This is a genomic window from Pseudomonas sp. D(2018) (assembly GCF_005502555.1).
Lineage (GTDB): Bacteria > Pseudomonadota > Gammaproteobacteria > Pseudomonadales > Pseudomonadaceae > Metapseudomonas > Metapseudomonas resinovorans.
The window spans coordinates 57672-113382 of record NZ_SCOK01000010.1 but is presented as its reverse complement, the minus strand read 5'-3'; the positions used below and the strand labels follow the sequence as shown (position 1 = coordinate 113382).

Genomic DNA, 55711 nt, shown 5'->3' with positions numbered 1-55711 from the left:
TCCTGACGAGGTCTGGCGCAGACTAACCGCCCTGGATGACAGCGAAGTTACTGCCGCTGGCCAGCCCCCATCGCCAGGCGCAGATCATCAGGCACCGGTACCGATCTGTCTGTGGCGTGGTCGATCCAGACCAGCTTGCAATGGCCTTCACCGTAAAGGGTGGACGGGTCTTCAAGGGTGCTCAGGCGGTGCTCCACCACCAGGCTGCTGTTGCCCACGGTGCCGGCATGGAGTTCGATGACCACGGTAGCCGGATGCACCACGGGCTTGAGGTAGGTGTGCAGCGTTTGCAGTACCACCGGACCCTGGGGCACGTTGTTCATGGCGATCCCGAGTTTCTCGAACCAGGCGACCCGCGCTTCTTCCAGATACTGGATGTACAGGGTGTTGTTGACGTGACCGTAGCTGTCCATATCGCCCCAGCGAACGGGGATGTGTGCAACATGAAGCAAGGTTTTTTTCGGCATGCTGGCAGTCCGCTATGCTGCCCAATACGGGCGATGGCCTTATACTGCGCGCCCTGACTGGGCGGCGGGCCGCCACACTACTTTTCTCAAGGAGAGTCTGCAATGCGATTGATCGGTACTCGGTGGCTCGATCGTCTGGGCCGTGTACTGGCCTGCGTTACCCTGGCGGTACTACCCGTCTCTGCCAGCGCCGCTGAGGATGACCCCTGGGAGGGCTTCAACCGTGCGATGTTCCGCTTCAACGACACCCTCGACACTTACGCGCTGAAGCCTATCGCCCAGGGTTACCAGGCGGTGACTCCGCAATTCCTCGAAGACGGCATTCACAATGTCTTCAACAACGTCGGAGATGTCGGCAACCTGGCCAACGATCTATTCCAGGCCAAGTTCCACAATGCCGGTGTCGACACCGGCCGGCTGGTATTCAACACCACCTTCGGCCTGCTCGGCTTCTTCGATGTGGCCACCCACATGGGCCTGCAGCGCAACGACGAAGACTTCGGCCAGACCCTCGGCTACTGGGGCCTGGGCAGCGGTCCCTATCTGGTGATCCCGTTCCTCGGCCCGAGCACGGTACGAGACGCCGGCGGCAAGATTCCGGATGCCTTTCTCGAACCCTATCCCTACATCGATCACGTGCCGACCCGTAACGTGACTCGTGCGGTCGATGTCGTGGACACGCGCGCCAGCCTGCTGTCCGCGGAGAAGCTGATCACTGGTGACAAGTACATCTTCATCCGCAATGCTTACCTGCAGAACCGTGAGTTCAAGGTGAAGGATGGCGAGGTAGAGGACGACTTCTAAGTCTGCTGGTCCTATCTCGGCACCATGAAGAAAGGCGACCTCAGGGTCGCCTTTTTCGTTTCCGGGTTTTACGCCTAGCGCATGCTGATTATGGCCAGACCGAGGGTTTGATTGCCGTTTGCATTCTCGCCGATCCGTACCACTTCGGTGTCGGCTTCCAGGCCCTTGAGCGCGCTGTGCTCGGAAGGGATGAGCACGCGAACGCGCTCGCCAACGGCCAGTTTGGCGTTCACTTCGAGCTGCATGCCTGTGCTGGAAAGGTCCAGGCAAAGGGCAGGGTACTGCTGGCCGGCGTGCTCCAGGATGGCTTTTGTCTGCACCTGCATCCGGATGAAGTCGCGCTTCTCGCTGTAGTTGCGGTCGTCCAGGCTCACGCGCTGATCCTCTTGTCGTCATGGAGTGGGGCCGAACCCCTTATAACTTCCAGCGATTTCAGGTGTAAAGGCAGAGTTCGACTCGCGGCGCAAGCTTGAATCGCCCTGCGGATGGGAGTACCGTCTGCGCCGTAAAGCGAACCCCCGTACTCGTGCTCGGGCCTTAGGTCGGGTGCTACAACAACCCATCCCTGGCGCCGTTTGCCTGGATACTCCATGCACAATCCCAGTGCCAAGCTGCTGATTATTGATGACGACGAGGTAGTGCGCGCAAGCCTCGCGGCCTATCTGGAAGACAGTGGATTCAGCGTTCGGCAGGCCAGTAACGGCCTGCAAGGGCTGCAGGTTTTCGAGCAGGAGCGCCCGGATCTGGTGATCTGCGACCTGCGCATGCCTCAGGTCGATGGCCTGGAACTGATCCGCCGCATTTCCGAATTGGAATCAGAAACCCCTGTATTGGTGGTCTCCGGCGCCGGCGTCATGAGCGATGCTGTCGAAGCCTTGCGCCTGGGCGCGGCGGATTACCTGATCAAGCCCCTGGAAGACCTGGCCGTTCTCGAGCATTCGGTGCGTCGCGCGCTCGATCGCGCGGCACTGCGTCTCGAAAACCGCCGCTACCGGGAAAAGCTGGAATCCGCCAACCGGGAGCTGCAAGCCAGCCTGCACCTGCTGCAGGAAGACCAGAACGCCGGGCGCCAGGTGCAGATGAACATGCTACCGGTGACGCCCTGGGAAGTGGACGGCCTGCGTTTCGCCCACCAGATCATCCCGTCGCTGTACCTCTCGGGGGACTTCGTCGACTACTTCCGTGTGGACGACCGTCGGGTTGCCTTCTACCTGGCGGACGTTTCCGGCCACGGCGCGTCCTCGGCCTTCGTGACCGTTCTGCTCAAATTCATGACAACGCGCCTGCTCTATGAGTCCCGGCGCAATGGCATGCTGCCTGAGTTCAGACCTTCCGAGGTGCTTGGACACATCAACCGCGGCCTGATCAATACCAAGCTGGGCAAGCACGTGACTATGCTCGGTGGCGTGATCGACGAGGAGCGCGGCCAACTGACGTACAGCATTGGTGGGCATTTGCCGCTGCCGGTGCTCTATAGCGAGGGCAAGGCCTCCTACTTGACCGGTAAGGGCCTGCCGGTGGGGTTGTTCGAAGAGGCGAGCTATGATGATCGGGTCATCGATCTACCGTCGTCCTTCAGCCTGACCTTGCTCTCCGATGGGATCCTGGACCTTTTGCCCGGGGATACCCTCAAAGATAAGGAAGCCGCGCTGCCAGAGATGGTATGTGAGGCAGGTGGCAGTCTGGATGGCTTGCGACAAGTATTTGGACTGGCCAGCTTGGGCGAGATGCCGGATGATATCGCCTTGCTGGTGTTGAGCAGGAACCTTGCATGAGTACCGGTAAAATCCAGTTTGCCGAGCAGGATGGGACGTTCGTCCTGAAGTTCGTCGGGGAAATCCGCCTGACCCTGTGTTCGGCCCTGGATGCGACCATTGAAAAGATCTTTTCGGCGCTGAATTTCTCGGCGATCGTGATCGACCTGACCGAAACCCAGAGCATCGACAGCACCACCCTGGGGCTTCTGGCCAAGCTGTCGATCCTTTCGCGGCAGAAGGTGGGCCTGTTGCCCACGGTAGTGACCACCCACCCCGATATCACGCGGCTGCTGCAGTCGATGGGATTCGACCAGGTGTTCAATATCGTCGGGACGCCAATACCTTGCCCGGAATGCCTGGAAGACCTGCCGCCGCAGGATCAGACGGAGGAAGTGGTCCGCACCAAGGTGCTGGAAGCCCACCGAATCCTCATGGGACTCAATCAGTCCAATCGCGAAGCATTCCACGACCTGGTCAGCGCACTCGAGCGCCACTGATCGGTCGTTACTTCTCCGCAAATAAAAACGCGCGCAGCCCGTAACGGCTGCGCGCGTTCGCGTTTCAGCGGCGGGAGGCGAGCAGGGCTTCCAGCTTTTCCTGGTCGCGAGCAAACAGGCGAATGCCTTCGGCCAGCTTCTCGGTGGCCATGGCATCCTCGTTCAGCTGCCAGCGGAAGGCTATTTCGTCCAGCACGACGCGAGCTTCGGCGTCGCTTCCTGGAGCCAGGCTGCGATCCAGAGCCCCCTGATCGTCAGCCAGCTTCTGCAGCAGCTCCGGGCTGATGGTCAGTCGGTCACAGCCGGCGAGTGCCTCGATCTGCCCCAGGTTGCGGAAGCTGGCGCCCATCACCACGGTCCGATAACCATTGGCCTTGTAGTAGCGGTAGATGCGCGAGACAGACTGCACGCCAGGGTCTTCGCTGCCTACGAAGTCGCGGCCTTCGGCTTTCTTGTACCAGTCGTAGATGCGGCCGACGAAGGGCGAGATCAGGAACACACCGGCATCAGCGCAGGCCGCCGCCTGGGCGAAGTTGAACAGTAGGGTCAGGTTGGTCTGGATGCCTGCGCGCTCCAGCTGTTCGGCGGCACGAATGCCTTCCCAAGTGGAGGCGATCTTGATCAGTACACGCTCACGACCGATACCGGCCTCTTCGTAGAGACCCATCAGGCGCTCGGCGCGACGCAGGGTGGCATCGGTGTCGAAGGATAGGCGGGCATCCACCTCGGTGGAAATGCGCCCCGGTATCACCTTGAGAATTTCCTGGCCGACGGCCACACCGAAACGGTCGCAGGCCAGGCCCAGGTCATTGCCGGCGCCGTCCATGGCGCTGTCGAGCAACTCGGCATAGCGCGGCATGGCGGCAGCTTTCAGCAGCAGGGAAGGGTTGGTGGTGGCGTCGACCGGCTTCAGGCGCGCAATCGCGTCGAGGTCGCCGGTGTCGGCGACGACAGTGGTGTACTGCTTGAGTTGGTCCAGCTTGGCGGTCATGGCGAAACCTTGTCGTGGCGGATGATCTGACCTTACCCGAGCTGCCGGGGCTGCTCAACGGGGGCGTAAGGGCTTTTTACAGGCCATCGGCCTGCCCAGCTCAACAGACCCGGAAAAGAGGGGAGCAGGTTCCCCAGGGAAAAATATTTCACATTCTTATTGCGGTTTTTTCTCGCTCGTCCGTCTTCTTCTATGAGAGCCCGAGAAAATCGGGACACAGGCCGGCAGGAGATTCGGCCCGAGGCTTTGCGCCATGCAAGCCTTTGATCAACAAGGAGATCCTGATGCGAGTAGATGCGTTGCTCCGAGCCAAGCCGGTCGTCCCGCAGCCTATGGGCCTGAGGGAGGAGCGAAGCCTCCTGAACCTGGATCACCGCCAGTTGCGCCAGATGCTGCAGCAGGCAGGGATGAAGACCAGCATGCCGCGTCTCAAAGTGCTGGAAATACTCTGCCTCGCTTCGCAGGAAGGCAGCGACATTCCCAGTCGCGTTCTTCATGAGCGCCTGGTGGAGGCGGGCGAGCCGCTGTCGCTGGTCAGCGTGCGCCAGGTACTGGGGCGCATGGTGGATCGCGGCCTGGTGGTCGCCCAGGGGGCCAGTCGTTTTCGCCTGGCGCCGGCCTGGGAAGCGTCGATTTCCACTCAGCGGCCGCGCAGCAGCTCCGCAGCCTGATCCAGCAACGCCAGTGGGTCGGCGACCTTGTGCACGTCGACCGACAACAATTGGCGGAAGCGTCGGGCGCCGGGAAAGCCCTGGGCCAGGCCGAGCATATGGCGGGTGATGTGATGCATCACGCCACCGTCCTGAATATGGCGCTCGATATAGGGGCGCATGGCTTGGAGGGCTTCGGTGCGGCTGATCTGCGGACCGGCACAGCCAAACAGGTCGGCGTCCACCTCAGCGAGAAGGTAGGGGTTGTGGTACGCCTCGCGACCCAGCATCACACCATCGAAAATCTTCAGGTGCTCACGGCATTCGTCGAGGGTCTTGATGCCGCCGTTGAGGATCAGCTCCAGATCCGGGAAGTCCCGTTTCAACTGTGCTGCCACGTCATAGCGCAGCGGTGGAACCTCGCGATTCTCCTTGGGCGAAAGGCCTTCCAGGATGGCGATGCGCGCATGCACGGTGAAGCTGCGGCAGCCGGCTTCACGCACTTGGCCCACGAAGTCGCAGAGTTCCTCGTAGCTGTCCCGGCCATTGATACCGATGCGGTGTTTAACCGTCACCGGAATCTCCACCGCATCCAGCATCGCCTTGACGCAGTCGGCCACCAGGGCTGGATGGCCCATCAGACAGGCGCCGATCATGTTGTTCTGCACCCGGTCGCTGGGGCAGCCGACGTTCAGGTTCACCTCATCGTAGCCTGCCGCCTGCGCCATCTTCGCGCAGGCCGCCAGTTCTGCTGGCACGCTGCCACCGAGCTGCAGCGCCAACGGATGCTCCGCCTCGTCGTGGCGCAGGAAGCGCTCATGGTCACCACGCAACAACGCTCCCGTGGTCACCATCTCTGTGTAGAGCAGGGCATGCTGCGATAGCTGGCGCAGGAAGAAACGGCAATGTCGGTCCGTCCAGTCCATCATCGGCGCCACGGAGAAGCGGCGGGAAAGGGCAGGGCGCGTGGTGGGCTGGGGAGCGTTTAGAGCGGTCATCGGAAACGTCTGATTTGAACCTGTTTTGACCCCTTTCCGGCCATCTCGGCAGACCTGGTGCTGATTTTTAGCACTGGGTTCATGGGATTTAGCACTGCAGGAAAGCATGGGCGCGATCACGCGGCGAAAGAACAAGAACGGAGAGGTGAAATACACCGCTCAAATCAGGCTGCGCCGGCAAGGGCGCATAGTCTATCAGGAAACCCAATCCTTCGATTTCAAGCAGACGGCCCGCGTCTGTCTGCTGCGACGTGGGTCCGAACTGGCCGCGCCCGGGGTCTGGAACGCGCCAAACGCAAGGAGTCCAAGGTGCGGCGAATGATCGGTCAGTCGATCCGCTCGGTCACCCGCCTACAACGCAGGCAATCGATGCGGCGCACTGGCACCTGTAGCAGAGCGCGTTGATCCAACAAACTCCGATCACGCACCCGGCGCAGTCGGCGCCCATGGTTCAATCGATAGCGACTGCATTTGGGCGCTTGGTCAGCTTGGGGCTCGAGTTCAGTCGGCAGAGTGCTGTCGGCGAATGGGCGACATGCATCAACCGCGTCGCTTGGTCAGAGTTGGGCAAGATCAATAGGATGCGCGACGGCAGCGGGGATCGGGGGGGGGTGGCGATTGCAAGCTAACCCGCAAATCGATCTTCCTCAAGACTCCGCGAAGAACCAAAAAAGAAGGGGGCACGCTTGTGGCGTGCCCCCTTTGCCGTCAGTGAATGATGGCCAACCGTCGAAGAGAAGAGTGGGCGGGGCCGCCCCGGTAAGGGTGGTCCGCCTGGAGGCAAGGCCTCCGGTGTTGCGACCGGCACCTGCCTTGTGAGCGGGTGCCGGGGTGGAACAATGTCGCTCCCGAGGGCGCGACGGGGTGTCAGCCGATGGTCATCAGGCTGGCGTTGCCGCCAGCAGCGGCGGTGTTGACGCTGATGGCGCGTTCGATCAGCAGGCGCTCCAGCGGGATCGCGGTCTCGCCCTGGGACAGGCCCTGGACGCCGATGATGGGACCCTTGCGGGAAGCGACCTGCTGGCAGATGGCGCTCAGTTGATCGGAGTCACCGTGGTGCAGCACGGCATCGAAGACGACTTCGGGCTGGCTCCAGTCCGCAACCAGCTGGATGCGTGCCTGCACTGCTTTCGGCAGGGCGCCGCGCAGCTTGCCGGTCAGTTCGCTGGTGGCCCAGAGCGCGCTGCTGCCAACGGCCAGAGCGCCCGCCAGTTGGACGAGCAGGTCGGTTTCGTCGTCCGCCAGGCAGAGTACGGTCTCGCGCGGCAGCAGCACGTAGGTGTTGCGCTCGCCAGTCGGGCCAGGCAGGACGCGGGTCAGGCCGCTCTGGGACTGCTCGGCGAAGCTGTCGCAGAGGCTCGCCAGGCTGTCCTTGCCGTTCTTCGCGGCCCAGGCCTTGAGGGCTTCCAGGGGCTTGCCCTGACGTTCCTGCAGGGTGGTGCGCTGCTGGGTGTCGGCGACGCTTTGGCCATCCAGGCGTTGGAAGGTGCGGCTGACGCCGTCGACCGGGCGGGTGGCCAGCAGGCGGTACATGTACAGCGGGCCGCCGGCTTTCGGGCCGGTACCGGACAGGCCTTCGCCACCGAAGGGCTGCACGCCGACCACGGCGCCGACCATGTTGCGGTTGACGTAAAGGTTACCGGCGTGGGCCTTGTCCACCACCTTGGCGATGGTTTCGTCGATGCGGGTGTGCACGCCCAGGGTCAGGCCGTAACCGGTGCCGTTGATCTGGTCGAGCAGGGCGTCCATGTCCTCGCGCTTGTAACGAAGCAGGTGCAGCACGGGGCCGAAGATTTCGCGTTCCAGGTCGGCGAGGCTGTCCAGTTCGATCAGGGTCGGCATCACGAAGGTGCCGCGCTGCATCACATCACCCTCGGTGCGGGCGATCTGGAACACGCTGCGGCCTTTGCTGCGCATGGCCTGGACGTGCTTGTCGATGTTGGCCTTGGCCTCAGCGTCGATGACTGGGCCGATATCCACGTTCAGGTGCTCGGGGTTGCCGATGCGGCACTCGGCCATGGCGCCCTTGAGCATCTCCACCACACGGTCGGCCACGTCTTCCTGCACGCACAGCACGCGCAGGGCGGAGCAGCGCTGGCCGGCGCTGTCGAAGGCGGAAGCGATCACGTCGGTCACCACCTGCTCGGCCAGGGCCGAGGAGTCGACGATCATGGCGTTCTGGCCGCCGGTCTCGGCGATCAGCGGGATCGGACGGCCTTGGGCGTCCAGGCGGCCGGCGACGTTGCGGGCGAGGATGCCAGCCACTTCGGTGGAGCCGGTGAACATCACGCCTTTCACGCGCTCATCGCTCACCAGGGCGGCGCCCACGGTGTGGCCGAGGCCTGGCAGCAGTTGCACCACGCCTTCCGGAATGCCGGCCTGGAGCAGGATGCGCACGGCCTGGGCGGCAATCAGCGGGGTCTGTTCGGCGGGCTTGGCCAGCACGGTGTTGCCGGCGGCCAGGGCAGCGGCCACTTGGCCGGCGAAGATCGCCAGGGGGAAGTTCCACGGGCTGATGCACACCACCGGGCCCAGCGGGCGGTGCGTGTCGTTGGCGAAGTCGTGGCGGGCCTGGGCGGCGTAATAGCGCAGGAAGTCCACGGCCTCGCGCACTTCGGCGATGGCGTTGTTGAAGGTCTTGCCAGCTTCGCGGACGAGAATGCCCATCAGCGGCTGCATCTCGGCTTCCATCAGGTCGGCGGCGCGATCCAGGGCGGCGGCGCGCTCCACCGGCGGGGTGGATTGCCAGATCGGTGCGGCGGTGATGGAGGCCAGCACGGCATTGCCGACGTCAGCGGTGGTGGCGTTCTGCACGTGGCCGACCACGTCGCGGTGATCCGCCGGGTTCAGCACGGGCTCGCTCGGGCCTTCGCTGGTTGGGCAGCCGAGTATCGGCTGGGCGCGCCAGTCGGCGTGGCCGCTGCTCAGCAGGGCGCTGGACAGGGACGCCAGGCGGTGTTCGTTGGCCATGTCGATGCCACTGGAGTTGACTCGGGCGTCGCCGTACAGGGCCTTGGGCTGCGGGATGCGCGGGTGCGGGAGGCCCAGGGCGCCTTCGACACTGGCCATGGCCTCGGCGCTGGCAACCGGATCTTCCACCAGTTCTTTGATGGAGATGCTGTGGTCGGCGATGCGGTTGACGAACGAGGTGTTGGCGCCGTTTTCAAGCAGGCGGCGGACCAGGTAGGCCAGCAGGGTTTCATGGGTGCCGACCGGTGCGTAGATGCGGCACGGTCGGTTCAGCTTGCCGTCGGCGATCTTGCCCACCACTTGCTCGTACAGCGGTTCACCCATGCCGTGCAGGCACTGGAACTCGTACTGGCCCGGGTAGTAGTTCTGGCCGGCGATCTGGTAGATGGCCGACAGGGTGTGGGCGTTGTGGGTGGCGAACTGCGGATAGATGACTTCCGGCACGCCCAGCAGCTTGCGTGCGCAGGCGATGTAGGAAACGTCGGTGTAGACCTTGCGGCTGTAGACCGGGAAGCCTTCCAGGCCATCGACCTGGGCGCGCTTGATCTCGCTGTCCCAGTAGGCGCCTTTCACCAGGCGGATCATCAGGCGGTGCTGGCTGCGGCGGGCGAGATCGATCACGTAGTCGATCACGTACGGGCAGCGCTTCTGGTAGGCCTGGATGACGAAGCCGATGCCGTTCCAGCCCTTCAGGCTCGGCTCGAAGCAGAGACGCTCGAGCAGGTCGAGGGAGATTTCCAGGCGGTCGGCTTCTTCGGCGTCGATGTTCAGGCCGATGTCGTACTGCTTGGCCAGCAGGGTCAGCGACAGCAGGCGCGGGTACAGCTCACCCATCATGCGCTCGTACTGGGCGCGGCTGTAGCGCGGGTGCAGGGCGGAGAGCTTGATTGAGATGCCCGGACCTTCGTAGATGCCGCGGCCGTGGGAAGCCTTGCCGATAGCGTGGATGGCCTGCTCGTAAGAGGCGTAGTAGCGCTGGGCGTCTTCCTCGGTCAGCGCGGCTTCGCCGAGCATGTCGTAGGAGTAGCGGAAGCCCTTGGCTTCGAAGTTGGTGGCGTTGGCCAGGGCCTCGGCAATGGTTTCGCCGGTGACGAACTGCTCGCCCATCAGGCGCATGGCCATGTCCACGCCCTTGCGGATCACCGGCTCGCCGCTCTTGCCGATGATGCGGTTCAGCGAGGACGACAGCCCGGCTTCATTGTGGGTGGATACCAGCTTGCCGGTGATCAGCAGGCCCCAGGAGGCCGCGTTGACGAACATCGACGGGCTCTGGCCCAGATGCTGCTGCCAGTTGCCGGTGCTGATCTTGTCGCGGATCAGGGCGTCACGGGTGCCCTTGTCCGGGATGCGCAGCAGGGCTTCGGCCAGGCACATCAGCGCCACGCCTTCCTGGGAGGACAGGGAGAATTCCTGCAGCAGGCCCTGGACGATTCCGGCGCGGCCGCCAGCGCTCTTCTGGTTGCGCAGTTTCTCGGCGATGCCATAGGCCAGCTTGTAGGCGGCGTCAGCCATCTCGGCGGGCAGGCGGGCCTGCTCCAGCAGCATGGGCACGGCTTCCTGCTCGGGGCGGCGGTAGGCGGCGGTAATGGCCGCGCGCAGCACGGACTGCGGCAGGATGCTTTCGGCGAATTCGAGGAACGGCTGGTGGGTAGGCTCGGGGAGGGCTTCGAGCGCGTCGTGGTCACCTTCGGCCAGGCGCTGGGCAATGCCTTGGAGTTCCGGAAGGGTCATGCCGCTTTCCAGGGCCTCGAGGTAGCTGAAGATCGCTTGCTTGATCAGCCAATGCGGGGTGCGCTCGATCCTGCGCGCAGCTTCCTTGAGACGATCACGGGTAGCCTCGTCCAGTTTCACGCCAAGGGTGGTGCTCGTAGCCATTTCTTGTCCTCTTTTCAGCCGTGGTCGTACGGCAGTAGCGGCGCAAAGATTAGCGATGTCCTACAAGGGGTGCAACCTGGTGCAACCAAAGGTCGTATATCTGGCGACGATCAGCGGATGAAAGGTCGCCTCAATGACTCGAAAAGGTTGCACCTGATTGGTGCGAAGGCTCGAAAATACGGGCGTTTCGCAAGGCGTGGCCGGCTTGGCAAGGGAGGGTGCAACCCAGGTGCAGCCGGTTTTGGCCCTACCTGGAAAGCATAGGCCGCCCTCGCTGAATGCCGAGGGCGGCGACGGATGGTGGTGCAGTCAGGCCTTGGCGGCTTGTGCAGCCTCGACCTGGGCGAGGAGGGTTTGGCGGGCGCTGTCGAGGATGCGGTCGGACAGTTCTTCGCTGGCCACGCTGCGGGCCAGCGTCAGCGCACCCACCAGGGTGGCGAGCATTGCCAGACTCTGTTCTGCGCTGCCGGTTTCCTTCTCCATGAGTTCCAGCAGGCCGGTCAGTACGCCATCGGTGATGGGGCTGGCATTGCCGCGCTGGCCCATTTCGGCCGACATGGTCGGCAGCGGGCAACCCTGCTCGGGGTGGGCGCGGTGCTGAGGCGAGAGGTAGCGCTCGAAGAAGGTTTTCAGCGGTTGTTCCTTGGAGAACGCCTTGGCCCATTGGGCATTGGCGTCATTCGCTGCTGCCTGGAGAGCCTCTTCCACCAGGGCATCCTTGGATTTGAAGTGCGCATAGAAGCCGCCATGGGTCAGACCGAGCGCCTTCATCAGCGGTTGCAGGCCGGTAGCGTCGATACCGTCGGCGCGGAAGCGACGAGACGCCTCGGCGACGATGCGTTTGTGGGTTTCTGCCTTGTGGTCTTCGGGGTAGCGCATGGCGGTCACCTCGTGGGGAAGATTGATATTGCGATTGTAATTCACATCCCCTGTCGCGCGAGCGGAAATTGGCCACGGCGCCGAACCGGGTGCCGTGGCTGAACGATCACATGCCATGGCTTCCTGGTCGACGTGGGAGATGGCGCAATAGCCGTACGACAAAGTGGCCAGGGGCGTGATCGATCAGCCGGAAACCTGGGCCTGTTCGGCTTTCACCGCGCTGATGAAGGCTTGCATGGCCGAGGACTTGATGCGGTGGCGGCGGGTGATCAGGCCAAAGGGCGGCAGGCGCGGTTCGAAGGCGATGGGCAGTACCGCCAGCAGATGGCGGCCGGGATAGTCCTCAACCACTGAACGCGGGGTGACACCGATCATGTCAGTCTGCTGCAAGAGGGAGAGCAGGGTCATGATGGAGGTGGTTTCGACAATGCTGCTGGGGATGTCCACGCGGGCGTTGTGGAAGGCCTGGTTGACGATGGCTCGCATCGGGCTGGGGTGTTGCTGGAGCACCCAGGTCATGCCTTGAAGCTCGGTCCAGGACAGGCTCTGTGCGTCGGCGATGGGATTTTGCGCGCCAGCGATCACGCACAGTTCCTCCTCTCCCAGGCTGTCGAACAACAGGTCGTCAGCACGCGCGCCGGTGGGGATGCGTCCCAGGACCACGTCCAACTGATCTTGCTGCAGGGCCTGGACCAGGACGTCGCTGGTGTCCACCTGGATGCTCATGGACAGGCGCGGGTGGCTCTTCTTCAGGGTTGCGATGGTACGGGTCAGCAGGCCCGAGGCCAGGGCCGGAATGGCGCCCACGGTCACTCGTCCCAGGTTGCCGGATTCCAGGGCGGCCAGTTCTTCGCGCATGCCCGACAGCTCGGCGAAGACCATCCGTGAGTAGTAGATGACCGTCTCGCCAAAGGCCGTGGCACGCATGCCGCGGGGCAGGCGCTCGAACAGTTCGACCCCGAGCAGGCCTTCGGCCTCGTGGAGCATCTTGGTCGCTGCTGGCTGGGTCATGCCGATCTCGTCGGCGGCGCGGCGCAGCGAGCCAAACTCTTCCAGGGCCAGCATCAGGCGCATTTGCCGCAGGCGCAGACGGCTGTGGATGAGGGCAGCTTCGGGGATGCGCGACATGGGCAGTGCTCGGCAGTGAAAGAGGGGCAAGCCTGACAAGAAACGCCAGGCCTTGCCAAGGGGAGAAGGTTGTACCGAATCGATGGATGGGCTGCAGGAGCCAGCTTGCTGGCGAAAAGCGTTTCGCGAGCAAGCTGGCTCCTACGGAGCGGCTGGGACTACGGCATGGATCGCCGCACCTTGGCGCATTTCAGCCCGGCCAGGGCCTTGGCACCGCGTGCCAGCAAAGGCCAGAACAGCATCAGCAAGGCCGCGGTGGTCAGGCTGCCCACCAGCGGGTTGGACCAGAAGATGGAAAGCTCGCCGTTCGAGAACAGCATGGACTGGCGGAACGCATCCTCGGCCTTGTCCCCCAGCACGGCCGCCAGGACCAGCGGCGCGATGGGGTAGCCGAGCTTCTTGAACAGATAGCCCAGAGCGCCGAAGCCGAGCATCAACACCACATCGAACATCGAGTTATGCACCGAGTAGGCGCCGATGGCACAGACCATGACGATGATGGGGGCGATGATCGAGAAGGGGATGCGCAGGATCGAGGCGAACAGAGGCACGGTGGCCAGCACCACGATCAGGCTGACGATGTTGCCCAGGTACATGCTGGCGATCAGGCCCCAGACGAAGTCGTGCTGCTCGACGAACAGCGTCGGTCCCGGATGCAGGCCCCAGATCATCAGGCCGCCCAGCATCACCGCAGCGGTGGCCGAACCAGGAATTCCCAAGGTCAGCATGGGCAGCAGGGCGCTGGTGCCGGCGGAATGGTCGGCGGTTTCCGGCGCGATCACACCTTCGATCTCGCCCTTGCCAAAGTTCTCGCGGTTCTTCGAGAAACGTCGAGCCAGGCTGTAGCTCATGAAGGAGGCCGCAGTCGGCCCACCGGGGGTAATGCCCATCCAGCAGCCTACCAGGGCACTGCGCAGCCAGGTCAACCAGTAGCGCGGCAGCTTGGCCCAGGTGCGGAAAATCACCATGGGCGTGATGCGTGCCCGCTCGCCACGGAAGACCAGGCCTTCCTCCACCGTGCAGAGGATTTCGCCGATACCGAACAGCCCGATCACCGCCACCTCGAAGCTGATGCCCGACAGCAGCCAGGGTTGGTCGAAGGTCAGGCGCAGATCACCGGACACGGTGTCCATGCCGACCGCGGCCATGGCGAAGCCGATCATCATTGCCACCAGCGTTTTCAGCGGCGGGTTCTTGCTCATGCCGATGAAGGTGCAGAACGCCAGCAGGTACACCGCGAAGAACTCCGGCGAGCTGAACGCCATGGCGAACTCGGCGATGCGTGTGGAGAGGAAGGTCAGCAGCAGCACGCCGACCAGCGCACCCAGCAGCGCCGAGGTGAAGGCGGCAGTCAATGCCTCGGCGGCCTTGCCCTGGCGGGCCATGGGGTAGCCGTCGAAGGTGGTTGCCACGGATGAGGGCTCGCCTGGGATGTTGAACAGGATCGAGGTGATCGAGCCGCCAAACAGCGCCCCCCAGTACATGCAGGAGAGCAGGATGATCGCCGACACCGGCTCCATGGTGAAGGTCAGTGGGAGCAGCAGGGCAACCCCGTTCGGTGCGCCGAGGCCGGGCAGGACGCCGACCAGAATGCCCAGCAGCACGCCCACCACCATCAGGCCGATATGGCCGGGGGTCAGGATCAGGTTCATGCCCTGCATCAGGGAGTCGAACTCGCTCATTTCAGCAGCCCTCCCAGCATGGCCAGAGGGCCTGCCTGCAGTGGCACCTTGAACCAGAGCGCGAAGACCAGGTAGCTGGCAAGCGCCGCGCCACAGGAAACCGCTGCGATGGTCAGGAAGCCATAGGGCTTCTCGCGTTGGCGGTCGCGCCACATGAACCAGGCGATGAAACCGGCTGAGGCCAGGTAAATGCCGGTGAAGGGCATGCAGGCGACGTAGAGGACGATAGGGAGGAACACCGCCAGCACTTGGCGGAACGCACCGCGGCTGACGAAGGCCTCGGCCAGGGAGCGCCAGCGCGCGATTGCCAGCACCAGGTTGGCCAGGCTGGCGGCGCTCAGTAGCAGGCCGATGTAGAAGGGGAAGTAGCCCGGCTCGGGGCCGGCATCACCCCAGCCGATGCCGCCGGCATGGCTGCCGTACATGACCACGGCGCCGACCAGGGCTGTAAAGAGCGCAAGACCGGCTTCCACCCAGCGGGTGCCGACGAGCGCGGACGAATCAAGGTTTCTGGACATGGTTTCACCCCACTGGCGGGCGCCGCACAGGACGGCGCCCGCGCTGGATCACTTGCGCAGCCAGCCGGCTTCCTGGAAGACCGGGGTCACCCGGGCAGTGTCCTTCTCGATGTAGGCGGCCAGTTCATCGCCGGCGAGGAAGGTCGGCACCAGCGCATTGCGCTCGACGTACGACTTGAACTCCGGGGTCTGGCTGACCTTGCGCAGCAGTTCGACATAGAAGGCGCGCTGCTCGGGGGTGACATCCCCCGCCATGAATACCGTTCGCGGGAAGCGATACTGGTCGACGCCCAGGCCCTGCTCCTTGCAGGTGGGCACATCGGCCCAGGATTTCTCACCGGCGACTTTCTCGGTGTAGGCCATGCGCGTCTGGCTGAACACGCAGAGCGGCTGCACCTGATCGCCGCGCCACTGGCTGAGGCTCTCGCTGGGATTGTTGACGTTGGATGTGATGTGCTTGCCGGCCAGTTGGGTGGCCGCTTCGCTACCGCTCTTGAAGGGGATGTAAGTGAGCCTGGTACCGGTGGTCTGGTTCAGCAGCAGGGTCAGGGTCTGGTCCACGTCCTTGGATTGGCTGCCGCCCATGCGCATGTTCGCCGGGTCCGTCTTGATCTGTTCGTAGTAACCCTTGGCGTCCTGCCAGGGCGCGTCTTTGTAGGTCCAGAGGATGAAGTCGTCCTCGGCCACCGCAGCCACCGGGGTCAGGTCGGTCCACTGGTAGCCCAGCTTGGCCACCAGCGGCAGCAGGTAAATGTTGTTGGTGCCGATCACCAGGCGCTCGGCCTCTCCCTTGGACAGCTTCATGTCGAGGAAGGCTTCGGCGCCGTTGCCGCCGCCCTTGTTCATTACCACGGTGTTCACGTCCAGCAGCTTGTGCTGGCTGATGATCGACTGGATCAGGCGACCCAACTGGTCGGTGCCGCCGCCGGGGCCGCCAGCGACCAGGATTTCTACGTTCTTCTCGGGCTGCCAGGTAGCAGCGAAGGCGGGGAGGGTGCTGGCGCAGACCAGGGCGCAGCCGGCGAGCAGGCGAGCGATATGACGAACGGGAGCAGTTCGCATGGTGGACCTCTTCTTGTGTTTGTTATGGGTGGGGCCGAGTGTGTGAAGCGGGCGCTAGCGCGTCTACTCAATTAATCGCATACAGCGATAGCCAGGGGTTATCGCTAAGCGCGCCATCGCTCTAGGCTGGCATATCAGGCTTTCGAGAAGCCTTCACGCTTGCGAGTTCGAACCTGCGATATCCCCAGGGAATAGGTCTATGAGGACTTTTGATTAGACGGTTATTGATCCGGGTTGGGATAGTTCGTCCACACCCTCAGCGCCCAAGGACTGCAGGGATGCCTAACAAGAACGATAAGAACGAGGTCAGAGCCATGAGCGCAGTGCACCGACTGCCCCCTTTACCTGTCTCCACCGATCAAACGGTGGCAATGCGTCCGTCCCGTGTCCGCTGGCGCATCTTCGCGATCATCTTTGCCCTCACGGTGATCAACCTGATCGACCGCGTTTCCCTGTCCATCGCCATGCCCACGATCGGCAAGGAGTTCGACCTGTCGCCCAGCATGCAGGGGCTGATCCTCAGCAGCTTCTTCTGGGCCTATGCGCTGCTGCAGATTCCTGGCGGCTGGCTGATCGACCGCTACGGCCCGCGCCGGGTGATCGGCTGGTCCACCGGTCTCTGGGGGCTGTTCCAGACACTCGCGGCCTTCGCCACCGGTGGCTTGTCGCTGCTGTTCGCCCGGGTCGCCCTGGGCGCCGCCGAAGCGCCGCTGTTCCCGTCCGGCGGCAAGCTCAACTCGCTCTGGCTGGCGCCCAGCGAGCGCAGCCGCGGCGCGGTACTGATGGATTGCGGTGGTCCGTTGGGCGTCGCCCTGGGAGGCTTGATCATCGCCTACCTGATTGCCGTGCTCGGGTCCTGGCGCATCGCTTTCTTCGTCGCCGGTATCGCCACCCTGGCCATGGCCTGGCTGGCCTGGCACTACCTGCGCGACGATCCGGCGCTGCACCCGGACGTCAACGAGGCGGAGCTGGAGCGCATCAACGCCGGTCGCGTGACTTCCATCGCCGAGGCGGCACGGGCGCCGGTGAAGGGCCTGGGCATCGCCGCCCGCTCGCTGACCGGCATGCTGCTGGGGCGCGCCAGCTGGGCCATGGTGTTCTTCGGCCTGCTGACCTGGGGGCCCAGCTACCTGGCCCAGGCCCGGGGCTTCGACATCAAGGGCATCGGCGCTGCCACCTTCATCATCTTCCTCTGTGGCGCACTCGGCTCGCTGTGCGGCGGTTTCCTCTGCGACACCCTGATCCGCAAGGGCGTGCGCCGTGGCCTGGCGGCCAAGGGCCTGCTGGCGGTAGCCGGCCTGGTGGCACTGGTGGCCTTCCTGCTGCTGCCGACCCTGCACGATGCCTACGCCGCCGTGGCGCTGCTCTGCCTGACCGCCTTCTTCCTCATGTGGGGCAGCCTCTACTGGAGCTTCCCGGCGCTGCTCGCCGCCCCGGCGCGGGTCGGCCTGATCGGCGGGGTGATGAACCTGGCCGGCAGCCTCGGCGGCATCCTGGTGCCGATCCTGGTCGGGGTGATCCTCCAATACTTCGGCGGCTATGCCGGCGTGCTCAGCTTCTTCGCCGGCTGCTCGGCCCTGTTCGTCGCCGGCACCCTGCTCATCGGCCTGGACAACGACGAGGTGAAAGATGCCTGAGCAAAGGCTCTACGACGGCCCGATCATCGATGCCCACCACCACTTCTGGGACCCGCAACTGAACTTCCATCCCTGGTTGTCGGGTGAGGCCATCCCGTTCCGCTATGGGGACTACAGCGCCATCCGGCGCCGCTACTTCCCGGAGGACTATCTCGCCGATGCCGGTGAGCACCAGGTGGTCGCCACCGTCTACGTGGAAACCGAGTGGGACCCGCGCGACCCCATCGGCGAAACCCGCTTCATCCACGAGGTGGCGGCCCGCTACGGCGCGCCGAATGCGGTGGTTGCCCAGGCCTGGCTGGATGCCCCGGACGCCGCCCAGGTGCTCGCCGCCCAGGCCGCCTTCGAGCGGGTACGCAGCGTGCGCCACAAGCCGGGCGGCCCGGCGCGCCCCGAAGAGGTCGGCCAGTGCCGCAGCCTGATGAGCGACGAGGCCTGGCGCCGGGGTTATGCCGAACTGGGTCGACACGGCTTGCACTTCGACCTGCAGACCCCCTGGTGGAACCTGCCGGAGGCCGAGGCGCTGGCGCGGGACTTCCCCGCTACCCGGCTGATCCTCAACCACGCCGGCCTGCCGTCGGACCGCAGCGAGGCCGGGCTGGCCGGCTGGCATGCGGCCATGGCGCGCTTCGCCGAGCTGCCCAACGTCGCGGTGAAGATCTCCGGCATCGGCCTTGCCGGGCGCCCCTGGTGCGCCGAGGACAACGCCTGGATCGTCCGCGAGACCGTCGCCATGTTCGGGCCGGAGCGGGCCATGTTCGCCAGCAATTTCCCCGTCGATGGCCTGTGCGGCTCGTTCGACACCATCTACAGCGGCTTCAAGCGCATCGTCGCCGACCTGCCGTATGCCGACCAGGAGCAACTGTTCTGCGGCACCGCGCGGCGCATCTACCGTACCCAGCCCACGGCTTTCCGCCTGCCGCAGGGCATCACCGACATGAGGACTTCCGCATGAACCAACCCCGTCTTCCCCGCATCGCCATGGTCCTGGGCGACCCCGCCGGCATCGGCCCGGAACTGATCGCCCGGCTGCTGGCCGAGCCCGAGGTACGGCGGCAGGCCCATGTGCTGCTGATCGCCGACGAGGCAGAGATGCTCAAGGGCATGCAGATCGCCGGGTGCGAGTTCCCGTACCGGCCGGTCGCCTCCCTGGATGAGCTGGCATTCACGGATGAGGTGCCGCTGTTCTATCACTACCGTGGCGCGGCTAAAGGCCCGTTTCCGCGCAGCGAGGCCAGCGTGGTGGGGGGGCGCTACAGCCTGGACACCCTCGAAGTGGCCCTGCGCCTGACGGCCGACAAGACCACCGACGCCATCCTCTTCGGTCCCCTGAACAAGACCTCCCTGCACATGGCCGGCATGGCCCACAGCGACGAGCTGCACTGGTTCGCCGAGTATCTCGACTTCCAGGGACCGTTCTGCGAGTTCAACGTGCTGGACAACCTCTGGACGTCGCGGGTGACCTCCCACGTGGCCCTGGCCGACGTGCCGGGGCTGATGAATCAGGACCGGGTGGTGGAAGCCATTCGCCTGATCGATACCGCACTCAAGCGCAGCGGGCTGGAAAAGCCGCGCATCGGCGTCTGCGGCCTCAACCCGCACAACGGCGACAACGGCAGCTTCGGCCGCGAGGAACTGGACATCATCGGCCCGGCGGTGGCCCGCGCGCAGGAGCAGGGCATCGACGCCCAGGGACCGTTCCCGGCCGACACCATCTTCCTCAAGGTGCAGGGCGATGCGCGGGCCTTCGACGCGGTGGTGACCATGTACCACGACCAGGGGCAGATCGCGATCAAGCTGATGGGCTTTTCCCGCGGGGTGACGGTGCAGGGCGGCCTGCCCATCCCCATCACCACCCCGGCCCATGGCACCGCCTTCGACATCGCCGGCCAGGGCAAGGCCAACGTCGGCGCCACCCGCCAGGCCTTCGAGATCGCCTGTCGCATGGGGCGCACCCGGGGCTGAGTCCCTAGCTAACCCTCAGGCCCTCTCTCGCTTTCACCGCGCCACCCAATGGGTGAGCGCGGTTTTTGTGCTGCATGCTCGACAGTGGATCGATAACCACCTCGGCGTCGCGTGGCTTAGACGTATTTCCTGTGGTTATCACCGAATGAACACAAGTGATTATTCGCCAAGCCACCCGCTGGCTAGAGTCGGCCTCAACGAACGCGCCTCGCGTCTCGTTGAAATACCTACAAGAAGCCCGCCTTGTTGCCTCGCAAGGCGATTACCGGCAACAGAAGGACCTCACAATGACAACTACGATTTCCCTGCCCGAGGCACTTGCCTCCGCCATTTCCAGAAGCCGCCTGCGGCTGCTGCCATTCCTCATCCTGATGTACGTGCTGGCCTTCATCGACCGGGCCAATGTGGGGTATGCGCGCACCTTCCTGCAGGCCGATACCGGTCTCAGTGACGCCGCATTCGCCTTCGGTGCGAGCATTTTCTTCATCGGTTATGCCTGCTTCGAAGTGCCCAGCAACCTGATGCTGCACCGCCTCGGCGCCCGCGTGTGGCTGTGCCGGATCATGGTCACCTGGGGCCTCGTCTCGGCTGCCATGATGTTTGCCGACAGCGCTACCGCCTTCTACGTACTGCGCTTCATGTTGGGCGTGGCGGAAGCCGGCTTTTTCCCTGGCATCATCCTGTACCTCACTTACTGGTTCCCAGCGCAGAGCCGCGGCCAGGCGTTGGGAATGTTCTACTTCGGCCTGCCGCTGGCGCTGGTGCTGGGTGGGCCGCTGTCGGGCTGGCTGCTGGAGTTCCACGGCATCTTCGGCATGACCAACTGGCAATGGCTGTTCGTGGTCGAGGGCCTGATGGCGTCGGTGGTGGGGATCGCCGCCTACTTCTACCTGGTGGACCGCCCGCGTGATGCCCGCTGGCTGAGTGCGGAGGAGAAGGCCGCGCTGGAGGACAAGCTGGCCGAGGAGGACGCGCAGAAGCGCGGCCACAGCCCCCATGGCTTCCTCAGCGCGCTGCGCAGTGGCCAGGTGCTGAAGTTCTGCCTGGTCTACTTCACCGTGCAGATGAGTGTGTACGGCGTGGTCTTCTACCTGCCCACCCGCATCGCGGGCTTCCTTGACGGCCATGTCGGCTTGAGCGTCGGTCTGCTGACCGCCATTCCCTGGGCCTGCGCCCTGGTGGTGACCCGTCTGGTCACCCGTCACGCCGACCGCACCGGGCAACACCGTAACCTTGCCGCCCTGATGTTGGCGATGGCGGCCGCAGGTATCGCCGCATCGGCGCTCAGCCCAAACCTGACCTTCGCGGTGATCGCCTTCTGTTTCGCCGCCTCCGGATTCGTTTCGGTTCAGCCGTTGTTCTGGACGATTCCCACCAGCTACCTGAGCGGTGCGGCGGCGGCCAGCGGCATTGCCCTGATCAACTCCCTGGGCAACCTCGGCGGCTTCGTCGCGCCGAATCTCAAGACCTTGATGGAAACCCTCTTCGGTGACCCACGCGCGGGCATGTTCGCCCTCGCGGTGGTCGCTGTGATCGGCGCCCTGCTGATCCTCCGCCTGAACACCCGCAAAACCGCTATCGAGCAGGCCCTCGAGCCTGCCCGCGCGAACTGACTGCAGCCATAGGAGCCATGCACATGAAAATCAAATCCATCCGGACCCGCGTATTCGAGTGGAAAGGCAAGGTGGTGCCGCCCCAGGCGCACTTCTGCACCAATGCCACCGACATCCTCTACGAGCGTGGCGATGCCATGGGCTCGTTCCGCTTCCACGGCTGGCTGGTGGTGGAGGTGGAGACCGACACGGGCATCGTCGGCATTGGTAACTGCGCCCTGGCGCCACGCGTGGCCAAGGAGATCATCGACCTCTACCTGGCCCCCATTGCAATCGGCGAAGACCCCTTCGACTACGAATACATCTGGCAGAAGATGTACCGCCGCAGCCACGCCTGGGGCCGCAAGGGCATCGGCATGGCCGCCATCTCGGCGGTGGACCTGGCCATCTGGGACATCATGGGCAAGGCCGTGAACAAGCCGGTGTTCAAGCTGCTGGGCGGACGTACCAAGGAAAAGATCTGGACCTACGCGTCCAAGCTCTACGCCAACGACAACCTCGACCAGTTCCTGGAGGAGGCCCAGGGCTACCTGAACCAGGGCTTCACCGCGCTGAAGATGCGCTTCGGCTACGGTCCCAAGGACGGCCCGGCGGGCATGCGCAAGAACATCGAGCAGGTCCGCGCCCTGCGTGAACTGGCCGGCCCGGATGTGGACATCATGCTCGAGTGCTACATGGGCTGGACCCTGGAGTACGCCCGCCGCATGTTGCCCAAACTGGCGGAGTTCGAGCCGCGCTGGCTGGAAGAACCGGTGATTGCCGACGACATCGAAGGCTACGTGGAGCTGAAGAAGATGGGCATCATGCCGATCTCCGGCGGTGAGCATGAGTTCACGTCCTACGGCTTCAAGGACCTGCTGGAACGCCGCGCTGTCGACGTGATCCAGTACGACACCAACCGCGTTGGCGGCATCACCGCCGCACGCAAGATCAACGCCATGGCTGAAGCCTGGTCGGTGCCGGTGATCCCCCACGCCGGGCAGATGCACAACTACCACCTGACCATGGCCAGCACCGCATCGCCCATGGCCGAGTTCTTCCCGGTGTTCGACGTCGAGGTCGGCAACGAGCTCTTCTACTACGTATTCAAGGGCGAGCCGCAGCCGGTCAACGGTTACATCCAGCTGGATGACAACCTGCCGGGCCTGGGCCTGGAAATCTCCGAGGAGTACCTCAAGGACTTCAACATCATCGAGTGATGGGCGTGGGCGCTGCCCTCGCGGCGGCGCCGTGCAAGGCCAACAGGAGGCCCAGACATGCGGTTGATTCAATTCGAGAACGGCGTCGGCGAACGCCAGGTTGGTGTGGTCGAGGGCAACCAGGTCCAGGTGCTGTGCAATACCCGTAGCACCCGCGAGTTGGCCCTGGCGGCCATTCGCGCAGGGCGTTCGCTGCGGGATGAGGTCCTCGAGCGCGGCTGTGAGCCGGGACCGGACTATTCACAGCTGCTGGAGGCTCACCGTGTCCTGCCGCCCCTGGACCATGAGGATCCAGCCCATTGCCTGGTCAGCGGCACCGGCCTGACCCATCTGGGCAGCGCGTCCACCCGCGACAAGATGCATCAGCAGGCCGGCCAGGCGGAGTCCGCCATGACCGATACCATGCGCATCTTCAAGTGGGGTGTGGAAGGCGGCAAGCCAGCAGCGGGGCAGGCGGGCGCTCAGCCGGAGTGGTTCTACAAGGGGGATGGCAGCATCGTCGTGCGGCCGGGCGCGGCGTTCCCGGTGCCGCCCTTTGCCGAGGATGCGGGCGAAGAGCCGGAACTGACCGGGCTCTATGTCATCGGTGACGATGGCCAGCCCTACCGGCTGGGCTTTGCCTTGGGCAACGAGTTTTCCGACCACGTCATGGAGCGGCGCAACTACCTCTACCTGGCGCATTCCAAACTGCGATTCTGCGCTTATGGTCCGGAGCTTCGAGTTGGTGAGCTGCCGCGCCACCTGGCGGGTACCAGCCGCATCCTGCGTGACGGCGAAGTGCTCTGGGAGCGGGAGTTCCTCTCCGGCGAGGACAACATGTGCCACAGCCTGGAGAACCTGGAATACCACCACTTCAAGTACGCCCAGTTCCTGCGTCCTGGCGATGTGCATATCCACTACTTCGGCACCGCCACCCTGTCGTTCGCCGACGGGGTCCGGACGCGTCCCGGCGATACCTTCGAGATCAGCCTGGCGGAGTTTGGCGAGCCGCTGCGCAATGGCATCGGCGAAGCGTCGCGGCCGCTGCCGGCAGGCGCCGTGCAGGCCCTCTGAGCTGTACCTCGCGCCTCAGTCGCCCGTTCACGAGACGGGCGCTGCGCGGGTTTCCCTTCTTTCCAGGGCCGCTTGGCCCACATCCTCAACCCACGAGGTCAAGGAGTCATAGATGTCAGCGTTACTGGGTCTGAATTACATCGGCGGCACCCGCAGCGGCGCGGGCGAGGTGCTGCTGCACAGCCTCGACGCCACGACGGGCGAGGCGCTGCCCGGCGCCTTCCGCCAGGCTACCGCTGCCGAGGTGGACGCCGCCGCGCGCGCCGCCGAAGCGGCCTATCCGTCCTATCGGCAGTTGTCGGCCCTGCGCCGCGCGGAGTTCCTCGACGCCATCGCCGCTGAGCTGGACGCGCTGGGCGAGGACTTCATCGCGACTGTCTGCCGCGAAACCGCGCTGCCGGCCGCACGCATCCAGGGCGAACGTGGCCGTACCAGCGGCCAGCTGCGGTTGTTCGCCCAGGTGCTGCGCCGGGGCGATTTCCACGGTGCGCGCATCGACCGCGCACAGCCCCAGCGCCAGCCGCTGCCGCGCCCGGACCTGCGCCAGTGCCAGATGGGCCTTGGCCCGGTGGCGGTGTTCGGTGCCAGCAACTTCCCATTGGCCTTCTCCACCGCCGGCGGCGATACCGCTGCGGCCCTGGCGGCTGGTTGCACGGTGGTGTTCAAGGCCCACAGCGGCCACATGGCCACCTCGGAGTGGGTGGCGGACGCCATTCTTCGTGCGGCAGAGCAGACCGGCATGCCGCAAGGCGTGTTCAACATGGTCTACGGCGGTGGCGTTGGTGAGTGGCTGGTCAAGCACCCGGCGATCCAGGCGGTGGGCTTCACCGGTTCATTGAAGGGCGGCCGCGCCCTTTGCGACATGGCGGCGGCGCGACCGCAGCCGATTCCGGTGTTCGCCGAGATGAGCAGCATCAATCCGGTGATCCTGCTGCCCGAGGCCCTCGCGACCCGTGGCGAGCAGGTGGCGGGTGAGCTGGCCGCCTCAGTGGTGCTCGGCTGTGGCCAGTTTTGCACCAACCCGGGCTTGGTCATTGGCATGCGTTCACCAGCCTTCAGCGCCTTCATCGAGCAATTCGCCGCGCGCATGGCCGACCAGCCGACGCAGACCATGCTCAATGCCGGCACCCTGAAGAGCTATGTCGCCGGTCTCACCCGGTTGCACGCCCATCCGGGTATCCGCCACCTGGCCGGCGGCCAGCCACAGCAAGGTAACCAGGCGCAACCGCAGCTGTTCCAGGCCGACGTCGGGCTGTTGCTGGAGGGGGATGAACTGTTGCAGGAGGAAGTCTTCGGCCCGACCACGGTGCTGGTGGAGGTGGCCGACCTGGCGCAACTGCGGCAAGCGCTGAACAGCCTGCATGGCCAGCTCACCGCGACCCTGATCGCCGAGCCGGGCGACCTGGCCAGCGCTGCCACATTGCTGCCACTGCTGGAACAGAAGGCCGGGCGATTGCTGCTCAACGGTTACCCGACCGGGGTGGAAGTCTGCGATGCGATGGTCCACGGCGGCCCCTATCCGGCGACTTCGGATGCTCGCGGCACGTCCGTCGGCAGCCTGGCCATCGCCCGATTCCAGCGTCCGGTGTGCTACCAGAACCTGCCGGACGCCCTGCTGCCAGCAGCGCTGCAGAACGCCAATCCGCTGGGGATCCAGCGTCTGGTGGATGGGGTGAATACGCGGGAGGCGTTGGACTGAGCCGGAGGACATCCCGATTCGCCCGGGCAGTGCCGGGACTCTGTCCGGGTTTAGCTTGTGGCGAGGGGGCAGGCTGAAGCGTGAGCCTGATCGGCCAGAACGCCGATCAGGGTTCCGCGTAAAGGGTTGGGGCCCGAATCCCTTGCAGGAGCCCGGCGTAGATGCGACTGGCGCAGGCAGCAGGCTGCCGTTTTACCGGTTCAGCATCAGCTACATGTCCTGGACCTGCTCGTCGGCAGGCCGATTGTTGACGATCGACTACATGCCATGCGCGGACCCGGCCGTACAGATCTGCTCTAGCCTTCCCCTTGAGTCACGCCAGGTAAGCCGATATCTTGAGCCGCCTAATCATTAGTCTGCTACCTAGGCTCTGTGCGAAATGTGCCTGCACTCAACGACGTTTCGTGCACAACCTGGCCCTCCCTGGCAGACCTTCCGGACCTTTCCATGAGTGCCCAGAGCCACTTGCCGCAGCGCATCGACCAGCCCCTGAAAGGCATCGTGCTGGTCTGTCTGGCTACCTTTCTGTTTTCCAGCCACGACGCCATCTCCAAGTACCTGTCGGCCTTCTATCCCATCGTGATGGTGGTGTGGGTGCGCTACCTGGTGCACACCTTGCTGATGGCGGGGTATCTGCTGCCGCGCGAAGGTGGGCGTGTACTGCGGACCAAGCGGCCGCTGCTGCAGGTAGTGCGGGCCCTGTGTCTGATAGGGGTCAGCCTGTTGTTCACCACCGGGCTGCGCTACATCCCGCTGGCGGAGGCGACGTCGGTGATCTTCCTGGCACCATTGCTGGTCACCGCCCTATCGGTGCCCTTGCTGCGTGAACGGGTGTCGCGTGGGCAGTGGGCGGCTGTACTGGTGGGGTTCGGAGGCGTGCTGTTGATTGTGCGGCCGGGCGGTGCGCTGTTCACCCCGGCCATCCTTCTGCCGCTGGCGGCGGCTGTTTGCTTCGCCTTCTATCAGCTGACCACGCGCATTCTCAGCCGCAGCGATAGCGCCGCGACCACCAACTTCATCACCGGCCTGACCAACACGCTGATTATGAGTGCTCTGGTGCCGTTCTTCTGGCATCTGCCCGACAGCCTCGGACACAGCCTGCTGATGCTGGCCCTGGGCGCCTGCGGCATGGGTGGGCACATGCTGCTGACCCAGGCCTTTCGCCATGCGTCGCCACCGTTGCTGGCGCCTTTCGGTTATGGCCAGATCGTTTTCGCCGGCCTGCTCGGGTTGTTGCTGTTCAACCACGCGCCGGACCAGGTTGGCCTGTTGGGCATCGCCATCATCGTCGGTAGTGGGCTGTTCATGGCTTATGCGCAGAAGCGTTGAGACGCTAGGGCTTTCCATCTCGAGCGCTAGCCCCCGTTCACGCTTGCCGGTGGGCTGAAGCCCACCCTACGCGCTTTCCACCTCGCGCGAGTCCACATACTCCTTCAGCCACCTCAGCACCTGCACCGGCTCCCAACGGGACGGATCGAACAGGGCATAGGCCTGGCCCTGATAACCCACCACGTCCAATTGCCGGTGATAGCCGGCGCGCTGGAACAGGGCCTCGATCTCTGCCAGGCAGGTATTGAAATGCAGGCGCCCGAACGGCGTCTTGCCGTCAGTCACCAGGCCTTCCAGGCGCAGTTCTTCAACCGCTTCACGGATTTCTTCCGGGGCCATGCGGCTCACCGTGTACTTCAACTGGCGTACATCCAGCATTTTGGGCGTCCTCGGGCGGTTCAATGCAGCTGCCGGCCGGCGAGCAGGGGCTGCACCTGGCCACGGGGCGGGAAGGGCAGTGGCAGCTGGTAAGGCAAGGGAACGTTCGGTGGAACAGGTTGCTCGGGCATCGGCAAGCGGATAGGTGCTGATACAGGCATAGGACTTTTCCTGAATTACTGTATATTTATACAGATAGCAGTTGCCGCGGTCTGATGGCAACCAAACCAAAGGAAAAATCTGCTGTCAGTCATTTCCCCTTGACGCAGTACCGGGAATTAGAAGCCTGATGATTCGCTCTATCTTGCTGTTTTGCCTGCTGTTCTCCGCCGCCACCGAAGCCGCTGCACCCCGCACCTTCAATGAAGCCAAGAAGGTTGCCTGGAAGCTCTATGCCACTCACCCGGTGGAGTTTTATTGCGGCTGCCGTTACGAGGGTAACCGCGTGGACCTGAAGAGCTGCGGCTATGTGCCGAGGAAAGCGCCGCAACGGGCCAAGCGCATCGAGTGGGAGCACATAGTGCCGGCCTGGGTGATTGGTCATCAGCGCCAGTGCTGGCAGAAAGGCGGGCGCAAGAACTGCACAGAGAACGACCCTACCTATCAGCGCGCCGAGGCTGACCTGCATAACCTGGTGCCGAGCATCGGCGAGGTGAATGGCGACCGCAGCAACTACAGCTTCGCGTGGCTACCACAGAAGCCCAGTCAATACGGAGCCTGCCCCATGGTGGTGGACTTCAAGGCGCGCAAGGCGATGCCGCGTCAGCAGATCCGCGGGATGATCGCGCGAACCTATTTCTACATGAGCGACCGCTACGGCCTGCGTATTTCCAGCCAGGACCGCAAGCTCTACAACGCCTGGAACCGCCAGTACCCGGTGGAAGCCTGGGAGCGCAACCGCAACCAGCGCGTGGCTTGTGTGATGGGCTATGGCAACCCGTTCGTGGGGAAGGTGGATATGGGCGCCTGCAGGCGATAGGGCAGGGCCGGCGGCGCGGCGAAGCGCGCTTCGCCGCCGCAGGTTATGCGTTATCGACGGACCACCAGCTGGGTAGCAGCCGCTGCACGTCCGGTCGGGCGAAGCGGTCGTCGATCAGGTGGACCACGCCTCTGTCTTCGGTCGTACGGATGACCCGTCCGGCCGCCTGTACCACTTTCTGCAGGCCGGGATAGAGATAGGCGTAGTCGTAACCGGCGCCGAACAGTGCGGCCATGCGCCGCTTCAGTTGCTCGTTCACGGGGTTCAGTTGCGGCAGCCCAAGGGTGGCGATGAAGGCGCCGATCAGTCGCTCGCCGGGGAGGTCGATCCCTTCACCGAAGGCGCCGCCGAGCACGGCGAAGCCAATGCCCTGGCCGCCGACTTCGAAGCGCTGCATGAAGGCGTGGCGCTCGGCCTCGTCCATCTGCCGGCCTTGTAGCCAGATGGGTACGTGCGGCTGTTGACGGGCGAACAGGCTGGCTACCTGGTTGAGGTAGTCATAGCTGCTGAAGAAGGCCAGGTAGTTGCCGGGGCGTTCTGCGAACTGCCGGGCCATCAGGTCGGCGATGGGGGCAATTGACGCGCTGCGGTGCTGGTAGCGCGTGGAAACGTCGGCAGTTACCCGCACCTGGAGTTGTTCGGCGCTGAAGGGGGAGTCCACTTCCAGCCAGGGTGTATTGGGGGCCAGGCCCAGCAGGTCGCAGTAGTAATGGCGCGGGTTTAGGGTGGCCGAGAACAGCACTGTGGAGCGGCTGGCCGCGAAGCGTGGGCCGAGGAACGGCGCCGGCACCAGGTTGCGCAGACACAGGCGGGACAGGCTGCTCGAGCCTTTTCCGGGGCGCTTGCTGAGGTCGAATAGCGAGTGACTGTCGAACTGCTCGGCCATGCGGCTGAATTGCATGGCCTCGAAATAGAAGTCCTGCAGGGCGGCGTCCATGGCCGTGGGATTGTCGGTGAGGTAATCGGTAATGGCTGTGACTACCGCCTGGAGCGCATTCAGCAGTTTTGCAGGGGGCGCATCGTAGGCGCGATAGTCCTCGACCTGTTCCTTGTTCAATTCGCTCCAGGTGCGGCCGACCCGCTCCAGGGATTTCTTCAGTACCGCAGGAGCGTGCTTGCGCAGGGCCTTGAGGCTCGCCTGGTCGAGTTCGGCCGAGTACATCTTGCGGGCTCGCTCCACCAGGTTGTGGGCTTCGTCCACCAGCACCGACACGCGCCACTGGTTGGCAGTGGCCAGGCCATGAAGCAGGGCACTCGAGTCGAAGTAGTAGTTGTAGTCGCCTACCACCACGTCGCTCCAGCGCGCCATTTCCTGGGCCAGGTAGTAGGGACAGACCTGGTGGGCGAGGGCGACGTCGCGAAGGGCGTTTCGGTCCAGCCAACGCCGTTGTGCTGCTGCTTCGCGTGCGGCTGGCAGGCGGTCGTAGAAACCTTGGGCGAGGGGGCAGGATTCGCCATGACAGGCGTTTTCCGGGTACTCGCAGGCCTTGTCTCGGGCGACCAGTTCCAGCACCCGCAGCGGGCCACTGTCGAGTTGCTGCAAGGCGTCCAGGGCCAGTTGGCGGCCTGGAGTCTTGGCGGCGAGGAAGAACACTTTGTCCAGGCCCTGGCGCGCAAAGGCCTTGAGCAAGGGGAACAGGGTGCCCAGGGTCTTGCCGATTCCGGTGGGGGCCTGGGCCATCAGGCAGCAGCCGGTGCTCACGGCCTTGTAGACGGCTTCGGCAAGTTGGCGCTGGCCATGGCGAAACCGGGTATGGGGAAAGGCGAGCGCTTCCAGCGCAGTATTGCGCGCCTGTCCATGGATCAGCTCCTGCTCGGCCCAGGCGATGAATCGCTGGCATTGCTCTTCGAAGAAGGCGCGTAGGTCCTCGGCCCGATAGCGTTCGGTAAGCAGGGTTTCCTTCTGGCTGCCGATGTCGAAGTAGACCAGTGCCAGTTCGATCTCCTGCAGCGCCTGCTGCTGACAGAGCAACCAGCCATAGACCTTGACCTGTGCCCAGTGCAGGTGGCGGTGGTTGGCCGGCATGCGCTGAAGGTCGCCGCGGTAGGTTTTCACTTCTTCCAGTCGGTTGAGATGCGGGTCGTACCCGTCCGCGCGACCACGCACCCGCAAAGGGCCGAACTCGCCACTGAGGCAGAGTTCGGCCTGGTAGCCCGGGCCTCGCCGGCTGGCGACCAGCGAGTGGCCGGCAATGCCTTCCTGGGCGGTGGGGGCCGGGGTGAAACGCAGGTCAAGGTCGCCGCCTTTAGCGGTGAACTCGCAGAGCGCACGCACGGCGACGCCATAGCTCATGGTCAATCCTGCGCCCACTGCACGTAGCAGACTTCCACCGGGATCTCGTGTGTGGCGCAGAACTCCAGCCAGCGCAGTTGGTTGTCTTGGAGGCGGTCGCCGGGGCCCTTCACTTCGATCAGGCGGAAGCGACGTTCGTCCGGCCAGAACTGGATCAGGTCCGGCAAGCCGGCGCGGTTGGCCTTGATATCGGCCAGGATTCGCTGGAAGCAGGCTTTGAGCTGCGTTGCCGGCAGGCAGGTCAGCGCCTGGTCCAGCAGCGTTTCATCGAGGTTGCCCCAGTAGACGAAGGGCGATAGCAGCCCTTGCTTGGCGGCGTAGGTGCGACGAATGCTGGTTCGGTACTCGTCGCCATCCAGTTGCGCCAGGCAGGCGTCGAACAGCGTCGCGCGGCGCACATGGAAATCCGGGCTGAGCAGGTCCGCTGGGCCGTTGTGGAAGGGATGAAAGAAGGCGCCCGGCAAGGCGGCGAAGATGGCATCCCAGCAGAGCAGGCCGAACAGCGAGTTGAGCAGGGTGTTTTCCACGTAATGCACAGGGGCGTCGTCCTCGTGCAGATGCAGTTGCACCGCGTGCTCCACCGATAGCGGTTCTGGCGGCTGCGGCAGGACCAGGTCGATACGCCGCACTGGCGTGCTGGCGGCGGGAGGCTCTTTGGGCAGACCGAGTTTGCGGCGCAGGCGAGGCAGAATGCGCGCCAGGTGCTGTTGCTCTTCCTCGCTGTCTGGTGCGGAGCTGGCTGTCTGGGCCAGATCGAACGCGTCGTCGTGGGCACCGAGACGCTCCAGTACACGGATGCGCCGCACGCGCGCTCCCGCGTAGTCGCTGAGGCCATACAGGCCAAGCGCCACGTCCAGCAGCCCGCCGCGTTCGCAGTGCTGGCCGACCTGGAACAACAGCTTGCGCCGACGTGCGTCCAGCCACGGGTTGCCATGGGTTTCCAGGGGGAGTTCAGGCAGTAACTGATCCAGTGCTTCGCCTGCATCGAAGCGTTCGCGCCAGCGATGCAGCAGCAGGTAGAACTCGAGATCGGCACGGTCGCGAAAGCCTCGCGCAGAGGCATCGATCTCGATTTTTTCGTACTGGTAGATGCCGAGGTCGGCGAGCACGAACTCCGACCAGTCCTGATAAAGATTGCCGAAGAACATCAGTCGAAGACGGTCGCATATCTCCATCAGGCCGACGGCGTAGATGCAATCGTCGCTGGTCGGGTACCAGTCGGAGAACGGACGAGGTTCGGGGTTCTCGACGAGCAGGGCCGCCAGGCGCTCGGTTTTCCGCCCGGGTGAGCGGCCGAAACAGGCGTCCACTTCGGCCAGGGTGAGCAGGCCGAAGAGCTGCGCGAGGTCCAGTTCCGGCGTTGCATCAACCCAGCCAAGGGCAATCAGGGGCGCCGCCGCTTCCTGTGTATTGCCGATCTCGGCGTAGTTCAGCTTGCTGGCGCGGAACAGATTGCCCTTGCGCATCACCATGCGTACCAGCAGCGCCCTGGAGGCGCGGGGCAGGGCGCGGAAGTCGTCGATGAAGTCCCGCTCTTCGGTATCCAACAGGTCGCTGTAGCGCTCGCTGATCCAGTCGATCAGCGTGTGGAAGTTGCGCAGGTAGTAGAACGGATCTTCGAGGGCGGCGGGCATGGAGAGGGAACTGGGTCGGGCTTGTACTGTGGATTTATACAGATATCAGGCGCGGCTGGTGCGCGGCAAATGGATTTCGATCAGTGGGGCTCAGTCGGCTCCGGCCAGCACCCGACTTCGCAGCCAGGCGAGCGCGGGGTCGCCGGTGCCACGTTGACGCCACGCCGATTCCGCGGGCGCCGTAAACGTCGAGAAGCCATTTAATTTGTCGCGTCTGAAACTAAAAAGCCTATAGCCAAAGCCTTATGCCACGCGGGCCGCGCACTTTCAGTGCAGGCAGCTTTTTCCTAGCCAGCGACTACAAAAATCATAATTTCGCGAATCCCTCGCTCTGAACAGAATGCGGCCAACCCCCAACAGATAGCCGCAACAGCAGAACAACAATGATCAGAATCAGAGGAGGCAAGCTATGACCGACCTGAACCAACCTGCGTTTCAGAAGTGCGCGGACAGGCCAGTTGAGAACATTGAAATCGATACGCTTGTCGTTGGCGCCGGTCAGGCCGGCGTGGCCATGAGTGAGCACCTGAGCAAGCTTGGGGTGCCGCACCTTGTCCTGGAGCGCAATCGCATCGCCGAAGCCTGGCGCACGGGGCGCTGGGATTCGCTGGTTGCCAATGGCCCGGCCTGGCACGATCGCTTCCCGGGACTGGAGTTCGACCTCGATCCCGATGCCTTCGCCCCGAAAGAACAGGTTGCGGATTACTTCGAAGCCTATGCCAAGCAGTTCGATGCCCCCATCCGCACCGGCGTGGAAGTGAAGTCGGTAGTACGCAATACCGACCGTCCGGGTTTCACCATTGAAACGTCCGAGGGCGTGATCCAGGCAAACCGTGTGGTGGCCGCTACCGGACCTTTCCAGCGCCCGATCATCCCGCCGATCGCACCCACCAATGCGAAGGTCACGCAGATCCACTCCGCCCAGTACCGCAATCCGCAGCAACTGCCAGAGGGCGGCGTGCTGGTGGTGGGGGCCGGATCGTCGGGCGTGCAGATTGCTGATGAGCTGCAGCGCGCCGGCAAGCAGGTCTATCTGTCAGTTGGCCCGCATGATCGTCCGCCGCGTGCCTACCGCAACCGCGATTTCTGCTGGTGGCTCGGCGTGCTTGGCCTGTGGGATGCGGAAGCCGCGCAGCCGGGCAAGGAACACGTGACCATTGCTGTAAGCGGTGCCCGAGGCGGCCATACGGTCGACTTCCGTGGCCTGGCCCATCAGGGCGTGACGCTCGTTGGTCTGACCAAGTCGTTCGATGGCGACCTGGTGACCTTCCAACAGGACCTGGCGGACAACATCGCCCGTGGTGACGAGAACTATCTGTCCTTGCTGGATGCCGCAGATGCCTATATCGCGCGCAATGGTCTCGATCTCCCGGAGGAGCCCGAAGCCCGCGCTACCTACCCGGATCCGGAATGCGTGAGCAACCCGATTCTCGAGCTGGACCTCGCCAAGGCCGGCGTCACTTCGATCATCTGGGCGACCGGTTATGCAGTTGATTACAGCTGGTTGAAGGTCAACGCCTTCGATGCCAAGGGCAAGCCGCAGCATCAGCGCGGTGTTTCTAGCGAGCCGGGTATCTATTTCGTCGGCCTGCCGTGGCTGTCGCGTCGTGGCTCCACATTCATCTGGGGCGTTTGGCACGATGCGAAGCACATTGCTGACCATATCGCCACGCAGCGCAAATACCTCGCTTACCGCGACCCCTCGCAGCGCCAGGCAGAAGACTGATCGATAGAAAAGTCCTGATGGCACGCGCCCTGATTCGCAGGTTCAAACAGTCAGATTAATGGAAGTAAATCGATGCCTACTCATACCCGCATCCGCATGTTCAACACCAAAGATACGTATCCGAACCAGTCGCTGGACAATGACCTCTGCCAGGCCGTGCGCGCCGGCAATACCGTCTATGTCCGCGGACAGGTCGGGACCGATTTCGAAGGTCGCCTGGTAGGGCTCGGCGACCCGCGTGCTCAGACCGAGCAGGCGATGAAGAACGTCAAGCAACTGCTGGAGGAGGCGGGCAGCGACCTGTCTCATATCGTCAAGACCACCACCTATCTGATCGACCCGCGTTACCGCGAGCCGGTCTATCAGGAGGTGGGCAAATGGCTGAAGGGCGTGTTCCCCATTTCCACCGGCCTGGTGGTGTCGGCCCTGGGCCAACCCCAGTGGCTGATGGAGATCGACGTGATCGCGGTGATTCCGGATGACTGGCAGCCGGCGAAGGCATAAGGAGCAAGGCTATGACGTTCTCCATCATTGGGCGCTGCTCTGAGACGGGCCAGCTCGGAATTGCCATCAGCTCATCGAGCATCGCCGTTGGCGCCCGTTGTCCGTGGGTTCGTGCCGGCGTGGGAGCGGTGGCGACGCAGAACGTCACGCTGCCGGCCCTGGGGCCGCAGATTCTCGATCTGCTGGATGGTCAGCTGGAGCCGGCGGCGGCCCTGGATCGTGCGCTGAGCAGCAATGGCTGGAGCCAATACCGGCAGGTGACGGTGATCGATAGCCAGGGCCGCGTCGCGCTGTTCAGCGGCAGCGAAGCCTTGGGCGTGCACAACGCCGTGGCCGGCGAGCAATGCGCTGCAGCGGGTAACCTGCTGTCCGGTCGTCATGTCATAGAAGCCATGGTGCAGGCCTTTGAGTCTGCACCGGGGATGCTGGCCGACCGGCTACTGGCGGCGATGCATGCCGCGATGTCGGCGGGCGGTGAGGCTGGGCCTGTGCATTCGGCGGCGCTCAAGGTGGTGGGGGATCTCACTTGGCCGATCGTCGACCTGCGAGTGGACTGGGCTGATGAGGACCCCATCGGGCAGTTGGACGGGCTATGGCAGGCCTATCGGCCGCAGATGCAGGACTACCTGACTCGGGCGCTGGACCCTACCGCCGCACCCAGCTACGGGGTGCCGGGTGATGAGTGAGTCGGGCAGTCGCGCATTGCTGGAGCGGCTGGTCGGATTTGCGACCGTCAGTCGGGATTCCAATCTGGAGCTCATCGCCTTCATCAGGGATTACCTGGCGGAGTTGGGGGTGGAGAGCGAGCTCTTCTACAACGCGGAGCGGACCAAGGCCAATCTGTTTGCCACCATCGGCCCCGGGGATCGGAGTGGCGTCGTGCTTTCCGGGCATACCGACGTGGTGCCGGTGGACGGGCAGGCCTGGACGGTCGACCCATTCCGCCTGACCGACAGGGAAGGGCGGCTGTATGGGCGCGGCACGGCGGATATGAAGGGGTTTATCGCCTCCGTGTTGGCGGCGGTGCCCGGCTTTCTTGAGCGGCCGCTGCAGATGCCGGTGCATCTGGCTTTCTCTTATGACGAGGAAGTCGGTTGCCTGGGTGTGCGGCCGATGCTCGCTGAGCTGGAGAGCAGACCGCACAAGCCGTGGCTTTGTCTGATTGGCGAACCTACTGAACTGAAGCCTGTGCTCGGGCACAAGGGCAAGCTGGCGATGCGCTGCCAGGTGCAGGGTGCCGCCTGTCATTCGGCTTATGCGCCTCAAGGTGTCAACGCCATCGAATACGCAGCAAGGTTGATCGGCAAACTTGGAGAGATCGGTGCCGAACTGGCGCGACCGGAGCGCCATGATGAGCGTTTCGACCCCCCGTTCTCTACCGTGCAGACTGGCACCATCAAGGGCGGGCGGGCGCTGAACATAGTGCCGGCGGAGTGCGAGTTCGATTTCGAAGTGCGGGCGCTGCCGAATTTCGATGCAAGGCAAGTAGCCGACGAGCTGCAGTCTTTCGCTGAAACGGAGCTCGTGCCGAAAATGCGCGTCGTTCAACCTGACACTGGCATTCGCCTCCAGCCGTTGAGTGCTTATCCAGGGCTGGCGACATCGCCTGATAGTGAAGCAGCACAGTTGTTGGCATTAATCAGTGGTTCGGCGGAGTTCGGAACCGTTGCCTTCGGTACCGAAGGCGGGCTGTACGATCAAAGCGGTATTCCCACTGTGGTCTGCGGCCCCGGCAGCATGGATCAGGGCCACAAGCCGGACGAATTCATCAGCCTCGAACAGTTGGCTGCCTGTGACGCCATGCTGCACCGTCTGGCGCTTTATCTACAGGGCGCGGGCGCTCTGCTGTAGACTGCCGCACCCTTACGAAATGCCTGAGGGCCTGGAATTGACGGGCGTCAGCCCCGTTGCTACCATTCCAGCCCTTATATCGGCTCGATTCCTCCGTTTTGAGGTCGAAAAAGCCGGTGTCAACCCCAAGGATTTGCGTCACTACCAGCTTCGGTTGGAAAGGGCGCCACTGGGGCAGCGCGGGATACCAGCTTCGATCCCCGCTGCTTCTATTGATGACTTGACCGCATTGGCTGGAGTGCGGAATAGGGCCTTTCCTGGCCTTTGACTACAGGTATGAACATGAGCGAAAGCTTTGCAGAACTTTTTGAAGAAAGCCTGAAATCCCTCGACATGCAGCCGGGTGCAATCATCACCGGCATCGTGGTCGACATCGATGGTGACTGGGTCACCGTCCATGCTGGCCTGAAATCCGAGGGCGTCATCCCGGTCGAGCAGTTCTACAACGAACAAGGCGAGCTGACCATCAAGGTGGGTGACGAGGTCCACGTTGCGCTTGACGCTGTGGAAGATGGCTTCGGTGAAACCAAGCTGTCCCGCGAGAAAGCCAAGCGTGCCGAGTCCTGGCTGGTTCTGGAAGCAGCCTTCAACGCCGAGGAAGTGGTCAAAGGCGTTATCAACGGCAAGGTCAAAGGCGGTTTCACCGTCGACGTCAGCGGCATCCGCGCGTTCCTGCCGGGCTCCCTGGTGGATGTGCGCCCTGTGCGCGACACCGCCCACCTGGAAGGCAAAGAGCTCGAATTCAAGGTCATCAAGCTCGACCAGAAGCGCAACAACGTTGTCGTTTCCCGTCGCAGCGTCCTGGAAGCCGAGAACAGCGCCGAGCGCGAAGCTCTGCTGGAATCCCTGCAGGAAGGCCAGCAAGTCAAAGGTATCGTCAAGAACCTCACCGATTACGGTGCGTTCGTTGACCTGGGCGGCGTAGATGGTCTGCTGCACATCACCGACATGGCCTGGAAGCGCATCAAGCATCCGTCCGAGATCGTCAACGTTGGTGACGAGATCGACGTCAAGGTCCTGAAGTTCGATCGCGAGCGCAATCGCGTTTCCCTGGGTCTGAAGCAGCTGGGCGAAGACCCATGGGTCGCCATCAAGGCGCGCTACCCGGAAGGTACTCGCGTTACTGCTCGCGTTACCAACCTCACCGACTACGGCTGCTTCGCCGAGCTGGAAGAGGGTGTGGAAGGCCTGGTGCACGTTTCCGAAATGGACTGGACCAACAAAAACATCCACCCGTCGAAAGTCGTTCAGGTTGGCGACGAAGTGGAAGTTCAGGTTCTGGACATCGACGAAGAGCGTCGTCGTATCTCCCTGGGCATCAAGCAGTGCAAGTCCAACCCGTGGGAAGACTTCTCCAGCCGCTTCAACAAGGGCGACAAGATCTCCGGCACCATCAAGTCGATCACCGATTTCGGTATCTTCATCGGCTTGGAAGGCGGCATCGACGGTCTGGTTCACCTGTCCGACATCTCCTGGAACGAAGTTGGCGAAGAAGCCGTTCGCCGCTTCAAGAAGGGCGACGAGCTGGAAACCGTCATCCTCTCCGTTGATCCGGAGCGCGAGCGCATCTCCCTGGGCATCAAGCAACTGGAAGACGATCCGTTCTCCAGCTATGCCTCCATGCACGAGAAAGGCAGCATCGTTCGCGGTACCGTGAAAGAAGTTGACGCCAAGGGCGCTGTTATCAGCCTCGGTGGCGAGATCGAAGGCGTTCTGAAAGCTTCCGAAATCAGCCGTGACCGCGTTGAAGACGCGCGCAACGTGCTGAAGGAAGGCGAAGAAGTTGAAGCCAAGATCATCAGCATCGACCGTAAGAGCCGCGTAATCAGCCTCTCCATCAAGTCCAAGGACGTTGATGACGAGAAGGACGCCATGAAGGAACTGCGCAAGCAGGAAGTCGAGTCTACCGGCCCGACCACCATTGGTGACCTGATTCGTGCTCAGATGGAGAACCAGGGCTAATCACCCTCTCCATTAGCAAAAAGGGCGGCCTAGGCCGCCCTTTTTGTTATCTGCGTTTTCCCTTCTGGCGTTTGGGCTGTTCAAAGCTCCGTCGGCGTGCTAAAAACTCAGTGAGCTGATCTAGCCGCTTGAATTAGAAGGGAAAACCATGACCAAGTCGGAGTTGATCGAACGAATAGTCACCCATCAGGGCCAGTTGTCGTCCAAGGATGTCGAGCTTGCTATCAAGACCATGCTGGAGCAGATGTCCCAGGCCTTGGCGACAGGGGATCGGATAGAGATTCGTGGCTTCGGCAGCTTTTCCCTTCACTTCCGCGCGCCGCGAGTTGGGCGAAACCCCAAGACCGGCGAGTCTGTGCGTCTGGATGGCAAGTTCGTGCCGCATTTCAAGCCGGGCAAGGAATTGCGCGATCGAGTCAATGAAGAGGGTTAAAAGGGAGTCTTGAGGTCCCTGTGTGATAGAGCGAGCCTTTCCTTAAGGAGGGCTGCGTTGCTCCTTCTATCCATACTGCTCTTTACAGTCGTGGGGCATGAGCGAATCGTTCTTAATTGTTCTCGAATAGCCTTGATAGCAGTGCTGTGGCGCAGAGCGCTTTCATGTGGTGGCTAATGTTGCTTATCACCTGCTCTGCGCAATGATTTCAGGCTAAGCGACTGAACAGCTTTGATTTAAAGTTTCGAGTTGCGCTCGTTTGCGTTTGGGGTGGCCACTGGTAGAGGTTGCCGGAAGCTTACGCAGCACCTTCTGGCGTCCGGAGAATATGAAGGGCTTCTCATCGGCGACAACGTCAGTCCCACTGAGCACCCGATGATCATGCGCGCCAATGAAGAGCATCTCCCTTGGGATGCGTTCAAACGTGTGTTGTCCGAGCTGTTCGCGGCCGTCGAGAGCGATGATTACGTCCGCGTGCGTCAGCTCCTACGCGAAACAGTCAATGGTTACACCCCAGAAGAGGAAATTGTTGACTGGATCCATCAACAACGACGAATTGAGCCCAATAGCTCGAGGCATTAGTTTGTGTGGGGCGGTTTAGGAAGTACCGCGTCCCCTTACTGATGACAAGGAGTGTTCACGATGTTTCGTGTTCGATTCGCCTCGCTGTTTTTTGTGATCTGTTCGCTTTTCTTCGGCTATACCCAGTCTGCGGTTGCCGCGAAGGTGGAGGCTACAGCTGCTGTGGCAGGCGCTGCACAGCAGTCTGGCAAGCTCAATATCAATTCCGCCGATGCGGCGGCCTTCCAGGATCAAATGATCGGCATCGGTGAGGCAAAGGCCAATGCCATAGTCCAGTATCGAGAGGAGAACGGTCCGTTCTCTTCAATAGACGATCTGCTGGAGGTCAAGGGCATTGGCGTGAAGACGCTTGATAGGAATCGTGACAAGCTGAGTGTGGAGTAGTAGCGCAGAGTGTCAGAAAGCCGGCCTAACGAGCCGGCTTTTTTAGTGCTGGATAACCCGGAGTGCAGATCTTGGTTCGAATTCGGCCCATAAAGAAAAAGCCCTCGGCATGTGCCGAGGGCTTTTCAATTTGGCTCCGCGACCTGGACTCGAACCAGGGACCCAATGATTAACAGTCATTTGCTCTACCGACTGAGCTATCGCGGATCGGATGCGTCGTATCTTACTGATTAGAAAGGAGAAGTCAAGCATCTGCTTGAGCTTCTCCGATTTCTTTTCAGAGAACCTGGGTGATGGCGCGTGTGATGCTTTCCAGGTTGCTGTTGTTCAGCGCGGCAACGCAGATACGGCCGGTGCTGACGGCGTAGATACCGAACTCGTTCTTCAGGCGTTCAACCTGCTCGGCGGTCAGGCCGGAGTAGGAGAACATGCCGCGCTGGCGGGCAACGAAGCTGAAGTCGCGCTTGGCGCCTTGGTTGGTCAGTTGCTCAACCATGGCCAGGCGCATGCTGTGGATGCGGGTGCGCATTTCGCCCAGTTCCGCTTCCCACATGGCGCGGAGTTCGGGGCTGTTGAGTACCGAGGCAACCACGGTGGCGCCATGAGTCGGCGGGTTGGAGTAGTTGGTGCGGATCACGCGCTTGACCTGGGACAGCACGCGGCCGGCTTCTTCCTTCGAGTTGGTCACTACGGAGAGGGCACCGACGCGCTCGCCATAGAGCGAGAAAGACTTGGAGAAGGAGCTGGACACGAAGAACTGCAGACCCGACTCGGCGAACAGGCGCACTGCGAACGCATCCTGGTCGATGCCTTCGCCGAAGCCCTGGTAGGCGATATCGAGGAAGGGCACGTGCTCGCGTTCGCGCAGGACTTCCAGGACGGCTTTCCAGTCATCCAGGCCAAGGTCGACGCCGGTGGGATTGTGGCAGCAGGCGTGCAGGACCACGATGGAGCGGGCAGGCAGAGCCTTGAGATCTTCCAGTAGGCCGGCACGATTCACGCCGTTGGTGGCGGCATCGTAGTAACGGTAGTTCTGCACCGGGAAGCCGGCCGACTCGAACAGGGCGCGGTGGTTTTCCCAGCTCGGGTCGCTGATGGCGACGACGGCATTGGGTAGCAGGCGCTTGAGGAAGTCGGCACCAGTCTTCAGGGCGCCGGTGCCCCCCACGGCCTGGGTAGTGACTACACGGCCTTGAGCCAGCAGTTCGGAATCAGCACCGAACAGCAGTTTCTGCACAGCCTGATCGTAGGCGGCGATACCCTCGATCGGCAGGTAACCACGCGGAGCGTGGGCTTCGATGCGGGCCTTTTCCGCTTCAGCTACAGCACGCAGGAGCGGGATGCGGCCTTCCTCGTTGTAGTAGACGCCCACGCCCAGGTTGATCTTGTTGGCACGGGTATCGGCGTTGAACGCTTCGTTGAGACCTAGAATAGGGTCGCGCGGAGCCATTTCGACGGCAGAAAACAGACTCATGATGCGGCAGCTCGGAGGAGGAAGGTGAGGAGGAAATGCAACCCCGAACGATGTGCGCTAGGGGTTGCGCAATCGGGCCGGTATTATAGCGGCCCAGACAGTTTGCGGCGACATCGCGCGCAAGCTTTCCGCCAGGTATGACGCCCGTTCTGCGCAGGTGTCACATCCAAATTCGAGGTCAGCATGTCGGAGTTCCAGCTTGTCACCCGCTTCCAGCCCGCCGGCGACCAGCCGGAGGCCATTCGCCAGATGGTGGAAGGGCTGGAAGCCGGCCTGTCGCACCAGACACTGTTGGGCGTAACCGGGTCGGGGAAGACGTTCAGTATTGCCAACGTCATTTCCCAGGTTCAGCGCCCGACACTGGTGCTGGCGCCAAACAAGACTCTGGCGGCACAGCTTTACGGTGAGTTCCGGGCTTTTTTTCCGAACAATTCGGTCGAGTACTTCGTTTCCTATTACGACTACTACCAGCCGGAAGCCTACGTTCCGTCGTCGGACACCTATATCGAGAAGGACGCCTCGATCAACGACCATATTGAGCAGATGCGCCTGTCGGCGACCAAGGCCCTGCTGGAGCGGCCGGATGCCATCATCGTTGCCACGGTGTCCTCCATCTACGGTCTGGGTGATCCGGCGTCTTACCTGAAGATGGTCCTCCACATCGACCGCGGCGACCGTATCGATCAGCGCACCCTGTTGCGTCGCCTGGCGGAGCTGCAGTACACGCGCAATGACATGGACTTCGCCCGTGCCACCTTCCGGGTTCGCGGCGATGTCATCGACATCTTCCCGGCGGAATCCGATCTTGAAGCCATCCGGGTCGAGCTCTTCGACGATGAAGTGGAGAGCCTGGCGGCCTTCGATCCGCTGACCGGCGAGGTTATCCGCAAGTTGCCGCGCTTCACCTTCTACCCGAAGAGCCACTACGTGACGCCTCGCGAAGTGCTGCTGGAGGCGGTGGACAAGATCAAGGAAGAGCTGAAAGAACGTCTGGAACAGCTGCGTTCTGCCAACAAACTGGTGGAAGCGCAGCGCCTTGAGCAGCGCACTCGCTTCGATCTGGAGATGATCCTTGAGCTGGGCTACTGCAATGGTATCGAGAACTATTCCCGTTATCTCTCCGGCCGTGCTCCCGGTGAGCCGCCGCCCACGCTGTACGATTACCTGCCAGCCAATGCCCTGCTGGTGATTGACGAATCTCACGTCACGGTGCCCCAGGTCGGCGCCATGTTCAAAGGCGACCGTTCGCGCAAGGAAACCCTGGTGGAGTACGGATTCCGCTTGCCGTCCGCGCTGGACAACCGTCCGCTGCGTTTCGACGAGTGGGAGGCCATCAGCCCTCAAGCCATCTTCGTCTCGGCGACCCCGGGGCCCTATGAAGGTGAGCATGCGGGGCGGGTAGTCGAGCAGGTGGTACGACCCACGGGCTTGGTCGACCCGGAGGTCGAAGTGCGGCCAGCCAGGACGCAGGTGGACGATCTGCTCTCGGAGATCCGCAAGCGGGTTGCAGTGGAGGAGCGGGTGCTGGTCACCACGCTGACCAAGCGCATGGCGGAGGACCTGACCGACTACCTGGCCGACCACGATGTGAAAGTGCGCTACCTGCACTCGGACATCGATACCGTGGAGCGTGTGGAAATCATCCGGGATCTGCGTACTGGTGCTTTCGATGTGTTGGTGGGGATCAACCTGCTGCGTGAAGGCCTGGACATGCCGGAGGTGGCGCTGGTGGCCATTCTGGATGCGGACAAGGAGGGCTTCCTGCGTTCCGAGCGCTCACTGATTCAGACCATTGGTCGCGCGGCACGGAACCTCAACGGCAGGGCGATTCTTTACGCCGATAATGTCACCGGTTCCATGCAGCGTGCGCTGGACGAGACTGACCGGCGCCGGAGTAAGCAGGTGGCTTTCAACGAAGCCCACGGCATCGTGCCGAAGGGTGTGAAGAAGGACATCCAGGACATCCTCGAAGGTGCCACAGTGCCGGGTTCGCGCAGCAACAAGCGCAAGGCCATGGCGAAGGCGGCGGAGGAGAGCGCCCGGTACGAGGCGGAGCTGCGCTCGCCCAGCGAGATCACCAAGCGCATCCGTCAGATGGAGGAAAAGATGTTCCAGCTTGCCCGCGACTTGGAGTTCGAGGCCGCGGCGCAATTGCGCGACGAGATCCAGAAGTTGCGAGAGCGGCTGTTGAAAGTCTGAACAGAAATGGGCGCCGATAGGTGCCCATTTCGTTTGTCTTCAGCGGCGGCCGAAAATGATCAGCACAACGCCAGCGAGGGTGGCCAGGCACGCGAGCAGCGATGTGGCGTCAAGTCGCTCGCCGAGGATCAACAGGCCCAGCAGCAGGGCCACCACCGGGTTCACGAAGGCAAAGGTCGATACCAGGCTTGGCTTTACTTCGCGCAGCAGCCAGAAGTAGGCCGGGTAGACCCCCAGACTGACCGGGATCACCAGATACGCCATCCAGAGCCAGGCGTTCAGGCTGACGTTGGTCAACTCCACCCCATGCCAGTCGCCGCGCCAGAGACCGAATACCGCCAGTATCAGCGTGCCTGTCAGCATCTGTAGGCTGAGGCCCATCCAGCTGGAGCGGAAGGGCGGGCGCAGGCGCAGCAGCCAGGCGCCGATGGCCCAGAGCAAGGTGGCCATGACCACCAGTCCGCCGGCGAACCATTGGTCGAACCCCGCCGCATCTCCCAGTCCGTTGCCCATCAGCATCACGATTCCGCCGCTGGCCAGGGCCAGTCCGCAGAGGACCCAGAGTGGCGGGCGGCGGTCCAGCAACCATTCCAGTGCGACGCTCCAGAGGGGCAGGGTGGTGTAAAGCATGGCCAGCATGCCGGTGGGAAGAAACTGGTTGGCGTAGATCAGTGCGCCCTGGCCGACTGCGATCAGCAGCACGCCGCCGATCAGCGCGCCACCCAGGTCGCTGCGTTGTACCTGGGCCTTGCCGCTGGCCAGCACCCAGCCCAGGGCGAGAACGCCAGCGAAGAGGAAGCGCAGGGTCGCGATAACGAAAGGCGGAAGCTCACGAAGGAGGAAGTGGTTGGCCAGGTAGGTGGTGCCCCAGCCGATGTAAATCATGGCGAAGGCACCGATCAGGAGAAGGGTGCGACGGGTTGCAGCGTGGGAAGACATGTACAGCCTGAAACGCGACGCGCCGGTTGCCCGGCGCGGGATTAGTGGGCGGCGGCGCTGGCGCCCCCGGTGGAGCCGGCGGGCAGGGCGCGGGTGAGCAGCACAGCGAGCATGCTGACGCCAAGGGCGATGCCGATGAAATGGAAGGCGTCATTGTAGGCCATGATGCTGGCCTGCTGGTGTGCGATCTCGCTGAGTTTGCCGAGGGCCGCTTGCTCGCTGCCGAGCTTTTCCGTCAACAGGGCCAAGCGCTCAGCGACTTGCGGGTTGCTCGGCACCAGGGATTCGCGCAGGTAATCGAAGTAAACCTTGGCGCGGGCGTCGAGCAGGGTGGCGAGCAGAGCGATGCCGATGGCACCGCCCAGGTTGCGCAATATGTTGAACAGGCTGGAGGCTGAGCCGGCGTCCTGAGGCTGGATGTAAGCCGTGGCGATCAGGGATACGGTCACCATCACCAACGGCTGTCCGAGTGCGCGGATGATCTGGATCTGGTTGAACTGCGGCCCGGCGAAGTCGGGATTGAGTACCCCGGACGCAAAACTGGCGTAGCCAAACAGACCGAATCCCAGGGCGCAGAGCAACTTGGGAGAGATCACCTTCATCAGCTTGGGTACCAGCGGGATCAGGAACAACTGCGGAACACCCATCCACATGATCACCTCGCCGATCTGCAGCGCGTTGTAGTCCTGGATTTGCGCCAGATACAGCGGCAGCACATAGATGGAGCCGTAGAGGCCCATGCCCAGGCCGACGCTGGAAATGCTCGACAGGCCAAAGTTGCGGTTCTTCAGGATGCCCAGGTTGATCAGCGGGTGGGGGCGCGAGACCTGGAGGATCACGAAAAGAATCAGGCTGATCAGCGCTGTACCGCCCAGGCCGACGATCAGGTCGGACTCCAGCCAGTCCTTGCGGTGACCTTCCTCAAGGAATACCTGCAGGCAGCCGAGCCCTAGCCCCAAGGTGACGATGCCGGCGTAGTCGGTGCGTTTCAGTAGTTCCCAGTGCGGCGCTTTCTTTTCCAGACCGTAGAGCAAGCCAGCGATCATCAGCAGGCCTGGCGGGACGTTGATGTAGAAGATGTACTCCCAGCCGAAGTTTTCCGTCAGCCAGCCGCCCAGAGTAGGGCCGATGGAGGGAGCGAAGGTGGCGGTAATAGCAAACAGCGCCATGCCCTTGGCGCGGTGGTGCTCCGGCAGCTTGATCAGTGTCAGGGTGAAGGCCAGCGGAATCAGCGCGCCGCCGGTGAAACCCTGCATTGCGCGGAACACGATCATGCTTTCCAGGCTCCAGGCCAGGGAGCAGAGGAGCGACGAGATGAGGAAACCGATGGATACCCAGACTGCCAGTCGTCGCGCCGAGAGCAACTGCACCAGCCAGGCGGTGAGGGGAATCATGATGATTTCCGCCACCAGATAGGACGTGGAAATCCACGAACCTTCTTCCAGGGTCGCGGAGAGTGCGCCCTGGATGTCCTTGAGCGAAGAGTTGGTGATCTGAATGTCCAACACCGCCATGAAGGCGCCGAGCATCGCGCTCATCACCGCAATCCAGTCACGGCGGGACGGTTCGCCCGTGGGGCGAACCAGGGCGTCACCCGCCATGGTTTTCGGCCTTCAGGTGCACCTTGACGAGGACGGACATGCCCGGCCGGATTCGGCCCTTGAGCGGATTGTCTGCGGCGAAGATCAGCTTCACCGGCATGCGCTGTACTACCTTGGTGAAGTTGCCGGTGGCGTTGTCCGGCGGCAGCAGGCTGAACTGCGCGCCGGACGCGGCGAATAAGCTGTCGACTCGGCCTTCGATCGGCGTATCGGGGAAGCTGTCGAAGATCAGCACGGCGGTTTGTCCGGGCTGCATGCGCTCGATCTGGGTCTCCTTGAAGTTGGCCTGGATCCAGATATCAGCATCCGGCACTAACGAAAGAAGGTGTGCGCCGACCTGTACGTACTGGCCGTTGCGTGCAGCGCGCTGGCCGACACGCCCGTCCATGGGGGAGCGGATTTCGGTGCGGCCGAGATTCAGCTCGGCCTGGGCCACTTCGGCGCGGGCATTGGCAATTTGTGCATCGAGGCGCTTGATCTCTGCGTTGAGTGCATCCACTTGCTGGCGCTGGGCTTTGAGGTCGGCCTCGGCCTTGGCCACTTGCGAGCGGGCAACTCGCGAGTCGGCGGAAAGCGTAGTGACCCGCTCTTCGGAGATGTACCCCGGCTTGCGCAGCGTCTGGGCGCGGGACAGGTCGATCTGGGTGCGTCCGAGGGTGGCCTGGCTAGCCGCAACGTCCGCCTCGCTAGCGGCGATCGTGCTGGATTGCTGGGCCAGCTTGCTTTGTGCCTGGACCAGCTCCGCCTCGCGGGTGGCGAGCAGGGCGCGAGCGCGTTCTAGGGCAAGCTTGAAGTCGTCGGCTTCCAGGCGGACCAGCAGGTCGCCTTTCTTCACCTGCTGGTTATCGCTGACCAGCACTTCTTCGATACGGGCACCAAGTTGGCTGGACACGCGGGTGATTTCGCCCTGGACGTAGGCGTTGTCGGTGCTTTCGACGAAGCGGCCGATCAGCAGCCAGTGGACGAAGAACCCGGAAATGACCAGTGCCACCAGGGCGATGAAGACGAACAGGCGGCGTTGCAGTTTGGCAGGCATGGAAAACGTTGCTCGAAGTCTTTTCAGAATGTTGCGAATCTAGCAGTGTTCCGCCCTAGCAAATAGCCAGTACAATTCAGAAACTTTGTTGCTTATAGGGAACAATAATGGGGCTGGATGATGCGCTGATCTTCACTCGCGTAGTCGAGTGCCACAGCTTCACTCAGGCAGCTCAGAGCCTGGGCATGCAGAAGTCGACTGTCAGTAGGCGCATAGCGCTGCTGGAAGAGCGCCTCGGCGTACGTCTGCTCAACCGCACCACGCGCAAGCTTCGCTTGACTGAAGTTGGCCTGGCCTACTACGAGCGCTGCCGGCAGATCATGCTGGACTTCGCCGAAGCCGAGCAGGCCGTGATGCAGTTGCAGCAGGAGCCGTCCGGTCTGCTGCGTGTGACCGCGCCCATCGAGTTTGGCCAATTGTTCCTTGGCAAGGTGTTGGGCAGCTTCATGCGCCAGTATCCGCAGATCACGGCAGAAGTGGAGATCACCTCGCGCAACGTCGATCCGCTGGAGGAGGGCGTGGACATCGCCATCATGATCGGGCAGCCCCAGGATTCCACCCTGATCGCCCGCAAGCTGTTCGAGAGTGGTCGCCGGCTCTGCGCGAGCCCAGCCTACCTGGCGGCCCACGGCACCCCGCGCACGGTGGAGGCGCTGGCTGGCCACCGCGCGGTACTGTTGCCGCAGGACTCTCAACGCTACTGGATGCTGCTGGGTGAACACGTACCCTGTCAGCGCGTCCTCTATTGCAACAACATTACCTTCGCCCGCGAAGCGGTTCTGGCGGGGGCCGGGATTGCGGCGTTGCCGCTGATGTTCACCGAATCCGCCGTGCAGCGCGGTGAGCTGATCGAACTGCTGCCCGAGGCGCGGCTGCCCAGCGGCGAAATTTATGCGGTCTATCCGTCTCGGCGGTTCCAGGCAATGAAGGTCAAGGCCTTCCTCGACTTCCTGATGCGCAGCCTGCCGGTGCAGGAAGGACACTTGCTGGAGCCCGTGGCGGCCAGCCTGATAAGATCGCGCCTTTGATCGTCCCCCTGTTTCGAGAGCAATCCATGACCACCGTCCGTACCCGTATCGCGCCGTCGCCCACCGGCGACCCGCACGTGGGCACCGCCTACATCGCCCTGTTCAACCTGTGTTTTGCGCGCCAGCACGGCGGTCAGTTCATCCTGCGCATCGAAGATACCGACCAACTGCGCTCTACCCGTGAGTCCGAGCAGCAGATCTATGATGCGCTGCGCTGGCTGGGCATCGAGTGGGATGAAGGTCCTGATGTCGGTGGCCCGCACGGTCCCTATCGCCAGAGCGAACGTGGCGATATCTACAAGAAGTACTCTCAGGAGCTGGTGGACAAGGGTCATGCCTTCCCCTGCTTCTGCACCTCAGAGCGTCTGGACAAGCTGCGCGCCGAGCAAACCGAGCGCAAGGAAACCCCGCGCTACGACGGCCACTGTATGCACCTGTCCAAGGACGACGCCGATAAGCGTATTGCCGCCGGCGAACCCCATGTCGTACGGATGAAGGTGCCAACCGAAGGCGTCTGCGTGGTGCCGGACCTGCTCCGTGGTGATGTGGAAATCCCGTGGGATCGCATGGACATGCAGGTCCTGATGAAGACTGACGGTTTGCCGACCTATTTCCTCGCCAACGTGGTGGATGACCACCTGATGGGCATCACCCATGTGCTGCGTGGAGAAGAGTGGCTGCCCTCGGCGCCCAAGCTGATCAAGCTCTACGAGTACTTTGGCTGGGAACAACCCAAACTCTGCTACATGCCGCTGCTGCGCAATCCGGACAAGAGCAAGCTGTCCAAGCGCAAGAACCCCACATCCATCACCTTCTATGAGCGCATGGGCTTCCTGCCAGAAGCGATGCTCAACTACCTTGGCCGCATGGGTTGGTCCATGCCGGACGAGCGCGAGAAGTTCTCCCTGGCCGAAATGGTCGAGCACTTCGATCTGTCGCGCATTTCCCTGGGTGGTCCGATCTTCGACCTGGAGAAGCTGTCCTGGCTGAACGGTCAGTGGATCCGGGAGCTGCCGGTAGAACGCTTCGCTGCCGAGGTGCAGAAGTGGGCGCTCAATCCCGAGTACCTGATGCGCATCGCGCCGCACGTGCAGGGTAGGGTGGAAACCTTCAGCCAGATCGCGCCGCTGGCCGGTTTCTTCTTCTCCGGTGGCGTGCCGCTGGATGCAAAACTGTTCGAGCACAAGAAGCTCGGCCCGGACCAGGTGCGTCAGGTCATGCAGTTGGTGCTCTGGAAGCTGGAATCCCTGCGTCAGTGGGAAAAGGACCGCATCACCGGTTGCATCCAGGCCGTGGCCGAAAGCCTGGAGCTCAAGCTGCGTGATGTCATGCCGCTGATGTTCCCGGCCATCACTGGCCAGGCCAGCTCGGTATCGGTACTCGACGCCATGGAAATCCTCGGGGCTGATCTCAGCCGCTTCCGTCTGCGCCAGGCCATCGAGCTGCTCGGTGGCGTGTCGAAGAAGGAAACCAAGGAGTGGGAGAAGCTGCTCGCGGCCATCGCGTGATGGCCCGCCGGCTGGTGCGGGGAGGTCCCTGCATCGGCCGAGGTTTGGTAAGTGGTTGTTCTTCCAGATAAAAAAGTTCGTGTTGTTGAAAAAATAGTGTTGACAGCAGGAGGGGGCGCCCCTAATATGCGCCCCGTCCTCGCGACGGGGCTATAGCTCAGCTGGGAGAGCGCTTGCATGGCATGCAAGAGGTCGACGGTTCGATCCCGTCTAGCTCCACCACTCCTTTCAGGTGTGGGTCGCGAAAAGGCATGAAGGTTTCGTCCCCTTCGTCTAGTGGCCTAGGACACCGCCCTTTCACGGCGGTAACAGGGGTTCGAGTCCCCTAGGGGACGCCATATTCCAGCAGCATCGGTCACGCCGATGCAGCCGAAGTAATTCGGGGCTATAGCTCAGCTGGGAGAGCGCTTGCATGGCATGCAAGAGGTCGACGGTTCGATCCCGTCTAGCTCCACCAAACATGATGCGCCACGCATCACAAGGGCCAGCCTAGTGCTGGCCCCGTTGTTCGAAGGTTTCGTCCCCTTCGTCTAGTGGCCTAGGACACCGCCCTTTCACGGCGGTAACAGGGGTTCGAGTCCCCTAGGGGACGCCATATTCCAGCAGCATCGGCCATGCCGGTGCAGCCGAAGCGATTCGGGGCTATAGCTCAGCTGGGAGAGCGCTTGCATGGCATGCAAGAGGTCGACGGTTCGATCCCGTCTAGCTCCACCAAATCGATGCCTTGCGCATCACTCAGGGCCAGCCCAGGTGCTGGCCCTGCTGTTCGAAGGTTTTGTCCCCTTCGTCTAGTGGCCTAGGACACCGCCCTTTCACGGCGGTAACAGGGGTTCGAGTCCCCTAGGGGACGCCACTTTCAAGTTTCCCGCTCTGCGGGCTTTTCGAGGGTCATTCCAGTTTGGGATGGCCCTTTTGTTTTTCCGGCTTTCAAAAAAGCTCCCACGATTCCTTCAGGCCGACGAACGGTGAGGCAAGTGTCTTGCCAATTTGAATTACGGGCATAATATTATGCGTGTAATTCAAGTGGAGGCTGACATGAGCGAGAAGAAAGCCCAGACCCGAGAACGCATCCTGCAGGCAGCCGCTTCGGCCATGTTGCAGCGCGGCCCGCAGGAGCCCGGTGTGGCTGATGTGATGAGTGCCGCCGGACTCACGGTGGGGGGCTTCTACGCCCACTTCGCCAGCAAAGATGCGCTGATGCTGGAAGTCTTCGAGCAACTGCTGCGCAGGCGGCGGGACTTGATGGCTTTGCTCGACTCATCGTTGCCAGGGGAGGAGCGCCGCGCGTTGGCTGCCAGTTTCTACCTGTCCCGCAAGCACCGTGATGCCACTCACTCCGGCTGTCCGTTGCCCAGTTCACTGGGTGCGCTGCCGCAATTGCCAGAGGCCTACCGGACGTTGCTAGCGGAGCATCTGGAGGTGCTGAGTGCCGAAATGTGCGACCGCCCCGAAGAAGCCGACAAAGCCCTTGCGGACCTTGCCTTGATGGTGGGTGGCCTGGCCCTGGCGCGTGCGTTGGGGGCTGGCGATCTGTCTGACCGAATACTGCGTGCCGCCAAGTCGGCAGTTATCTGAGGAGCCGAATCATGAACAATCTGAGCCTGATCAGGGGAGTCCACGCCACGCTGGGTCGTGTGGCGCCACAAATGGTCGCCCGCCGTATGCGTCGCCAGTTCATGACGCCGCGCAACCTGCCGCCGCGGGAGTGGGAGATGCCGTTGCTCGGAAGCTCCGAGCGAATCACCCTGCGCTTTGGTCTGTCCGCCCTGCGTTGGGGGAGCGGTCCGACCGTACTGCTGATGCACGGCTGGGAAGGGCGCCCTACCCAGTTCGCCAGCCTGATTGAGGCCCTGGTCGCAGAAGGCTACGGTGTGGTGGCGCTGGATGGTCCGGCCCATGGCCACTCCCCGGGGCACGAAGCCAATGTGGTGCTCTTCGCGCGCGCTTTGCTGGAGGCTGCTGGCGAGTTGCCTCCGCTGCACGCGGTGATCGGTCATTCCATGGGCGGTGCAAGCGCCTTGCTGGCCAGCCAGATGGGGTTGCGCGCCAGGGCCTTGGTAAGCATTTCCGCCCCCAGCCGCATTCTTGGGCCGCTACGCAGTTTCGCCCGATTCATGGGGCTGCCGCCGAAGGCCCGGGCGCATTTCGTCAGTCAGGTGGAAAACCATGCGGGGATTCCCGCGGCGCACCTGGATGTACAGCGCTACCAGCTGGATATCCCGGGCCTGGTTGTGCATGCCGAGGATGACCCGCTGGTGCCGGCCAGTGACGCCCAGGTCATCCACGACGCCTGGTTCGACAGCCAGTTGCTGCGGCTGGAGCAAGGTGGTCACCAGCGCCTGCTGGCAGATGCTCGCCTGGTCAGCGCTGTCCTTGGGCTGCTGGCGCAGGTTCGTGAGCCTCGGACTGCGGCAGAGGCTGTGCGCTGAGTCAAGACAGGGCTGGCAGGTGACCTGTCGTCAGTGCTCTACTTCCAACGTTCACCGGCCCGGCGTGATCGCCTTTGGCACCGGCCTGGGAACTTTGCGATGTGGAGAGCTGACATGAGCCTGACGATGGATGTGGTATTGCAGCGGGCGCGCCCGGTTCTGCCTGTGCTGGTGATCGAGGATACCGGGCTGGCCCTGGATCTCGCGGGGGCGCTGAGTGCGGGTGGCGTCGAGGTGCTGGAGGTAACCTTGCGCACGCCGCGTGCGCTGGATGCACTGGCGGCGATCCGCAAGGAATTCCCGGACCTGCTCGTGGGCGCCGGCACCCTGATCCATACCGAACAATTCATCGAGGCGCGTGATGCCGGGGCGCATTTTGCCGTCAGCCCCGGCTGTACCGAACGCCTCGCAGCCGCCGCCGAGGACTCCGGTCTGCCGTACCTGCCCGGCGTGATGACACCCTCCGAAGTGCTGTTGGCGCTGGAGTATGGCTACCGCTCGCTGAAGCTCTTCCCAGCCGATGGCAGCGGCAGCGTGAAAATGCTGAAAAGCCTCAAAGGCCCTTTCACTGGCATCCGTTTCTGCCCCACCGGCGGGTTGACTCCGGACAACCTGCTCAGCTTTCTGCGCCTGCCAAACGTGGCCTGCGTCGGCGGCACCTGGATCGCGCCGTCCAGCCTGATCCGCGCCCGCGCATGGGATCAGATCACTCAACTGGCCAGCGAAGCCCGTGAACTGGCCAGCAGCGTGGAGCTCAACTCATGAGCTGGGACATGCCCAACCCCTTCGTCATTGATATCAAGGTCGGTGCCGATGACATCGACGGCCTCGGTCATGCCAATAACGCCGTCTACGTCAGCTGGCTGGAGCGCTGCGCCTGGCGTCACTCGCAGAGCCTGGGTCTGGACCTCGCCGAGTATCGTCGGCTGGACCGGGCCATGGCGGTGTTGCGTCACGAAATCGACTACCTGGCCGCGGCTTACGAGGATCAGGAACTGCAGATGGCCACCTGGATCGTAGAGTCGGACCAGCGCCTGAAGATGGATCGCCTCTTCCAACTGGTACGGCCGGATGATGGCACCACCTTGTTGAGGGCCAAGACCACCTTCGTCTGTATCGAGCTCTCCAGCGGCAGGCCCAAGCGCATGCCGACGGAATTCGTCGAAGGTTATGGGCGGGCGCTGCAGCCGCCATTCCCGCTTGAGCTCTGAGCCTCAGTCGGCCGCTGGTGCCAGAAACACCTCGTGCTGGCTCTGCACGATGCGCAAATGGCGGACTTCGCCGGGCAGGATGATGGTCGACTGCGCGCTGCCTGCGTACTGCCCGGCGCAGTAACCTGAACCTTTCTGCGCCACCCGCAGGGTGACTTCGCCGGCCGGCACCGGAATGCTCACTGACTGGCCGGGCGCTATCTGCGCCACCAGCTCGTTCTGCACGTAAAGGTCGATGTCGCAGGCATTCGGGGCGTCCTCGTCACGGCTGATCAGCAGCTCGCCGATGGCGTCCGGCGTCGGCTGCCGAGCGGGCGACATGATCGCCTCGCTCGCGGCGAATACCGCAGTGGCGGCCAACGTAAGTGCGGCAAGGACGGGGACGAGCGAGTTCATCCGGGCATTTCTCCTGCGCTGAATAGGTGGAGTTTCGACCACCAGTCCAGTCGGATGCTCCGTGGGATATTCGCCGTCCGTCCTGCTGCGTAAACTACGCGCCTTTTATCCTGTGAGCCTGCCATCCATGCAAATCGCCCTGGCCCCCATGGAGGGGCTGGTCGACGAAATCCTTCGCGATGTGCTGACCCGTGTCGGTGGTATCGACTGGTGCGTGACCGAATTCATCCGGGTGTGCGATCGCCTGCTGGCGCCCAGCACCTTCGAGAAGTTGGCCCCCGAGCTGGCCCAAGGCGCGCGTACCCGCGCCGGCACGCCCATGCGTGTGCAGTTGCTGGGCTCCGATCCGGTTTGCCTGGGCGATAACGCCGCGTTCGCCTGTGCACTGGGGGCGCCGGTCATCGACCTCAACTTTGGTTGCCCGGCCAAGACGGTTAACAAGTCGCGTGGCGGCGCCGTGCTGCTCAAGGAGCCGGAACTGCTTCATGCGATCGTCCGCGAGGTACGCCGCTCCGTACCGACGGAGATTCCGGTGACGGCGAAGATGCGCCTCGGCTTCGACAGCCCGGACGGCGCGCTGGATTGCGCCCGCGCTCTTGCCGAGGGCGGGGCTGAGCAGATCGTGGTGCATGCCCGTACCAAGGCCGAAGGCTACAAGCCGCCAGCACACTGGGAGTGGGTGGCCAGGGTGCAGGAAGCGGTCAGGGTTCCGGTGTTCGCCAATGGCGAGGTCTGGACCCTGGATGACTGGCGCCGCTGCCGCGAGGTGAGTGGGGTGGAGGACATCATGTTGGGTCGCGGCCTGGTGTCGCGTCCCGACCTGGCTCGGCAGATCGCCGCCGCGCGGGCGGGCGAGCCGGTGCGGGAAATGACCTGGGAAGAACTCCAGCCCATGCTGCAGGAATTCTGGCGCCAGGCTCGCCGCAAGCTGGCACCGCGCTATGCGCCGGGACGCCTGAAGCAATGGCTGGGCATGCTCACCCGCAGTTACCCCGAGGCGGTGGCGCTGTTCGCTGAGGTGCGCCGCGAGAACGATTGCGAGCGGATCGACGCATGGCTCGGGGTGCCCGATCTCCGCCGGGAGTGGGCCGAGGCAGGCTGACCCTTAGCGCCCGCCGGCTACGTCCAGCAGGGCGCCACTGGTATAGGAAGCCTCGTCGCTGGCCAGCCAGAGAATCGCGCTGGCCACTTCTTCCGCTTCGCCGCCGCGCCCCATGGGGACTGCCTGGCGAACGCGCTCGACCCGATCAGGTTCGCCGCCGCTGGCGTGGATTTCCGTGCGGATCACGCCGGGGCGGACTGCGTTGACGCGAATCCCTTCGGCTGCCAGCTCCTTGGCCAGGCCCAGGGTCATGCTGTCGATGGCGCCTTTGGCCGCCGCATAGTCGATGTACTCATTGGGTGCGCCGATACGCCCGGCGATGGAGGACAGGTTGACGATGGCGCCGCCCTGGCCGCCATGGCGAGTGGACATGCGCTTGATGGCCTCCCGCGCGCAGAGAAAGCTGCCGATCACGTTGGCCCGTAGCACTCGTTCGAAACGTGCCGCGTCCATGTCTTCCAGGCGCATCTGGCGCTCCAGCATCCCGGCGTTGTTCACCAGCACATCCAGCCGCCCGAACTCTCGGTCCATGAGTTCAAACATCGCCAGTACCTGTGCCTCATCGCCTACATCCGCGCACAGGGCAAGGGCGCGGCCGCCAGCGGCCTCGATTTCATGCACCAGCGCTTCAGCGGCTTCCCGCTGCTGCCGATAGTTGATTCCCACCGCGTAGCCGCGTTGGGTAGCGAGCCGGGCAGTGGCGGCGCCGATGCCGCGGCTGGCACCGGTGATGAGCATGACTTTCTGCATGGCGTTTCCTCTGGGGCTTGAAATGCTTTTGGGCGTCCCTATCTAGGGTACTGCGGGATGCCGAAGTCGGGTCTCGCAGTCGAAACACTTGCTGATTACTCAGGAGATCAACATGAGCACTGCTTTTTCCCTCGCCCCGCTGTTCCGTCATTCCGTGGGCTTCGACCGTTTCAACGACCTGTTCGAATCCGCCCTGCGCAATGAGAGTGGCAGCACCTATCCGCCTTACAACGTCGAGAAGCATGGCGATGACCAGTACCGCATCGTCATCGCGGTAGCCGGCTTCCAGGAAGAAGACCTGGAGCTCCAGGTGGAGCGCGGTGTGCTGACCGTCAGTGGCGGCAAACGCGAGAAGAGCGACGAATCGGTGACCTACCTGCACCACGGCATCGCCCAGCGTGCCTTCAAGCTGTCCTTCCGCCTGGCCGACCACATCGAGGTCAAGGCTGCCGGCTTGCAGAGCGGCCTGCTGAACATCGACCTGGTGCGTGTAGTGCCCGAAGAAGCCAAGGCCAAGCGTATCCCGATCAACGGCCATC

The 55711-nt window shown here is 63.2% G+C and carries 48 protein-coding genes, 7 tRNA genes and 1 pseudogene (1 of these 56 running past the window's edge); 36 read left to right on the top strand and 20 right to left on the bottom strand.

Annotation, left to right across the window (positions count from 1 at the left end):
• Window positions 1-47: 47 nt before the first annotated feature.
• Window positions 48-467 (bottom strand): thioesterase family protein, encoded by a 420-nt coding sequence (locus FFS60_RS09600; RefSeq protein ID WP_028630461.1) that lies wholly within the window; start codon window positions 465-467, stop codon window positions 48-50.
• A 102-nt stretch (window positions 468-569) separates the two neighbouring features.
• On the opposite strand from FFS60_RS09600, the gene FFS60_RS09595 reads away from it, so the two are divergent.
• Window positions 570-1271, top strand: a complete 702-nt coding sequence (locus FFS60_RS09595; RefSeq protein ID WP_028630460.1) for a VacJ family lipoprotein — start codon at window positions 570-572, stop codon at window positions 1269-1271.
• A 74-nt stretch (window positions 1272-1345) separates the two neighbouring features.
• Here FFS60_RS09595 and FFS60_RS09590 read toward each other — a convergent pair whose 3' ends face one another.
• Complete coding sequence (locus FFS60_RS09590) at window positions 1346-1645, bottom strand: PilZ domain-containing protein (protein ID WP_028630459.1); 300 nt, start codon at window positions 1643-1645, stop codon at window positions 1346-1348.
• 216 nt (window positions 1646-1861) lie between these two features.
• On the opposite strand from FFS60_RS09590, the gene rssB reads away from it, so the two are divergent.
• A complete protein-coding gene (gene rssB / locus FFS60_RS09585; protein WP_137821834.1) occupies window positions 1862-3046 on the top strand; it encodes a two-component system response regulator RssB in 1185 nt (394 codons plus the stop codon).
• Window positions 3043-3525: an anti-sigma factor antagonist RssC gene (gene rssC, locus FFS60_RS09580; RefSeq protein WP_028630457.1), complete on the top strand. Its 483-nt coding sequence runs from the start codon at window positions 3043-3045 to the stop codon at window positions 3523-3525. The genes rssB and rssC overlap by 4 nt, the downstream gene beginning before the upstream one ends.
• Before the next feature lie 64 nt (window positions 3526-3589).
• On the opposite strand, the gene tal is transcribed toward rssC, so the two are convergent.
• On the bottom strand, window positions 3590-4516 hold the full coding sequence (gene tal, locus FFS60_RS09575) for a transaldolase (RefSeq protein WP_028630456.1): 927 nt from the start codon (window positions 4514-4516) through the stop codon (window positions 3590-3592).
• Between the two features lie 284 nt (window positions 4517-4800).
• Here tal and FFS60_RS09570 point away from each other — a divergent pair, with 284 nt between their 5' ends.
• Complete coding sequence (locus FFS60_RS09570) at window positions 4801-5187, top strand: hypothetical protein (protein WP_245586534.1); 387 nt, start codon at window positions 4801-4803, stop codon at window positions 5185-5187.
• Here FFS60_RS09570 and dusA read toward each other — a convergent pair.
• The 7 genes from dusA to FFS60_RS09535 all read right to left on the bottom strand — a co-directional run bounded on the left by dusA (window position 5157) and on the right by FFS60_RS09535 (window position 16278).
• A complete protein-coding gene (dusA, locus tag FFS60_RS09565; RefSeq protein WP_137821833.1) occupies window positions 5157-6164 on the bottom strand; it encodes a tRNA dihydrouridine(20/20a) synthase DusA in 1008 nt (335 codons plus the stop codon). The two genes, FFS60_RS09570 and dusA, sit on opposite strands and share 31 nt — an antisense overlap.
• An 867-nt stretch (window positions 6165-7031) precedes the next feature.
• Window positions 7032-11009 carry a trifunctional transcriptional regulator/proline dehydrogenase/L-glutamate gamma-semialdehyde dehydrogenase gene (gene putA / locus FFS60_RS09560; RefSeq protein ID WP_137821832.1) on the bottom strand — a complete coding sequence of 1326 codons (3978 nt, stop codon included), beginning with the start codon at window positions 11007-11009 and terminating at the stop codon, window positions 7032-7034.
• A 309-nt stretch (window positions 11010-11318) separates the two neighbouring features.
• A complete protein-coding gene (locus FFS60_RS09555) occupies window positions 11319-11888 on the bottom strand; it encodes a TetR/AcrR family transcriptional regulator (RefSeq protein WP_137821831.1) in 570 nt (189 codons plus the stop codon).
• Window positions 11889-12071: 183 nt separating this feature from the next.
• On the bottom strand, window positions 12072-13016 hold the full coding sequence (locus FFS60_RS09550) for a LysR family transcriptional regulator (protein WP_028630255.1): 945 nt from the start codon (window positions 13014-13016) through the stop codon (window positions 12072-12074).
• A 158-nt stretch (window positions 13017-13174) separates the two neighbouring features.
• Window positions 13175-14698, bottom strand: coding sequence for a tripartite tricarboxylate transporter permease (locus FFS60_RS09545; protein ID WP_137821830.1), 1524 nt, complete (start codon window positions 14696-14698; stop codon window positions 13175-13177).
• Window positions 14695-15216, bottom strand: coding sequence for a tripartite tricarboxylate transporter TctB family protein (locus FFS60_RS09540; RefSeq protein ID WP_137821829.1), 522 nt, complete (start codon window positions 15214-15216; stop codon window positions 14695-14697). The genes FFS60_RS09545 and FFS60_RS09540 overlap by 4 nt, the downstream gene beginning before the upstream one ends.
• A 48-nt stretch (window positions 15217-15264) precedes the next feature.
• A complete protein-coding gene (locus FFS60_RS09535; protein ID WP_137821828.1) occupies window positions 15265-16278 on the bottom strand; it encodes a tripartite tricarboxylate transporter substrate binding protein in 1014 nt (337 codons plus the stop codon).
• A 314-nt stretch (window positions 16279-16592) separates the two neighbouring features.
• Here FFS60_RS09535 and FFS60_RS09530 point away from each other — a divergent pair, with 314 nt between their 5' ends.
• The 8 genes from FFS60_RS09530 (at window position 16593) to FFS60_RS09495 (ending at window position 26773) form a co-directional block, all read left to right on the top strand.
• Window positions 16593-17915, top strand: coding sequence for an MFS transporter (locus tag FFS60_RS09530; protein ID WP_371926401.1), 1323 nt, complete (start codon window positions 16593-16595; stop codon window positions 17913-17915).
• Entirely contained in the window at window positions 17908-18870 is a 963-nt protein-coding gene (locus FFS60_RS09525; protein ID WP_137821826.1) for an amidohydrolase, read from the top strand. Before FFS60_RS09530 ends, FFS60_RS09525 begins: the two co-directional genes overlap by 8 nt.
• A complete protein-coding gene (locus FFS60_RS09520; protein ID WP_028630249.1) occupies window positions 18867-19880 on the top strand; it encodes a 4-hydroxythreonine-4-phosphate dehydrogenase PdxA in 1014 nt (337 codons plus the stop codon). The genes FFS60_RS09525 and FFS60_RS09520 overlap by 4 nt, the downstream gene beginning before the upstream one ends.
• Before the next feature lie 287 nt (window positions 19881-20167).
• Window positions 20168-21493 carry an MFS transporter gene (locus tag FFS60_RS09515; protein WP_137821825.1) on the top strand — a complete coding sequence of 442 codons (1326 nt, stop codon included), beginning with the start codon at window positions 20168-20170 and terminating at the stop codon, window positions 21491-21493.
• 23 nt (window positions 21494-21516) lie between these two features.
• A complete protein-coding gene (locus tag FFS60_RS09510) occupies window positions 21517-22692 on the top strand; it encodes an L-rhamnonate dehydratase (RefSeq protein ID WP_137821824.1) in 1176 nt (391 codons plus the stop codon).
• Between the two features lie 57 nt (window positions 22693-22749).
• Window positions 22750-23745, top strand: coding sequence for an AraD1 family protein (araD1, locus tag FFS60_RS09505; protein ID WP_137821823.1), 996 nt, complete (start codon window positions 22750-22752; stop codon window positions 23743-23745).
• Between the two features lie 112 nt (window positions 23746-23857).
• On the top strand, window positions 23858-25444 hold the full coding sequence (locus tag FFS60_RS09500) for an aldehyde dehydrogenase (NADP(+)) (protein ID WP_137821822.1): 1587 nt from the start codon (window positions 23858-23860) through the stop codon (window positions 25442-25444).
• Between the two features lie 447 nt (window positions 25445-25891).
• The gene (locus FFS60_RS09495; RefSeq protein ID WP_028630244.1) at window positions 25892-26773 is read left to right on the top strand and encodes a DMT family transporter; all 882 of its coding nucleotides are present in this window, start codon (window positions 25892-25894) and stop codon (window positions 26771-26773) included.
• Window positions 26774-26839: 66 nt separating this feature from the next.
• Here the strand turns inward: FFS60_RS09495 and FFS60_RS09490 are convergent, their stop codons facing one another.
• Window positions 26840-27151, bottom strand: a complete 312-nt coding sequence (locus FFS60_RS09490; RefSeq protein WP_028630243.1) for a hypothetical protein — start codon at window positions 27149-27151, stop codon at window positions 26840-26842.
• Window positions 27152-27440: 289 nt separating this feature from the next.
• On the opposite strand from FFS60_RS09490, the gene FFS60_RS09485 reads away from it, so the two are divergent.
• On the top strand, window positions 27441-28130 hold the full coding sequence (locus FFS60_RS09485; RefSeq protein ID WP_036997698.1) for an endonuclease I family protein: 690 nt from the start codon (window positions 27441-27443) through the stop codon (window positions 28128-28130).
• Window positions 28131-28173: 43 nt separating this feature from the next.
• Here the strand turns inward: FFS60_RS09485 and FFS60_RS09480 are convergent, their stop codons facing one another.
• Window positions 28174-30423, bottom strand: coding sequence for an ATP-dependent DNA helicase (locus FFS60_RS09480; protein ID WP_137821821.1), 2250 nt, complete (start codon window positions 30421-30423; stop codon window positions 28174-28176).
• A 2-nt stretch (window positions 30424-30425) separates the two neighbouring features.
• Entirely contained in the window at window positions 30426-32057 is a 1632-nt protein-coding gene (locus FFS60_RS09475) for a VRR-NUC domain-containing protein (protein WP_137821820.1), read from the bottom strand.
• A gap of 409 nt (window positions 32058-32466) precedes the next feature.
• On the opposite strand from FFS60_RS09475, the gene FFS60_RS09470 reads away from it, so the two are divergent.
• The 8 genes and pseudogenes from FFS60_RS09470 (at window position 32467) to FFS60_RS09435 (ending at window position 39499) form a co-directional block, all read left to right on the top strand.
• Window positions 32467-33783, top strand: coding sequence for an NAD(P)/FAD-dependent oxidoreductase (locus FFS60_RS09470; RefSeq protein WP_137821819.1), 1317 nt, complete (start codon window positions 32467-32469; stop codon window positions 33781-33783).
• A gap of 72 nt (window positions 33784-33855) precedes the next feature.
• A complete protein-coding gene (locus tag FFS60_RS09465) occupies window positions 33856-34287 on the top strand; it encodes a RidA family protein (protein WP_028630238.1) in 432 nt (143 codons plus the stop codon).
• An 11-nt stretch (window positions 34288-34298) separates the two neighbouring features.
• Complete coding sequence (locus FFS60_RS09460; RefSeq protein ID WP_137821818.1) at window positions 34299-34973, top strand: DUF1028 domain-containing protein; 675 nt, start codon at window positions 34299-34301, stop codon at window positions 34971-34973.
• Entirely contained in the window at window positions 34966-36138 is a 1173-nt protein-coding gene (gene argE / locus FFS60_RS09455) for an acetylornithine deacetylase (protein WP_137821817.1), read from the top strand. Before FFS60_RS09460 ends, argE begins: the two co-directional genes overlap by 8 nt.
• Window positions 36139-36420: 282 nt before the next feature.
• On the top strand, window positions 36421-38100 hold the full coding sequence (gene rpsA, locus FFS60_RS09450; RefSeq protein ID WP_028630235.1) for a 30S ribosomal protein S1: 1680 nt from the start codon (window positions 36421-36423) through the stop codon (window positions 38098-38100).
• Window positions 38101-38248: 148 nt separating this feature from the next.
• Entirely contained in the window at window positions 38249-38533 is a 285-nt protein-coding gene (ihfB, locus tag FFS60_RS09445; RefSeq protein ID WP_028630234.1) for an integration host factor subunit beta, read from the top strand.
• A gap of 327 nt (window positions 38534-38860) precedes the next feature.
• Window positions 38861-39115: pseudogene (locus FFS60_RS09440) on the top strand (polysaccharide biosynthesis protein); the annotation flags it as partial.
• Window positions 39116-39175: 60 nt separating this feature from the next.
• On the top strand, window positions 39176-39499 hold the full coding sequence (locus FFS60_RS09435) for a ComEA family DNA-binding protein (RefSeq protein ID WP_028630222.1): 324 nt from the start codon (window positions 39176-39178) through the stop codon (window positions 39497-39499).
• A 131-nt stretch (window positions 39500-39630) separates the two neighbouring features.
• Here FFS60_RS09435 and FFS60_RS09430 read toward each other — a convergent pair.
• Both FFS60_RS09430 and FFS60_RS09425 read right to left on the bottom strand, forming a co-directional pair.
• Window positions 39631-39706: transfer RNA gene (locus FFS60_RS09430), tRNA-Asn, on the bottom strand.
• 70 nt (window positions 39707-39776) lie between these two features.
• Window positions 39777-40973 (bottom strand): amino acid aminotransferase, encoded by a 1197-nt coding sequence (locus tag FFS60_RS09425; protein WP_028630221.1) that lies wholly within the window; start codon window positions 40971-40973, stop codon window positions 39777-39779.
• Window positions 40974-41156: 183 nt separating this feature from the next.
• On the opposite strand from FFS60_RS09425, the gene uvrB reads away from it, so the two are divergent.
• On the top strand, window positions 41157-43172 hold the full coding sequence (gene uvrB, locus FFS60_RS09420; protein ID WP_137821816.1) for an excinuclease ABC subunit UvrB: 2016 nt from the start codon (window positions 41157-41159) through the stop codon (window positions 43170-43172).
• 39 nt (window positions 43173-43211) lie between these two features.
• On the opposite strand, the gene FFS60_RS09415 is transcribed toward uvrB, so the two are convergent.
• From FFS60_RS09415 to FFS60_RS09405, 3 genes are read right to left on the bottom strand one after another with little or no spacing between them, the layout of a single operon-like run.
• Window positions 43212-44111 carry an EamA family transporter gene (locus FFS60_RS09415; RefSeq protein ID WP_137821815.1) on the bottom strand — a complete coding sequence of 300 codons (900 nt, stop codon included), beginning with the start codon at window positions 44109-44111 and terminating at the stop codon, window positions 43212-43214.
• Window positions 44112-44152: 41 nt separating this feature from the next.
• Complete coding sequence (locus FFS60_RS09410) at window positions 44153-45652, bottom strand: MDR family MFS transporter (RefSeq protein ID WP_171016510.1); 1500 nt, start codon at window positions 45650-45652, stop codon at window positions 44153-44155.
• Window positions 45653-45701: 49 nt separating this feature from the next.
• Complete coding sequence (locus tag FFS60_RS09405) at window positions 45702-46748, bottom strand: HlyD family secretion protein (RefSeq protein ID WP_028631308.1); 1047 nt, start codon at window positions 46746-46748, stop codon at window positions 45702-45704.
• 107 nt (window positions 46749-46855) lie between these two features.
• On the opposite strand from FFS60_RS09405, the gene FFS60_RS09400 reads away from it, so the two are divergent.
• The 12 genes from FFS60_RS09400 to FFS60_RS09345 all read left to right on the top strand — a co-directional run bounded on the left by FFS60_RS09400 (window position 46856) and on the right by FFS60_RS09345 (window position 52924).
• Complete coding sequence (locus FFS60_RS09400) at window positions 46856-47776, top strand: LysR family transcriptional regulator (RefSeq protein WP_028631309.1); 921 nt, start codon at window positions 46856-46858, stop codon at window positions 47774-47776.
• 26 nt (window positions 47777-47802) lie between these two features.
• The gene (gene gltX, locus FFS60_RS09395) at window positions 47803-49284 is read left to right on the top strand and encodes a glutamate--tRNA ligase (RefSeq protein WP_137821813.1); all 1482 of its coding nucleotides are present in this window, start codon (window positions 47803-47805) and stop codon (window positions 49282-49284) included.
• A gap of 146 nt (window positions 49285-49430) precedes the next feature.
• Window positions 49431-49506: transfer RNA gene (locus FFS60_RS09390), tRNA-Ala, on the top strand.
• A 40-nt stretch (window positions 49507-49546) separates the two neighbouring features.
• Window positions 49547-49622 (top strand) — tRNA-Glu (locus FFS60_RS09385).
• A 43-nt stretch (window positions 49623-49665) separates the two neighbouring features.
• Window positions 49666-49741: transfer RNA gene (locus FFS60_RS09380), tRNA-Ala, on the top strand.
• 62 nt (window positions 49742-49803) lie between these two features.
• Window positions 49804-49879, top strand: a tRNA-Glu gene (locus FFS60_RS09375).
• A gap of 43 nt (window positions 49880-49922) precedes the next feature.
• Window positions 49923-49998: transfer RNA gene (locus tag FFS60_RS09370), tRNA-Ala, on the top strand.
• A 63-nt stretch (window positions 49999-50061) separates the two neighbouring features.
• Window positions 50062-50137: transfer RNA gene (locus tag FFS60_RS09365), tRNA-Glu, on the top strand.
• Window positions 50138-50319: 182 nt separating this feature from the next.
• On the top strand, window positions 50320-50859 hold the full coding sequence (locus tag FFS60_RS09360) for a TetR/AcrR family transcriptional regulator (RefSeq protein ID WP_028631311.1): 540 nt from the start codon (window positions 50320-50322) through the stop codon (window positions 50857-50859).
• Between the two features lie 11 nt (window positions 50860-50870).
• On the top strand, window positions 50871-51713 hold the full coding sequence (locus FFS60_RS09355; protein ID WP_028631312.1) for an alpha/beta hydrolase: 843 nt from the start codon (window positions 50871-50873) through the stop codon (window positions 51711-51713).
• Window positions 51714-51827: 114 nt separating this feature from the next.
• On the top strand, window positions 51828-52478 hold the full coding sequence (locus tag FFS60_RS09350) for a bifunctional 4-hydroxy-2-oxoglutarate aldolase/2-dehydro-3-deoxy-phosphogluconate aldolase (RefSeq protein WP_137821812.1): 651 nt from the start codon (window positions 51828-51830) through the stop codon (window positions 52476-52478).
• Window positions 52475-52924, top strand: a complete 450-nt coding sequence (locus tag FFS60_RS09345) for a thioesterase family protein (protein ID WP_028631314.1) — start codon at window positions 52475-52477, stop codon at window positions 52922-52924. The genes FFS60_RS09350 and FFS60_RS09345 overlap by 4 nt, the downstream gene beginning before the upstream one ends.
• A 3-nt stretch (window positions 52925-52927) precedes the next feature.
• On the opposite strand, the gene FFS60_RS09340 is transcribed toward FFS60_RS09345, so the two are convergent.
• The gene (locus tag FFS60_RS09340; RefSeq protein ID WP_137821811.1) at window positions 52928-53320 is read right to left on the bottom strand and encodes a hypothetical protein; all 393 of its coding nucleotides are present in this window, start codon (window positions 53318-53320) and stop codon (window positions 52928-52930) included.
• A gap of 127 nt (window positions 53321-53447) precedes the next feature.
• Here FFS60_RS09340 and FFS60_RS09335 point away from each other — a divergent pair, with 127 nt between their 5' ends.
• Complete coding sequence (locus tag FFS60_RS09335; RefSeq protein WP_137821810.1) at window positions 53448-54422, top strand: tRNA-dihydrouridine synthase; 975 nt, start codon at window positions 53448-53450, stop codon at window positions 54420-54422.
• 3 nt (window positions 54423-54425) lie between these two features.
• Here the strand turns inward: FFS60_RS09335 and FFS60_RS09330 are convergent, their stop codons facing one another.
• Window positions 54426-55172 (bottom strand): SDR family oxidoreductase, encoded by a 747-nt coding sequence (locus FFS60_RS09330; protein ID WP_137821809.1) that lies wholly within the window; start codon window positions 55170-55172, stop codon window positions 54426-54428.
• 112 nt (window positions 55173-55284) lie between these two features.
• Here FFS60_RS09330 and FFS60_RS09325 point away from each other — a divergent pair, with 112 nt between their 5' ends.
• Window positions 55285-55711, top strand: partial view of an Hsp20 family protein gene (locus tag FFS60_RS09325; RefSeq protein WP_137821808.1) — the 5' portion only. The gene runs 20 nt beyond the window's last position; the window shows 427 of its 447 coding nt (coding positions 1-427); it begins with the start codon at window positions 55285-55287; the stop codon falls past the right edge of the window.

What these genes read in the sequence shown, in the direction of transcription:
- FFS60_RS09600 (WP_028630461.1), bottom strand. Translation starts at nt 467, where the DNA reads ATGCCGAAAAAAACCTTGCTTCATGTTGCACACATCCCCGTTCGCTGG.
- FFS60_RS09595 (WP_028630460.1), top strand. Translation starts at nt 570, where the DNA reads ATGCGATTGATCGGTACTCGGTGGCTCGATCGTCTGGGCCGTGTACTG.
- rssB (WP_137821834.1), top strand. Translation starts at nt 1,862, where the DNA reads ATGCACAATCCCAGTGCCAAGCTGCTGATTATTGATGACGACGAGGTA.
- rssC (WP_028630457.1), top strand. Translation starts at nt 3,043, where the DNA reads ATGAGTACCGGTAAAATCCAGTTTGCCGAGCAGGATGGGACGTTCGTC.
- tal (WP_028630456.1), bottom strand. Translation starts at nt 4,516, where the DNA reads ATGACCGCCAAGCTGGACCAACTCAAGCAGTACACCACTGTCGTCGCC.
- FFS60_RS09570 (WP_245586534.1), top strand. Translation starts at nt 4,801, where the DNA reads ATGCGAGTAGATGCGTTGCTCCGAGCCAAGCCGGTCGTCCCGCAGCCT.
- dusA (WP_137821833.1), bottom strand. Translation starts at nt 6,164, where the DNA reads ATGACCGCTCTAAACGCTCCCCAGCCCACCACGCGCCCTGCCCTTTCC.
- putA (WP_137821832.1), bottom strand. Translation starts at nt 11,009, where the DNA reads ATGGCTACGAGCACCACCCTTGGCGTGAAACTGGACGAGGCTACCCGT.
- FFS60_RS09555 (WP_137821831.1), bottom strand. Translation starts at nt 11,888, where the DNA reads ATGCGCTACCCCGAAGACCACAAGGCAGAAACCCACAAACGCATCGTC.
- FFS60_RS09550 (WP_028630255.1), bottom strand. Translation starts at nt 13,016, where the DNA reads ATGTCGCGCATCCCCGAAGCTGCCCTCATCCACAGCCGTCTGCGCCTG.
- FFS60_RS09545 (WP_137821830.1), bottom strand. Translation starts at nt 14,698, where the DNA reads ATGAGCGAGTTCGACTCCCTGATGCAGGGCATGAACCTGATCCTGACC.
- FFS60_RS09540 (WP_137821829.1), bottom strand. Translation starts at nt 15,216, where the DNA reads ATGTCCAGAAACCTTGATTCGTCCGCGCTCGTCGGCACCCGCTGGGTG.
- FFS60_RS09535 (WP_137821828.1), bottom strand. Translation starts at nt 16,278, where the DNA reads ATGCGAACTGCTCCCGTTCGTCATATCGCTCGCCTGCTCGCCGGCTGC.
- FFS60_RS09530 (WP_371926401.1), top strand. Translation starts at nt 16,593, where the DNA reads ATGAGCGCAGTGCACCGACTGCCCCCTTTACCTGTCTCCACCGATCAA.
- FFS60_RS09525 (WP_137821826.1), top strand. Translation starts at nt 17,908, where the DNA reads ATGCCTGAGCAAAGGCTCTACGACGGCCCGATCATCGATGCCCACCAC.
- FFS60_RS09520 (WP_028630249.1), top strand. Translation starts at nt 18,867, where the DNA reads ATGAACCAACCCCGTCTTCCCCGCATCGCCATGGTCCTGGGCGACCCC.
- FFS60_RS09515 (WP_137821825.1), top strand. Translation starts at nt 20,168, where the DNA reads ATGACAACTACGATTTCCCTGCCCGAGGCACTTGCCTCCGCCATTTCC.
- FFS60_RS09510 (WP_137821824.1), top strand. Translation starts at nt 21,517, where the DNA reads ATGAAAATCAAATCCATCCGGACCCGCGTATTCGAGTGGAAAGGCAAG.
- araD1 (WP_137821823.1), top strand. Translation starts at nt 22,750, where the DNA reads ATGCGGTTGATTCAATTCGAGAACGGCGTCGGCGAACGCCAGGTTGGT.
- FFS60_RS09500 (WP_137821822.1), top strand. Translation starts at nt 23,858, where the DNA reads ATGTCAGCGTTACTGGGTCTGAATTACATCGGCGGCACCCGCAGCGGC.
- FFS60_RS09495 (WP_028630244.1), top strand. Translation starts at nt 25,892, where the DNA reads ATGAGTGCCCAGAGCCACTTGCCGCAGCGCATCGACCAGCCCCTGAAA.
- FFS60_RS09490 (WP_028630243.1), bottom strand. Translation starts at nt 27,151, where the DNA reads ATGCTGGATGTACGCCAGTTGAAGTACACGGTGAGCCGCATGGCCCCG.
- FFS60_RS09485 (WP_036997698.1), top strand. Translation starts at nt 27,441, where the DNA reads ATGATTCGCTCTATCTTGCTGTTTTGCCTGCTGTTCTCCGCCGCCACC.
- FFS60_RS09480 (WP_137821821.1), bottom strand. Translation starts at nt 30,423, where the DNA reads ATGAGCTATGGCGTCGCCGTGCGTGCGCTCTGCGAGTTCACCGCTAAA.
- FFS60_RS09475 (WP_137821820.1), bottom strand. Translation starts at nt 32,057, where the DNA reads ATGCCCGCCGCCCTCGAAGATCCGTTCTACTACCTGCGCAACTTCCAC.
- FFS60_RS09470 (WP_137821819.1), top strand. Translation starts at nt 32,467, where the DNA reads ATGACCGACCTGAACCAACCTGCGTTTCAGAAGTGCGCGGACAGGCCA.
- FFS60_RS09465 (WP_028630238.1), top strand. Translation starts at nt 33,856, where the DNA reads ATGCCTACTCATACCCGCATCCGCATGTTCAACACCAAAGATACGTAT.
- FFS60_RS09460 (WP_137821818.1), top strand. Translation starts at nt 34,299, where the DNA reads ATGACGTTCTCCATCATTGGGCGCTGCTCTGAGACGGGCCAGCTCGGA.
- argE (WP_137821817.1), top strand. Translation starts at nt 34,966, where the DNA reads ATGAGTGAGTCGGGCAGTCGCGCATTGCTGGAGCGGCTGGTCGGATTT.
- rpsA (WP_028630235.1), top strand. Translation starts at nt 36,421, where the DNA reads ATGAGCGAAAGCTTTGCAGAACTTTTTGAAGAAAGCCTGAAATCCCTC.
- ihfB (WP_028630234.1), top strand. Translation starts at nt 38,249, where the DNA reads ATGACCAAGTCGGAGTTGATCGAACGAATAGTCACCCATCAGGGCCAG.
- FFS60_RS09435 (WP_028630222.1), top strand. Translation starts at nt 39,176, where the DNA reads ATGTTTCGTGTTCGATTCGCCTCGCTGTTTTTTGTGATCTGTTCGCTT.
- FFS60_RS09425 (WP_028630221.1), bottom strand. Translation starts at nt 40,973, where the DNA reads ATGAGTCTGTTTTCTGCCGTCGAAATGGCTCCGCGCGACCCTATTCTA.
- uvrB (WP_137821816.1), top strand. Translation starts at nt 41,157, where the DNA reads ATGTCGGAGTTCCAGCTTGTCACCCGCTTCCAGCCCGCCGGCGACCAG.
- FFS60_RS09415 (WP_137821815.1), bottom strand. Translation starts at nt 44,111, where the DNA reads ATGTCTTCCCACGCTGCAACCCGTCGCACCCTTCTCCTGATCGGTGCC.
- FFS60_RS09405 (WP_028631308.1), bottom strand. Translation starts at nt 46,748, where the DNA reads ATGCCTGCCAAACTGCAACGCCGCCTGTTCGTCTTCATCGCCCTGGTG.
- FFS60_RS09400 (WP_028631309.1), top strand. Translation starts at nt 46,856, where the DNA reads ATGGGGCTGGATGATGCGCTGATCTTCACTCGCGTAGTCGAGTGCCAC.
- gltX (WP_137821813.1), top strand. Translation starts at nt 47,803, where the DNA reads ATGACCACCGTCCGTACCCGTATCGCGCCGTCGCCCACCGGCGACCCG.
- FFS60_RS09360 (WP_028631311.1), top strand. Translation starts at nt 50,320, where the DNA reads ATGAGCGAGAAGAAAGCCCAGACCCGAGAACGCATCCTGCAGGCAGCC.
- FFS60_RS09355 (WP_028631312.1), top strand. Translation starts at nt 50,871, where the DNA reads ATGAACAATCTGAGCCTGATCAGGGGAGTCCACGCCACGCTGGGTCGT.
- FFS60_RS09350 (WP_137821812.1), top strand. Translation starts at nt 51,828, where the DNA reads ATGAGCCTGACGATGGATGTGGTATTGCAGCGGGCGCGCCCGGTTCTG.
- FFS60_RS09345 (WP_028631314.1), top strand. Translation starts at nt 52,475, where the DNA reads ATGAGCTGGGACATGCCCAACCCCTTCGTCATTGATATCAAGGTCGGT.
- FFS60_RS09340 (WP_137821811.1), bottom strand. Translation starts at nt 53,320, where the DNA reads ATGAACTCGCTCGTCCCCGTCCTTGCCGCACTTACGTTGGCCGCCACT.
- FFS60_RS09335 (WP_137821810.1), top strand. Translation starts at nt 53,448, where the DNA reads ATGCAAATCGCCCTGGCCCCCATGGAGGGGCTGGTCGACGAAATCCTT.
- FFS60_RS09330 (WP_137821809.1), bottom strand. Translation starts at nt 55,172, where the DNA reads ATGCAGAAAGTCATGCTCATCACCGGTGCCAGCCGCGGCATCGGCGCC.